This is a genomic window from Pseudomonas paraeruginosa (genome assembly GCF_003025345.2).
Taxonomy (GTDB): Bacteria; Pseudomonadota; Gammaproteobacteria; order Pseudomonadales; family Pseudomonadaceae; genus Pseudomonas; species Pseudomonas paraeruginosa.
This window is the reverse complement of sequence record NZ_CP020560.1, coordinates 1741791-1798344: the sequence shown is the minus strand read 5'-3', so window position 1 is coordinate 1798344 and position 56554 is coordinate 1741791. Positions and strand designations below refer to the sequence as shown.

Here is a 56554-nt window from a genome sequence, read left to right as displayed (position 1 = left end):
GATGCTGCTGCAGACCGGCGTGGCGATGACCGCGATCATGTGCCTGCCGCGCCAGTTCCACGTCACCGTGGTGGAGAACATCGAGCCGCGCGACCTCAACCTGGCACGCTGGGTGTTTCCCCTCTATCTGGTGCTGGCCGCGCTGTTCGTGGTGCCGATCGCCCTCGCCGGGCAGTTGCACCTGCCCGCCGGGGTGATGCCGGACTCCTTCGTCATCAGCCTGCCGCTGGCCGAGGCGCACCCGGCGCTGGCCCTGCTGGCGTTCATCGGCGGCGCCTCGGCCGCCACCGGAATGGTGATCGTGGCCAGCGTGGCGCTGTCGACCATGGTCTCCAACGACATGCTCCTGCCCTGGCTGCTGCGGCGCCGGGAAAAGGACACCGAACGCCCCTTCGAGGCCTTCCGCCACTGGCTGCTGACCGTGCGCCGGGTGAGCATCGCGGTGATCCTGCTGCTCGCCTACGTGGCCTACCGCCTGCTCGGCTCCAGCGCCAGCCTGGCGACCATCGGCCAGATCGCCTTTGCCGCCATCGCCCAGCTCGGCCCGGCGATGATCGGCGCGCTGTACTGGAAGCAGGCCAACCGCCGCGGGGTCTTCGCCGGCCTCGCCGCCGGCTCCCTGCTGTGGGCCTATACCCTGGTCCTGCCGGTGGTGGCCAAGGGCCTCGGCTGGCCGCTGGAACGCATTCCCGGCCTGACCTGGCTGGCGAGCAACCCGTTCGGCCTGCCGATCGAACCGCTGACCCAGGGCGTGCTGATCTCCCTGGTCGGCAATTTCGCCCTGTTCGGTCTGGTCTCGGTGCTCTCGCGCACCCGTGTGTCCGAGCACTGGCAGGCCAGCCGCTTCATCGGCCAGGAGATTTCCCAGCGGCAGAACTCGCGCTTCATGCTCGCGGTACAGGTGGAAGACCTGCTGATGCTCGCCGCGCGCTTCGTCGGCGAGGAACGCGCGCGGCAAAGCTTCATCCGCTTCGCCTACCGCCAGGGCAAGGGCTTCACTCCGAACCAGACCGCCAACAACGAGTGGATCGCGCACACCGAGCGCCTGCTCGCCGGCGTGCTCGGCGCGTCCTCGGCGCGGGCGGTGGTGAAGGCCGCCATCGAGGGCCGCGAGATGCAGGTGGAGGACGTGGTGCGGATCGCCGACGAAGCCTCCGAAGTGCTGCAGTTCAACCGCGCCCTGCTGCAGGGCGCGATCGAGAACATCACCCAGGGCATCAGCGTGGTCGACCAGTCGCTGCGCCTGGTGGCCTGGAACCACCGCTACCTGGAGCTGTTCGAGTACCCCGACGGGCTGATCTACGTCGGCCGGCCGATCGCCGACATCATCCGCTACAACGCCGACCGCGGCCTGTGCGGCCCGGGGGATCCGGACATGCACGTGGCCAAGCGCCTTTACTGGATGCGCCAGGGCACCCCGCATACTTCCGAGCGGCTGTTCCCCAACGGCCGGGTCATCGAGCTGATCGGCAACCCGATGCCTGGCGGCGGCTTCGTCATGAGCTTCACCGACATCACCGCCTACCGCGAGGCCGAACAGGGCCTCAAGGGCGCCAACGAATCGCTGGAGCAGCGCGTCCAGGAGCGTACCCAGGAACTCTCGCAGCTGAACCAGGAACTCAGCGAGGCGAAGAGCAACGCCGAGGCCGCCAACCAGTCGAAGACCCGCTTCCTCGCCGCCGTCAGCCACGACCTGATGCAGCCGCTGAACGCCGCGCGGTTGTTCTCCGCGGCGCTCGCCCACCAGGATGCGCTGCCCGGCGAGGTCCGCGACCTGGTGCAGCATCTCGACTCCTCGCTGCGTTCCGCCGAGGACCTGATCACCGACCTGCTGGACATCTCGCGCCTGGAAAGCGGCCGGGTCAGCGCCGAACGCAATCCGTTCCCGCTGAACAACCTCTACGATGCCCTCGGCGTCGAATTCAAGGCGCTGGCCCAGGAACAGGGCCTGCATTTCCGCCTGCGCGGCAGCCAGCTGCGGGTGGACAGCGACATCAAGCTGCTGCGACGCATCCTGCAGAACTTCCTGACCAACGCCTTCCGCTACGCCAAGGGCCACGTGCTGCTCGGCGTGCGTCGCGAAGATGGCTACCTGCGCCTGGAGGTCTGGGACCAGGGCCCGGGCATCCCGCCGGACAAGCAGAAGGTCATCTTCGAGGAGTTCAAGCGCCTGGACAGCCACCAGACCCGCGCCGAGAAGGGCCTGGGCCTCGGCCTGGCGATCGCCGACCGGCTCTGCAAGGTCCTCGGCCATCCGCTGGAAGTGCGCTCCTGGCCGGGCAAGGGCAGCGTCTTCAGCGTCCGCGTGCCGCTGGCGCGCCAGGCGCCACCGGTCCTCGCCAACGGCCACAAGGCCGAACCGGCGCAGGCGCTGAACGGCGCCCAGGTGCTCTGCGTGGACAACGAGGACAGCATCCTCACCGGCATGAACAGCCTGCTCAGCCGCTGGGGCTGCCAGGTCTGGACCGCGCGCAGCCGCGACGAGTGCGCGGCGTTGCTGGACAGCGAGATGCGTCCGCAACTGGCATTGATCGACTATCACCTGGACGATGGCGAGACCGGCACGCAACTGATGGCCTGGCTGCGCACACGCCTGGGCGAACCGGTGCCGGGCGTGGTGATCAGCGCCGACGCGCGACCGGAGCTGGTGGCGGAGATCCATGCCGCCGGCCTCGACTACCTGTCCAAGCCGGTCAAGCCGGCCGCGTTGCGCGCCCTGCTCAGCCGCCACCTGAGCCTGCGCTGAGCGGGCCTCAGTGACGGCGGATCAGCAGCGCGCGTATCTGCTGCGCGGTCTCGCCGTCGACCTCCGCGAGCATCCGTACCTTGCCGGCCACCAGCGCCGCCAGCGGCGTTCCGTCTCGATAGAGCAGGCGGTTGCCGGTCAGCGCCGGGACCCGTTCGCCGGGTAGCAGGCCGCCGACCAGGTTCAACGGGTCGACCGCCGACACCACCAGCATCGCCCCGTCCGGCGGTCGCTTGCGTACCTCGCGCAACAGGCCGAGCGCTTCCGGCAGGGCGAACTGCTCGCCGGCCAGGCCGGCGATGAAGCGCCCGCCGCGAATCTCGCCACGCGCTTCCAGGCGATGGAAGACGCGCAGCAGCTCGCGCCACGGCGGCAGCCAGTCGGCCTCGCGCTCCAGCAGGCGCCAGGCGACCACCCCATAGCGCCGCAGCAAGGTCCGGGCGACATGTTCGAGGACTTCCGCCGGCAAACGCTGCCCCGCCTCTTCCACCTTCGTCCGGCGCAGCGGCGCCCAGCGCCCGGCGTCCTGCATGCCGCCTGACAGGCCGCGCGAGCGGCGCTCCTGGCGGCTGCGCTTGTCCGCCGGCATCAGCAGGGTGCGCAGCCCGGCGAAGCTGTCGGCGTTGACCCGGCCGACCGAGACCAGCTCGCCGAGGGCGTTCTCCAGCTCGCTGCGCAGCAGGTGGGCGTCCTGGCCCAGTTCGTCGAAGAACGAGGCGCCCTGCTCGCGCAACACCTCCAGCACCCGGGCCGCGCGCGGCGACAGTTCCGGCTCCGGCGCGTCGCGCTGCAAGGCGCTCCAGAGTCCCAGCTCGCGGCGCGGCAGGAGGACGATCGGCGCACTGCGCAGCGGTCCGCCGGAGGCCTTGCTGCGTCCGGCCAGACGCGCCCAGACGATGCGCCCGGAGCGACACAGCTGGTCCAGCCAGTGGCTGGCGTAGTCGCCCACCCGCGCTGCCAGCAGTTCGCTTTCCCAGGCGGCCGCCGCGGCCTGGAAGCCTTCCAGTTGCTCGACCACCGTAGCCAGGGACTCCGCTCCCCGGCCACGGGTCGCCGGCGCCAGGCGCTGCCAGTCGAACAGGAAGCGCATGAAATCGGCGCGCTCCACCGGTTCGATTTCCCGGCGCAAGCGCTTCACCGTGTAGCGATGGATACGCGCCAGCAGGTGGCGTTCGCACCACTCCTCTTCCACCGCGCCAGGACTGAAGCGGCCACGCAGCACATAGCCTTCCCGCTCCAGGGCGGCCAACGCGTACTGCTGGTCGGCCAGGCCGATACCCAGGTCGGCCGCCAACTGCCCGGCCGTGCGCGGTCCGAAGCCACCCAGGCGGGCACGGGTCAGCTCCACCATCGCCGCCTCCGCCGAGTCCGGCGGCGGATAGCCGCGAGGTGCCTGGAAAGCGCCGGGCACCCTCGCCGCGGGATGCACCATGCGCATCGCCGGCAGGCGCTCCGCCGCCAGCCAGAGACCGCTCCCTGCGCACGCCAGGCATCCGGCGCGGCGTTGCCCCGACAACTCCAGCAGCCATTGCGCCCAGCCAGGGTTGGCCTCGGCCTCGGCCACGGTGAGAAAGCCCAGGCTATTCAGCGCCTCGTGCATCTCGTCGGCGCTGCGTACGTCCGGCCAGGCTTCGCCGCGCACCGCCTCGATCGCCTCGGCGTCCAGCGCGCCGAGATCGTCGGCGGACTCCGGATCGCTCCAGCGCCGGTTCTGTACCGCCTGGGTGCGGCGCTCCTCCAGCGGCGCGTCATCGAGGAAGGCGTAGGGGCGCGCGCTGAGGATTTCCGCCGCCAGCGCCGAGGGCGCCGGCAGGTCGCGCGCCAGCAGGTCCACCGCGCCGCCCTCCATGTCGCGCAGCAGGGCCAGCCAGCCGTCGCAATCCATCGCCTCGTGCAGGCAGTCGTCGAGGGTCTGCGCCACCAGCGGATGATCGGGTACCTCGCGCTCGCCGACGATGCTCTCCAGGCACGCCACCTGATCGGGGAACACGCTGGCCAGCAGATCCTCGCTCTTCATCCGCAGCAACTGCGGCGGCACCTTGCGACCGCCGGCGTAGCGCGGCAAACCGAGCGAGGTGGTCAGGTTCCAGCGCCAGCGCACGCCGAACAGCGGCGCGTCGAGCACGGCTTGTACCAACAGGTGCTCGGCGTTCGCCGAATGCAGGTAGCGCCAGACCTCGTCGAGGGGGAAGCTGTGGCTGGTGGACAATGAGAGAATGATCGCGTCTTCGGTGGCCGCCGCTTGCAGCTCGAAGTTGAAGCTGCGGCAGAAACGCTTGCGCAGCGCCAGGCCCCAGGCGCGGTTGAGGCGACTGCCGTGGGGACTGTGGATGACCAGCTGCATGCCGCCGGACTCGTCGAAGAAGCGTTCCATCACCAGCCGCCGGCTCCCGGGCAGGCCGCCCAGGGCCTGGCGGGCGCGCGCCAGGTATTCGACGATCTGCCGCGCGGCGCCATCGTCCAGTCCGAGGGTGGCGCCGAGCCAGGCGATGGCCGGCTCCAGCCGCTGCCCCTCCGGCAATGCTTGGCCTTCGCCGAGCAGCTCGTCGAGGGTGTCGCGCAAGCGCGCCACGCTGGCCGACAGCTCGTCGCTGCGCCCCGGCGCCTCGCCGAGCCAGAACGGGATGTTCGGCGGCTGGCCCTGGGCGTCCTCGACCCGCACCCGTCCCGGCTCGATGCGGATGATCCGGTACGAGGTGTTGCCCAGCTGGAATACGTCGCCGGCCAGGCTCTCCACCGCGAAGTCCTCGTTGACCGTCCCCACCAGCAGGCCCTGCGGCTCCAGCAGCACGCTGTAGTCGCCGGCATCGGGAATGGTCCCGCCCGAGGTCAGCGCGGTCAGCCGCGCGCCACGGCGGCCGCGGAGCAGGCCGTTGAGCGCATCGCGATGGAGATAGGCGCCGCGCACGCCGAGGCGTGAGTGGTAGCCCTCGGCGAGCATCCGCAGGACTTCGTCGAAGCGCTCGCGCTCCAGTCCGGCGTAAGGCTCGGCGCGGATCACCAGGCGATAGAGGTCGTCCTCGCGCCATTCCTGGCAGGCCACCTCGGCGACGATCTGCTGCGCCAGCACATCCAGCGGCTGGCGTGGCAGCACCAGGCTGTCCAGCTCGCCACGGCGCACGCTGTCGAGCAGCGCCGCGCATTCCACCAGGTCATCGCGGGAGGTCGGGAACAACCGGCCCTTGGGGGTGCCGCCGACGCTGTGCCCGGAACGCCCGACCCGCTGCAGAAAGGCGGCGATGGAGCGCGGCGAGGACAACTGGCAGACCAGCTCGACGTCGCCGATATCGATGCCCAGCTCCAGCGAGGCGGTCGCCACCAGTACCTTCAATTGCCCGGCCTTCAGGCGCTGTTCGGCGTCCAGGCGCAGCTCCTTGGCCAGGCTGCCGTGGTGGGCCGCCACCCGTTGGCTGCCAAGGCGTTCGGCGAGGAAACGGGTGACCCGCTCGGCCATGCGCCGGGTATTGACGAACACCAGGGTGGTGCGGTGCTCGCCGGCCAGGCGCGCCAGGCGGTCGTAGACCAGTTCCCAGGCATCGTTGGACATCACCGCTTCCAGCGCCACCGGCGGCACCTCGATGGCCAGGTCGCGCTGACGCGTATAGCCGATGTCGACGATCCGGCAGGCCGGATCGCGCGGATCGCCGCTGGCGCCGACGAGGAAGCGCGCGACTTTCTCGATCGGCTTCTGCGTGGCGGACAGCCCGATCCGCAGCAGCGGTCGCTGACACAGCGCCTGCAGGCGCTCCAGCGACAGCGCCAGGTGGCTGCCGCGCTTGCTGCCGGCCAGGGCATGAATCTCGTCGACGATCACGCTGCGCACCCCGGCGAGCATCTGCCGTCCCGACTCCGAGCCGAGCAGGATGTACAGCGATTCCGGGGTGGTCACCAGGATGTGCGGCGGGCGCTTGCGCATCGCCCCGCGCTCGACCTGCGGCGTATCGCCGGTGCGCACCGCGCTGCGGATGTCGACGTCGGGCAGGCCGAGCCGCGCCAGTTCCTCGCGGATGCCGGCCAGCGGTTGTTCGAGATTGATGCGGATGTCGTTGGACAACGCCTTCAGCGGCGACACATAGACCACCTGGGTAGCGTCCGCCAGTTCGCCGCCGGCGGCCAGGCCCTCCACCACCAGGGTATCGATGGCGGCGAGGAAGGCGGTCAGGGTCTTGCCCGAACCGGTGGGCGCGGCGACCAGGGTCGAGAGGCCGGCGCGGATCGTCGGCCAGGCCTCGACCTGGGCCGGCGTGGGCGCGGCGAAGTGGCGTTCGAACCACTGGCGGACGGCGGGATGGAACTCCGCCAGGGGCCGCGGAGCCGGCTCGGCGCGGCGGGCGGAAGAGGATGAAATAGGCATCATGCTCCGCACTATGGTGGCGCCGCGGGCGACTCACAAGGCCCGTCGATCGCCGGTCGGGCGCAATCTCAGAGCCCGGCGACGAAACGGTCGAAGCGCTCGGCGTGCAGCGCTTCGCTGCCGTTCTCCTCGAGCAGCCGGCGGGCCTCGGCGGCCTTCGGCGTCTCGCCGCCGATCAGCCCGAGCAGGCGTTCGCCGCGCGGCGTGAGGACGAAGTTCTCGCCATTGCCGCCCTGCTCTTCCGGACGCGGCTCGATGAAACCGCCCTCCAGCAGGATCGCCTCGTAGTCGGCCGCCTTCTGCTTCAGCGCGTCCATGTCGCCGACCCGCTGCCCGGCCTGGGAGCGTTCCTCGGCCAGGCGTTCGGCATGGGCGCGCGGGGCGAAGTTCTCGTGGGCAGACTGCCGGACCTCCAGCAGCAACCGTTCGACCAGATCCCAATCGTGAGTCATGGCATACCTCCTGACGTAAGCGACGAGGGTTCCTCGCACCCTCTCTATTCGTGCGACCCGCAACCCGCCGCCGGGGTTCGAACCGATCGCCGTCCGGCGCCGAGGCTGAACTTTGCCGGCCCCACCGGGCTCCACCGCTCAGGCCCCCCACAGGAGTACGCCATGAAAGCGTTTTTCGCCCTCGCCAGCGCCTGCGCCTTGCTGGCCGCCGCGCCGGTCTTCGCCTGTTCCGAAGCGGAGGCGGAAAAGATGGGCAAGGAAGTCGCCAGCAAGGTCGCCTCGATCACCCAGAAAAACCCGCAACGAGCCAGGGAACTCAACGAACAGTTGCGCCAGCGCCAGGAAGCCCGCTCGGAACAGAACCGGCCGAGCGATTGCGACGCCTACGCGCAGATGCTCAAGGAACTGGATCAGGAAAAAGGCGACGTGCAGCGCAACACTTCGCAGTGATCCGCCGGTTCGGGGTGTGGCGGCCCGGGACGGCGGGGTCCGGCGCCCCTGGCGGGCGCGCCGCCCACCCCACCCTGAATCACTGCGACAGGCGCGGGCCGAACAGCACGATGCTGGCGCCGAGCACGCACAAGGCCACCCCCAGCCAGTCGCTCCATAAGGGCCGCGAACGCTCGACGAAGGCCAGCCAGAACAGCGACGCGGCGACGTAGATGCCGCCATAGGCGGCATAGGCGCGGCCGGCGTAGCTGGCCTCCACGCGGGTCAGCAACAAGGCGAACAGGCTCAGGCTGAGCAGGCCGGGCAGCACCCACAGGGCGCTCTTGCCCAGCCGCAACCAGAGATAGAAGGCGTAGCAGCCGGCGATCTCGCAGAACGCCGCGAGAACGAACCAGAGGTAGTTGATCACCGCCGCCCGCCCTCCCGCTCCCACGCGCAGCGGACCTGCAGGTCGCTCTCCTGGGGGGTGTGGAAACCGCGCTCGGACTCCCAGCGGAAGGTATGGCTGCCGTTCACTTCGGTTTCCAGGTGGACCACCGCGCTGGCCCAGTACAAGCGACGGAGCAGGGCCTCGAACTGCTCGACCCAGAGATTCCACTCGTATTCGATGGCCTGGTAGCTGGCGCCGAAATGGATGATCTGGGTCTGGTACAGCCCGGCGCCGGACTGCTCGCAGCGGCTGAACATCTCGCGGCCGAGGAACGGCCAGGCCTCGCCGCCCGGCAGGCTGTCCAGCACGCGGCGGTTGGCGGCACGGCGCATGCGCCGCTCCATCGAATCGCCCGGCCAGTCGCGGATGCAGCCATAGACGATGGATTCAGACTCCACAGGGGTACTCCAGAACAGAACGGACTCGCAGAGGCAGCCTTCTAGCACAGGGCGCGAGGCCGGAAAAGCAAAAAGCCTCGCAAATGAGCGAGGCTTCTTGTGGGGTCCAACGTACTTCGGCAGGCAGGCCGGTGACCCAAGCTACTCGATCGCACCGCCCTGGGCAAGCACTATCGGAAACGCACCACGATGGTGCAAGGCCGTGTCCCGCCTGGCCTGCAAGGTACTCCCGCTCAGGCCTGGCGCTGCCGCTTGGCGTGCATCTTGCCGGCCATCACGGTCATCTCGTCATAGATCGCCTGGGGGTTCTGCTGCTTGATCTTCCAGGCCACCCGCGCCTGCTCGTGGGGCAGGATCAGGAAGCTGCCCCTGGCCACTTCGGCGTGGATATAGTCGGCGATGTCGGCGGCGCTGATCGGTGAACTCTCCAGCAGCTTGCCGACCTGGTGCTTCATCTCGGGACTCGGGCCATGGAAAGAGTCCAGCAGGTTGGTCTGGAAGAACGACGGACAGACCACATGGACGCCGACCTCGACCAGCGCCAGTTCCACCAGCAGGCTTTCCGACAACGCCACCACTCCGGCCTTGGCCACGTTATAGTTGCTCATCGCCGGGCCCTGCATCAGCGCCGCCATCGAGGCGATATTGACGATCCTGCCCTTGCTCCGCTCCAGCAGCGGCAGGAAGGCCTTGCAGCCCTTGACCACGCCCATCAGGTTGATCGCGATCTGCCAGTCCCAGTCCTCCAGGGACAGTTCGCCGAAGAAGCCACCGGAGGCAACCCCGGCATTATTGACGATGACATCGATGCCGCCGAGCTTCTCTTCGCAGCTCTGCGCCAGCGCGGTCAGCTGGCTGTAGTCGCGCACGTCGCAGCGCTGGGTGAAACCATCGCCACCGGCCTCGCGCACCAGCTTCAGTGTTTCCGCCAGGCCGGCTTCGTTGACGTCGGCCAGCGCCAGGCGCCAGCCGTCACGCGCCCAGCGCAGGGCGATTTCGCGCCCCAGCCCGGAGCCGGCACCGGTGATCATCATGCGGTTTTGCATAGGGTCCTGCCTTCCTGTTCGTGTGATGAAGGCCAGTGTAACCAAGGGCTCCAGCGGCCTCCGGCTAAATCAGGAAGCTGAATGCCTCGGGCAAACCCGGACGGGGCGGACAGGGATCAGGCGAGCAGCAGCGCGCAGAGCTTGCCGAGGACCAGGGCGATTCCGCAGGCCACCAGCAGGTAGGAGGCGCCATCGAGACGCCGACGGTACAACTGGGCGAAGGAGCCGACATGCCGTTGCAGGACGAACATTCCCAGCGCCACCAGGATCGCCGGCAGGAGGAAGACGAATTGCCAGAAGTGCTCGGCCGCCAGGGCGCTCTCCCCCTTCCCGCCCAGCAGCAGCGCGCCGCCCAGCAACTGGCCCAGCAACAGCAGGCCGCCGATGCCAATACAGGCACGTCCCCAACCGATCATCAGTCCCTCCCCGAATGATTCCGAGGAACGAGCATAGCCAGATGCCGCCATGGGATCTGTGCCCTGGGTCAAGGACAGCGCCGCGCGTCGCAGCGGCCCGGCGATTCCATGACGCAGGTATCGGCGCAAGACCGGGCCCCGCCCGCCATGCGGGGCCCGGGCGGGTTCAGAACACGTACTGCAGGCGCATCACCACGCCATCGCCGCTGTCATCGCCGTTGGCATTGCTGACCTTGTCGGTCTTCGCCTTGACGTAGTTGGCGGAGACCTTCACCGACTCGTTGGCATACCAGTTGACGCCCAGGGTATGGGTCTTGCCCTTGGCGTCACCGACTTCACGGGTGGCGCGGTCGACCACGATGTTGTCGTCCTCGACCTTGATCGAGTCGTAGCGGTAGAACAACTCCCAGGCACCGATTTCCTTGTTCTCCGGCTTGATGGAGTCGAACTTGGCGCCGTCCAGCTTGTAGATGCGCGGCTCGCCGGTGAGGGTATAGGCCAGTTGCGCGTAGTAGCCGGAAGCCTTGAGGTCCTCGCGGTTCTGCTCGGCCTTGACCGTGCGCCGCAGGTACTCGGCCTGGGCCGAGAAGGCGCCCAGCGCCCAGGCGCCTTCCAGGCCCCAGACCGAATCGTCCTTCCACAACCCTTCGAGCGCCGGGTTGCCACCGAACAGGCCGCGGTTGCCGTTGCTGCCGGCATCGTTGCCGCCATTGGTGGAAACGCCGCGCATGCCCATCCGCGGACGGATGCGGGTGTCCACCGCGCTGTCCTTCAGGTCGCGGTAGGCGTATTGCAGGCCCAGGTGCACGACGTTGCCCGACTCGTGCAGCGGCGCGAACACGCCGCGCAGGTTGTAGCGCTTGACGCTGTCGCCATCGGTGTCGTTGTTGTTCTCGCTGAACACGCTGCCCGAAAGGAAGGCCGTCCCGCCCACCACGGAGCTGGCCTGGAGGCCGGTGCCGACGTTGTCGTTGACCCACTCGGCGATCTCATAGGTCAGGTTGCGCTCCATGGCGGTGACCCACTTGGAACTGGTGGCCTTTTCCAGGCCGAAGTCGGTGTAGAAGCGGCCGAATTTCAGGTTCAGCGGATTGAAGCCGGTGTAGGTGATCGAAGCTTCGTCGAAGTAACCGGCACTGTCGTTGCCGACGTTGCGCGACAGGTCGTAGTTGATCTGGTATTTCCAGTCCTTGTACGCGGTGCCGCCGAACTCGAGGTAGGCGCGGCGGAAATAGGCGGCGTCGGCGGTATTGCCGTTGTTCGTGTAGTAGCCGTCGAAGCGGCCGTAGTCGGCCTGCAGGCGGCCGCCGAGCTTGAAGCTGAATTCCTTGTCGGTGGTGGCGACTTCCAGCCCACCCTTGGTCTTGATCACGATATCGGCGCCATCGGTGGTCACTGTCCCGGCCAGGCTCTGCGCGGAAATCGCCAGGCCCAGCAAACTCCAGGCAACACTGCTCCCCACCCCTTTGCACGAGTGTCTGCGAATCATCAGGTAAGTCCCCTGTTCGGATTTCGAATGGTCTTGAGCAGCGCGGAAGCGGCCGGGATCGTCCCGCGCCGGCGCTGCTGGAGGGGGATCATCTGGACGGGTTGTGACAGCGAGACTGCAAAGCGCGAAAGCTTTTGTGACAGGCAGCCGGAGAGCCCCCGGCCGAGGCCGCCGGGCAGCGATGCGGGCCTAGTGGCATCAGGCCTGCGCGATAGATGTAACCATTTGTTTCATTTATTGCGGCAACCTTGCGAAGATTGCCGAACTGTAAGGAAAAGCGAACTTTCCTACCGTTTGGAAACGGCCTCTCGCAGTTTCCTGCCAAGCCGCCGGGTCGCCAAAGAAAGACCCGATTGCAGCGGCCAACATCGCCGCAACCGGGTAAGGAACCGATTAAAAAGACCTCGCCGGAGCGAGGCCGAAAACAGGAGCGGATCGTTGTCGCTTCTTAGAACACGTACTGCAGGCGGGTCACGAAGCCGTCGCCATCATCGTCGCCATTGGCGTTGGTGATCTTGTCGGTCTTCGCCTTGACGTAGGCGGCGCTGATCTTCACCGCGTCGTTGACGTACCAGTTCACGCCCAGGTTGTGCGCCTTGGCCTTGGTGTCGCCGACTTCGCGGGTGGCGGTGTCGGCGACCACGTTGTCGTCTTCCACCTTGATGTTGTCGTAGCGGTAGAACAGTTCCCAGGCGCCGATTTCTTTGTTTTCCGGCTTGATGGAGTCGAACTTGGCACCTTCCAGCTTGTACTGGCGAGACTCGCCGGTGAGGGTGTAGGCCAGTTGCGCGTAGTAGCCCTTGGCCTCGATGTCCTTGTAGCCGTTGTCGTCGGCCTTCAGCTTGCGCGCCAGGTATTCGGCCTGGGCCGAGAACGGTCCCATCGCCCAGGCGCCTTCCAGGCCCCAGACGCTGTCGTCCTTGTAGGAGCCGGCCGGCGAGTTGGAGACGCCGCCGAAAGTCGCGCGGTTGCCGTTGTCGCCAGCGTCGTTGCCGCCGCTGGTGGAGATGCCGCGCATGCCCAGGCGCGGACGGATGCGCGAATCGAAGGCGGTGTCGTCGAGGTCGCGGTAGGCATAGTTCACACCGACGTGGAGGACATTGCCGGTTTCGTGCATCGGCGCGAATACGCCGCGGAAGTTGAACTGCTTGACGCTGTCGCCGTCGCGGTCGTCGGCATCCTTGGCGGACACGCCGGCGGACAGGTAGGCCATGTCGGCGAGGGTCGAATTGACCTGGGCGCCCATGCCGTCCTGGTGGGTGTTGATCCAGTCGGCCAGTTCGTAGGCGGCATTACGCTCGGGTGCGGTCACCCACTTGGAGCTGGTGGCCTTTTCCAGGCCGAAGTCGGGGTCGAAACGACCGAACTTCAGGTTGACCGGGTTGAAGCCGGTGTAGGTGATCGAGGCTTCGTCGAAGTAACCGTTGTCGGAGCTGCCGGTGTTGTGCGACAGGTCGAAGTTGACCTGGTATTTCCAGTCCTTGTACGCGGTGCCGCCGACTTCGATGAAGGCGCGGCGGAAGTAGGCCGCGTCGGCGGTGTTGCCATTCTTGGTATAGAAGCCGTCGAAGCGGCTGTAGTCGGCCTGCAGGCGGCCGCCCAGCTTGAAGCTGAATTCCTTGTCGGTGGTGGCGACTTCGAGGCCGCCCTTGGTCTTGATCACGATATCGGCGCCGTCGGTGGTCACGGTGCCGGCGAACGCCTGGGCAGATACGGCCAGAGCCAGAGCGCTGGCAACGAAGCCGAGCGAGTGCTTACGGATCATCGAAGATTTCCCCTTAATGGTGTGTGCATTGGCAACACGCGAGTGCCTGGCTTCAGCGCGCCCCTTGTTTCGCGCTGGCCGGAAGGCGGCCCCGTTGTGTTGGGGGGAATCTTGGCGAGGGCAGATTGCAGCCAAATTGCATGAAGATAAATGTTTCATTACAGAGGAACTTTTTATCTCCAATGCGAATAACGCGAAAAGCCCGCTACAGCGGGCTTTCCAGGGTTATTCGATATGGGTGGAAAGCTCAGCGCAATTTTCTTGCAATCCAGAAGTCAGCCGAAAGCCACTTGCCGGCGCCACCGAAGAACAGCGCGAGCAGCATCGCCAGGTAGGTCGCGGCGAACTCGATGCCGTTGTTGACGATGGCGAAGCCGCCGCTGGAGGTCAGCCACTCGTAGTTGCCATGCTCGCGGAGGATCTCCCGGGCCCGCGCCAGCTTCTCGCCGGCTTCCAGCACCCGGGCATTGGCGAACGGCGCCGCAGGATCGGCGATCGCCTGCCAGCCGTTCGGCCAGTGCACGGCGAAGATCGCCACCAGCATGGTCACCATCAGCGGCAGGCTGATCCAGCGCACCGCCAGGCCGCACAGCAGCAGCACGGCGCCGCCGGCCTCGCTCAGCGCGGCGAGCCAGGCCAGCAGCTCGGGAAACGGCAGGCCAAGCCCCCAGTCGGGATTGCCGAACCACTCGATGGTCGCCGGCATGTCCGCCAGCTTCTGACTGCCGGCCATCCAGAACACCGGCGCCAGGTACAGGCGCAGCGCCAGGGGGGCGAGGAAATCCAGCCCACGGGTAGCGTCGAGGGCATGCTGCAAACGCAGGAACACGGTCTTCATCATCACTCCAGAGCGCCCTCGCCGAGGAGGATGCCCAGCGCGCGCCAGTCCTCCAGCAAGGCGAAGGCATTTTCGAAATACTGCGCGTCGGGCTCCAGGCCGCTGTTTTCGGCCAGCTCGCGCAACAATGGCAACAGCGTGCCGGGAGCCTCGCCCGCTTCGCTCAGGCGAAGGGCGAGGCAATAGGCGAACGGCGACAACTGCAGGAAGCGCACCTGCTCCGCCGGATCGCGCCAGACCAGCAGGCAGGTCGGCTCGGCCGCCGGCTGCGCGGGTCGGTACTCCGGTCCCAGGCGGTGTACGGGCCAGCGATAGGCCAACGGCCAGGCCAGCGGCGACCAGGACCAGGCCTGCGTCGGCATCCCGGCGGGCGCCTCGGCCAGCAACAGGGCCAGCTCGACCCATTCGTAGTGCGCCAGTTCGAGCAGGAAGGGCGGATCGCCGTCCTCCGCCCGGTAGCCGTCCTGCAACCAGGCGAGGAACTCCTCGCCCAGTTCGCCGAAGTACGGCGTACGGCAGCGGTGTTCGCGCAGGAAGGCACGCACCAGGCGCTCCCAGCGCGGCGCCGGAAACAGGCTGTGGAGTACCGGGAAGCCGTTGCGGATGAAGCTCTCCAGGTTGTTGAAGAACAGTTCCTCGTAGATCGCCATGCGTTCCGCCGCGACACCGGGCGGCAGGCTCGCCTGCGGATCGCGGATGCGCGCGGCGAACCCGCGTTGCAACGTGGCATCGCTCATGTGCCATACCCCAGGCTGCGCAGTTGCAGTTCGTCGCTGCTCCGCTGCAGCTCGCGAATGCGCTGCGTTTCGGCATACAACTCGGCCAGCGGCGGGAAGTTGAAATCGCGCTCCAGCAGCGTCGGACGCTCGCCGTGGCAGGCGTAGGCATGCGCCAGCAGGTCCCACACCGGATCGCAGACCGGCGCGCCATGGGTATCGATCTTCAGGCTGGCGCCCTGTTCGTCGTGCCCGGCCATGTGCAGGTAGGCAATCCTCCGGCTGGGCATCGCGGCGATGTAGGCATGGGCATCGAGGCCGAAGTTGCAGGCGTTGACGTAGACGTTGTTGACGTCCAGCAGCAGTTGGCAATCGGCCTCTTCCAGCACCGCGCGGACGAAATCGACTTCTTCCATCTCCCCCGGCAAGCGCGCGTAGGCCGAGACGTTCTCGATGATCAGCGGGCGCTCGAGCACGTCCTGGACCACCCGGACCCGCTCGGCGACCCGGCGTACCGACTCGTCGCTGAACGGCAGCGGCATCAGGTCGTAGAGCTGGCCGTCGTCGGCGCAGGCCGAGAGGTGCTCGCTGTAGGCGCGGATGCCGTGCTGCCCGATGAACCCCTTGATCGCGCGCAGCAACGACATGTCCAGCGGGGCGTAGCCGCCCAGGTTGAGAGACAGACCATGACAGAGGAACGGCAGGCGCTCGGTCAGCTCGCGGAACTGGCGGCCGAGACGGCCGCCGATGCCGATCCAGTTCTCCGGGGCGACTTCGAGGAAGTCGACCCGGCCCTCGGCGCTGGCGCCGAGCGGCTCCAGCAGCGCGCGACGCAGGCCAAGCCCGGCGCCGCTGACGAATACCTCTTGCATGGTCCGTCTCCTCAGGACTTACGACTTTTTCTTGTCGGCGCCACAGCTGCCTTCGCCGGCTTTCTTCTCGCCACCACAAGTCCCTTCCTTGGCCTTGCGATCCGCGCCGCAGCTACCTTCATGGCCCGCCTTGGAGGCTTCGCGCTTGCCCTTGTCGGCGCCGCACTTGGCCTCGCCGCAGGAACCTTCCTTGGTCTTCTCGGCCGCCGCCACGCTGTAGCCGGTACTCAGCTCCTGAACGGCGAAGGGATTCTGCGCGGCATGCGCGGCGACACTGGCCACGCCGAGCAGAGCGGCGCCGACGACGGAGGAAGCGAGGGAAATCTTTTTCATGGGGTAACTCCTGAGTTTCGGTAACGGGAGCCGGTATGGCGTCCTCGCCCCAATGGACGGGGCACCCGCGGCGGCGTTACAACGGCGTCGAAAAAATTTTCCGGCCCTCTACCTGGAGACAGGGTTTACCCCTACTGGAGAAAATATCGGGCGGCGATATTCGCCAGGTCCCGGGCGCTCTCCTCGACTTCGGATACCCATTCCCGCTGGCGGAAGAGAGAGCCGCCCACGCCAGGCCGGGTTCCGTTCGCCCAAGCCGGATACCGGAAACGAAAAAGCCGCCACCCGCGATTCACGGGCGGCGGCTTTTTCCTTGGCGGCCGGGCTCAGCGCCGCGCGGCGTCCTTGCGCAGTTCGGCGAGGTGCGCGGCCAACCTGTCGAGTTCCGGGCTCTGTCCTTCGGGCAGGCGGCGCACGGTCGCCTGGGTCAGGCGCATCTGCCGGATGAAGCGCCGGCAATGCCGGCACATGAGCAGATGGCTACGTACCGCCAGTCGTCCACGGAAGTCCAGTTGCCCATCGAGAAAGTCGCTGGACCGGGCGACCAGTTCCTTGCAACTCAGCATTGACCGGTTTCCTCGAAATGCTCCAGGGTGGCGAAGACTTTCAGCCGGGCGCGATGCAACAGCACCCTGACATTGGACAGCGTGATGTCCAGCAGATCACGGATTTCATCCAGCTCCAAGCCCTGGCGTTCACGCAGGGTCAGCACGCTGCGCTGCAATTCGGACAGGCTGTTGAGGGTCTTTTCCAGGCAGTCGCGCAGCTCGCCTTCGGTGAGCAGGGCGTCCGGCGAGTCCTCGTGCCAGGCATGCGGCGGCTGGCTCCAGTGTCCGTCGGCGGCGAAGCGCCGGTCGTCCACCGTACCATGCGGGCCCGGCAGGTCGTCGAGAAAAACCTCCCGGCGCACCTGGCGCAAGCGACTCTTGGCGGTATTCGCGGTGATGGTCAGCAGCCAGGTCTTCAGGCTCGAGCGCCCCTGGAAACCGTCCAGACCGCGCACCGCCGCGAGCCAGGCATCCTGCACCACCTCCTCGGTGTGCGATTTGCCGATGATCGCCCAGGCCACGGCCCGCATGGCGCCCTGGTAGGCGCCGACCAGCTCGCGGAAGGCTCGCTGCTCGCCGGCCAGCAGGCGCGGCAGCAACTCGGCGTCGGTAGGTGCCGCCACGATCAGTGTTTACGCAGGATCACGCTACCGATCGAGTAGCCGGCGCCGAACGAGCTGAGCACCCCGATGGCGCCGCTGGGCAGGTCGTCCTGGTGCAGGTGCAGGGCGATCACCGAACCGGCGGAACTGGTGTTCGCGTAGCTGTCGAGGATCACCGGCGCCTCGTGCGCCTCGGCGTCGCGACCGAGCAGCTTGCGAGTGATCAGCAGGTTCATGTTGAGGTTGGCCTGGTGCAGCCAGAAGCGCTTGACCTCGGCGACCGCGATGTCGTTGGCCGCCAGGTGCTCGCCGATCAGTTCGGCGACCATCGGGCAGACGTCCTTGAACACCTTGCGGCCTTCCTGGACGAACAGCTTGTCGCGCTTGCCGATACCGCTTTCGTCGGCGCGGTTGAGGAAGCCGAAATTGTTGCGGATGTTATTGGAGAACTGGGTCAGCAGCCGGGTGCTGACGATGTCGAACTGGTGCTTCGACACGGCCAGGTCGGCGCGCTCGACGATCACCGCGGTGCAGGCATCGCCGAAGATGAAGTGGCTGTCGCGGTCGCGGAAGTTCAGGTGGCCGGTGCAGATTTCCGGATTGACCATCAGGATCGCCCGCGCCTGGCCGGTCTGGATCGCGGTGGTGGCGGCCTGGATGCCGAAGGTCGCCGAGGAGCAGGCCACGTTCATGTCGTAGCCGTAGCCCTGGATACCCAGCGCGGCCTGCACTTCCACGGCGATCGCCGGGTAGGCGCGTTGCAGGTTGGAACAGGCGACGATCACCCCGTCGATATCGGCCGCGCTGCGACCGGCGCGCTGCAGCGCTTCGCGGGCGGCGGCCACGGCCATCTCGCAGAGGATCGACCATTCGTCGTTGCTGCGCTCGGGCAGGTGCGGAACCATGCGCTGCGGATCGAGGATGCCTTCCTTGTTCATCACGAAGCGGCTCTTGATGCCGGACGCCTTCTCGATGAAGGCCGAGCTGGACTCGGCCAGCGCTTCCAGCTCGCCCTTGGCGATGGCTTCGGCATGCTGGTCGTTGTACTGGCGCACGAAGGTATTGAAGCTCTCCACCAGTTCGTCGTTGGAGATGCTGTAGGGCGGGGTATAAAGACCGGTTCCGCTGATGACGGCTTTATGCACAGTCGTTCCTCTTCTTTCGCTGGGCCGCCGTCGAACGGGGGCCGATGTAGGCATGTCGGTGCCCGCCGGGGGCCGGCACCGGAAACGGGTTCGCTCGTGACGATACCGGGCGCTCCAGGAAAGGACGCTGGCGGCGCGCTTTCGTACAGGGTCCGGTGCCGTCGACCACCGTTGCGCAGTGTGCCACCGCCTCGCTTCGGCCAGCGCGCGCACCGCTCAGTGGTATCGATGGCGCTAAGGATATTCCAGAGCGCGCGCCGGGCACAGCCGATAGGCGCACGATCGGCTTATTTTCCTCGTTTTCGCCGCCGGTATCCGTATCGAACTGTAAAGACGACGCAACCAGGCCATCTTCCGGTCACAGCAGGCTGGCAGCTTCCCCCCAACCAGCGATTGAATTTGCCAACCCGGCCCATAGGCAATGCTCAAGAGCCCGCCGCGGCCAGGCCACCTATCATTGGGCAGACCCGGAATTCACAAGGAAGCCATCCCATGACCGACAGCCCGCGCCCAGAACTGGATATGGAAACCCAGGCGTTCGTCCATCAACTCTTCGACCTGGCCCGCCAAGGCAACAGCCAGCGCCTCGGCCAGTTGCTGCAACAGGGCCTGCCGCCGAATCTGCGCAACCACAAGGGCGACAGCCTGCTGATGCTGGCCAGCTACCACGGCCATGCCGACACGGTACGCCTGCTGCTGGCCTACAAGGCCGACCCGGACCTGCGCAACCTGGCCGGGCAGACGCCGCTGGCCGGCGCGGCGTTCAAGGGTGACCTGGCGATGGTCGAACTGCTTCTCGCCGGTGGCGCCGACGTCGAGGGCGCCTCGGCCGATGGCAAGACAGCGCTGATGATGGCCGCCATGTTCAACCGGGTGGAAGTCGCCGCCAGTCTGCTGGCCCACGGGGCCCGGCGCGACGCCCGGGACGCCGCCGGCCTGACGCCGCTGGCGGCGGCGCGGATGATGAACGCCGAAGCCACGCTCGCCCTGCTCAGCCGCCCGCACTGAGTCCCAGTTCCTCCAGCACCTCGGCCAGGTCGACGACCTGGCCGAAATGGTGCCGCCACAGGCGCACGCCCAGCTCGCCCGAGCGATCCAGCGAGGAACCGACCACCAGGTCGCCAATCAGGGTCGGCCGCAGGCCGGCGTCGAACAGGGCGAAGCCGGCGGCCAGCACGCAGGTGTCGGCCTGGATGCCGCAGACCAGCACCCGCTCCGCTTGCAGCCCGCGCAGATGATCGAGCATTTCCGCCGTCGGCAGGTAGCCGTGCTTGACGAACACCCGCTCGGCCGCCACCAGGCAGGCGTCGTCGAGCGGCGGCCGCCAGCCGAGCTGGCGCTGGAACGGCGTGCGCGCTTCGTCGTGGAGCTCGACGCTGGCCAGCGAAGGCATGTGTCCGAGCAACCGGCCAATCCCATCCAGCAGCCAGTGCGGCGGGGCGAAGCAGGGTTGCACGTCGACGATAAGCAGGGCCTGGCGCATCGCTGGCTACCTCCGCAAGAACAGGCCAGGCATTCCGGCGCGCCGCGCCCGGTCCCCCGCGCCGCGATGAAACTCGACTAGCCTGAAGGAACCTTTCGACGGAGAGCCTTCATGCGCCCCATGTATGCCGTAGCGATCCTTTCCCTCCTGGCCGGCTGTTCCTCGGTTCCCGCCGAGAAGACCCGGGCCATTCCCACCGACCGCCTGCTCGGCTTCCAGCAGCCGGTGAACGGCGGCGGGCGGCTGGAGGTCCACCGCGACTATGGCTACCTGGGCGGCGGCTGCTACGTGGCGTTCCTTATCGACCGCCAGGTGGCCGCGCGCATCGGCGTCGGCGAGGAAGCCAGCTTCCAGGTCCCGGCGGGCGAGCATGTGGTCGGCATCGGCATCGACACGCAGGACGACACCCTCTGCGGCAAGGGCCTGCTCAACCGCGAGCTGGGCGTCCATGTGGCCGCCGATGGCAGCGCCCGCTTCCGCATCGTCAGCGAGGCCAGTAGCGGCTTCGACATCCGCGCCGAATGAACTGTCGCCCGCCTTCGGCGCTCCGCCGCAGGACCAGCCGGCCCCCGCCGATCAGTCCTGCAGACGCTTCACGAGGCGCTGCTGGAGTTGCGCAAGCACCTCGGGATCGCCCTGCTTCGCCGCGTGGATACCGAGGTTCTCGCCGCTGAAGCGCGGGATGACGTGGAAGTGCAGATGGAACACGGTCTGCCCCGCGGGAGCGCCGTTGAACTGGGCGACCTGCACGCCGTCCGGCTGCACCTCGTCGACCAGCGCGCGGGCCAGGCGCTGGACCACAGCCATGACCCTGGCCAGGTTCTGCGCATCGATCTCGAGCAGGTTGCGCGCCTCGGCGTGCTTGGGGATCACCAGGGCGTGGCCGTACGATTGCGGGAACAGATCGAGGAAGGCGAGGACATCCTCGTCCTCGTAGATCTTGTAGCAGGGAGCTTCGCCGCGAATGATCTTGGCGAAGATGTTCTGGGAATCGTAAACGCCTTGCAGGCTCATGGAAGCTTTCCTTGGACGAAGCGGAGTAGACCTGCGCACCATACCGGCTCGCCCCAGGCTCGTCACGATGTGATACGCCGCGCGCGCCACACACTTCGAAAGAAATTGTCACAAGCCCGTCATCACCCTTCCCTACTTTCGTAGCACTCGCGGCCGGCCCGGCCGGCCGCCACAGCCACCTCCTCAACATAGGGAAATGCGTCATGACCCCAGGCTATCCCCTCGCCCTTTCTCTCGCCGTCTCCATGGCCGTGCTCGGCAGCGCCCTGCCGGCCCAGGCACGCCAGGACGATCCGTCGCTGTTCAACCGCCAGGCGCGCGGCGAAATCAGCGAATACGGCGGCGCGCGGCGCGTCGAGCAGGACCTGACCCAGGCCCTGAAGCAGTCGCTGTCGAAGAAGAAGGCGAAGAATGTGATCCTGCTGATCGGCGACGGCATGGGCGACTCCGAAATCACCGTGGCGCGCAACTACGCGCGCGGCGCGGGCGGCTACTTCAAGGGCATCGACGCGCTGCCGCTGACCGGCCAGTACACCCACTACTCCCTGCACAAGGACAGCGGCCTGCCGGACTACGTGACCGATTCCGCCGCTTCGGCCACCGCCTGGGCCACCGGGGTCAAGTCCTACAACGGCGCGATCGGCGTGGATATCCACGAGCAGCCGCACCGCAACCTGCTGGAACTGGCCAAGCTCAACGGCAAGGCCACCGGCAACGTCTCCACCGCCGAGTTGCAGGACGCCACCCCCGCCGCCCTGCTCGCCCACGTCACCGCTCGCAAGTGCTACGGCCCCGAGGCCACCAGCAAGCGCTGCCCGAGCAATGCCCTGGAGAACGGCGGCGCCGGCTCGATCACCGAGCAGTGGCTGAAGACCCGCCCGGATGTAGTCCTCGGCGGCGGCGCCGCGACCTTCGCGGAAACCGCCAAGGCTGGCCGCTACGCCGGCAAGACCCTGCGTGCCCAGGCCGAAGCCCGTGGCTACCGGATCGTCGAAAACCTCGACGACCTCAAGGCCGTGCGCCGCGCCAACCAGAAGCAACCGCTGATCGGCCTGTTCGCGCCGGGCAACATGCCGGTACGCTGGCTCGGTCCGACCGCCACCTACCACGGCAACCTGACCCAGCCGGCGGTGACCTGCGAGGCGAATCCGAAGCGCACCGCCGACATCCCCACCCTGGCACAGATGACCAGCAAGGCCATCGAGCTGTTGAAGGACAATCCGAACGGTTTCTTCCTCCAGGTCGAGGGCGCGTCCATCGACAAGCAGGACCACGCCGCCAACCCCTGTGGCCAGATCGGCGAGACAGTCGATCTCGACGAAGCCGTGCAGAAGGCCCTGGCCTTCGCCAAGGCCGACGGCGAGACCCTGGTGATCGTCACCGCCGACCACGCCCACTCCAGCCAGATCATCCCGCCAGAAACCGCCGCGCCAGGGCTGACCCAGTTGCTCACGACCAAGGACGGCGCACCGCTGGCGATCAGCTACGGCAATTCCGAGGAAGGCTCCCAGGAACATACCGGCACCCAGCTGCGCATCGCCGCCTATGGCCCGCAGGCCGCCAATGTCACCGGCCTGACCGACCAGACCGACCTGTTCTTCACCATCCGTCGCGCACTGAACCTGCGCGACTGATCGGAGCAGAACGAAAGAGGCGCGCCGGTTTCGACCGGCGCGCCTCTTTCATTTCCCGCGGATTCCCTAGCCCTCGACCTGGCTCCACTGCTTGGCCAGGCGCTTGTCCGAGACCGGCAGCCGGGTTCCCAGTTGCTGGGCGAACAGCGAGACCCGGTACTCCTCCAGCATCCAGCGATACAACTGCAACTCGGCGTCGCGCTTGCCTTCCTGGGCGTGCTTGCCGAGGCGCGCCTGGTATTGCGCCCAGAGTTCGCCCAGCTCGCCGCTCCACACCCGGTCGCGCTGGACCTGGCCGGCGACCTTGTCCAGGCGCTGCTCGACAGCCTTGAGGTAACGCGGATACTCCTTCAACCACTCCAGCGGAGTGGCGCGGACGAAGCCCGGATAGACCAGGTTGGCCAACTGGCCCTTGACGTCGTTCAGCGGCACCGTCATGGCCAGGTCGACCTTGCCTTTGAAGCGCTTCTGCAGGCCGTGCCAGAGCTTGAGGATCTCCAGCACCAGGCGCGCCAGGCGCTCGGCATGCTCGTTCCAGGCGCCGCGCTTGCGTTCGGCCAGCGCCGCCAGGGCGGCACCGTCGCGCGGCAGGCTTTCGCCCTGCAGCACGCAGCTGTCGAGGCTGGCCAGGAGGATGTCCTCGACCAGTGCCTCGACCCGTCCCAGCTCGCGGTACAGCAGGCCCATCTCGGTCTGCCCCGGCAGCTTGGCGCGCAGGTACCTGGCCGGTTCGGCCAGTTGCTGCAACAGCAGTCGTTGCAGGGCGCGGCGGTGCTGGTAGTCGGCCTCGGCCTGGGTCGGGAAGCGCCCTTCCTTGACCTCGCCCTGCTCTTCCACCAGCGCCGGATACACCGTCATCGACAGCCCGGCGATCTTCTGCTGGACCTTCTCGGCGACGCTGGCGAAGGCCTTGGCCTCCACCGGCCGCTGCTGTTCCTCGCTCGCTTGGGGAATCGCCAGCGCCGCCTGGCTGGCTTCGGCGAAACGCGCGGTGAGTTCGGCCAGGTCGCGGCCCTCGCCGAGGAACTTGCCCTGGGCGTCGACCACCTCGATGTTCATCCGCAGGTGATCGTCCAGTTGCGTCGCCGCCTCGGCCCAGGCTTCGTCGGCCACCCGCGCGCCGGTCATGCGCTGCAGCTCGCGGCCCAGCGCCTGGGGCAGCGAGCCTTCGCCGAAGGTGATGCGCTCCAGGGCGGCACGGACGAAGTCCGGTACCGGCACGAAGCTCTTGCGGATCGCCTTCGGCAGGTTGCGCACCAGCGCCACCGCCTTGTCGTAGAGCAGGCCGGGCACCAGCCAGTCGATGCGCTCGGCCGGCAACTGCGGCAGCAGCGGCGCCGGTACCCGCACGGTGACACCGTCGCGCGCGGTGCCGGGCTCGAACTGGTAGCTCAGCGACAGCTGCAGGTCGCCCAGGCGCAGGCGGTCCGGGTACTGCGCGGCGGTGACCTCGCTGGCTTCGCGGGCCAGCACGTCTTCCTCGCGCATCAGCAGCAGGTCCGGCTGGTTCTGTCGCTCGCGGGCGTACCATTTCTCGAAACTGGCGGTCTGGTAGATGTCCGCCGGCAGGCGCGCGTCGTAATAGGCGAACAGGGTTTCCTCGTCGGCCAGGATGTCGCGCCGGCGCGCCTTGGCTTCCAGCTCGTCGAGCTTTTCCAGCAACTGCCGGTTGGCACTCAGGCACCTGGCGCGGCTGTTGATCTCGCCACGTACCAGGCCTTCGCGGATGAACAGCTCGCGCGCCACCGGCGGGTCGATCGGGCCGTAGTGCACCGGACGTCGGCCGATGACGATCAGGCCGTAGAGGGTGACCTGCTCGAACGCCACCACCTGGCCGCGACGCTTCTCCCAGTGCGGCTCGAAGTGGTTGGTCTTGATCAGGTGCCCGGCCAGCGGCTCCAGCCAGTCCGGCTCGATCTTCGCGACCATCCGCGCGAACAGCTTGGTGGTCTCCACCAGTTCGGCGGCCATGATCCATTGCGGGCGCTTGCGGGCGATGCCGCTGGACGGATGGATCCAGAAGCGTCGCTGGCGGGCGCCAAGGTAGTCGCCTTCCTCGGCCTTCTGGCCGATCTGGCTGAGCAGGCCGGACAGGATCGCCTTGTGCACCGCCGCGTAGTCGATGCCCGGCAGCTCGCGCTCGCCATTGGCCGGCGCGCCTTTCTTCGCCTCCGGCTTGCGCGCCTCGGCCCTGGCCGGGCGCCCGAACGGCAGCTTCAGCTCGCGGCAGATCAGGGTCAGCTGACGATGGGCGTCGCGCCACTCGCGCAGGCGCAGGTAGTTGAGGAAATTCTTCCGGCACCAGCTGCGCAGGGCGTTGGAACCCAGCGCCTGGCGCTGTTCCTCGAAGCCGCGCCAGAGATTGATCAGCGCGGCGAAGTCGGAATCCGGGTCTTTCCATTGCGCATGCGCCTGGTCGGCGGCCTGCTGGCGCTCCACCGGACGCTCGCGCGGATCCTGCACGGACAGCGCGCTGGCCACCGTCAGCACCTCCTCGAGGCTGCCCTGCTGGGCCGCCTCCAGCAGCATGCGCCCCAGCCGTGGGTCGATCGGCAGGCGCGCCAGCTGGCGCCCCAGCGGGGTCAGCTGGCCTTCGCGGTTGACCGCGGAAAGCTCCTGCAAGAGGGTGAAACCGTCCTTGATCGCCTTGCCGTCCGGCGGCTCGATGAAGGGGAACGCCTCGATGTCGCCCAGGCGCAGGTGGAGCATCTGCAGGATCACCGCGGCCAGGTTGGTGCGGAGGATTTCCGGATCGGTGAAGGCCGGACGCGCGTTGAAGTCCTCCTCGCTGTAGAGGCGCACGCAAATGCCCGGCTCGACCCGTCCGCAACGGCCCTTGCGCTGGTTGGCGCTGGCCTGCGACACCGCCTCGATGGGCAGCCGCTGGACCTTGGCGCGGTAGCTGTAGCGGCTGATCCGCGCGGTGCCGCTGTCGATCACGTAGCGGATGCCCGGCACCGTCAGCGAGGTCTCCGCGACGTTGGTGGACAGCACGATCTTGCGTCCCGGGCGCGGCTGGAAGATCTTCTGCTGCTCGGCCGGGGTCAGTCGCGCGTACAGCGGCAGCACCTCGGTATGGCGCAGGTTGGCCTTGCGCAGCATCTCCGCGGCGTCACGGATCTCCCGCTCGCCGGGGAGGAACACCAGCACGTCGCCGGGCCGCTTGCCGAGCTCGCGCTCGTGGGCGGCGATCTCCTCGAGGGCGGCGAGGATGCCCTGGTCCACCGAGAGGTCGTCCTCGACCCGGTTGCCCTCCTCGTCGGTTTCCGCCGCCAGCGGCCGGTACCAGGTCTCCACCGGATAGGTGCGGCCGGATACCTCGATCACCGGGGCGCCGTCGAAATGCCTGGAGAAGCGTTCCAGGTCGATGGTCGCCGAGGTGATGACCAGCTTCAGGTCCGGACGCCGGTGCAGCAGGGTCTTCAGGTAGCCGAGGAGGAAATCGATGTTCAGGCTGCGCTCGTGGGCCTCGTCGACGATCAGCGTGTCGTAGCGCTCCAGGTAGCGGTCGTGCTGGGTCTCGGCCAGGAGGATACCGTCGGTCATCAGCTTGATGAGCGTACTGTCGTCGCTCTGGTCCTCGAAGCGCACCTGGTAGCCGACCAGCGCGCCCAGCGGCGTACCGATCTCTTCCGCGACCCGCGTGGCGACGCTGCGTGCCGCCAGCCGGCGCGGCTGGGTGTGGCCGATCAGGCCGTGGGTGCCACGCCCCAGCTCCAGGCAGATCTTCGGCAACTGGGTGGTCTTGCCCGAACCGGTCTCGCCGGCGATCACCACCACCTGGTGGGCGGCGATGGCGGCCTTGATCTCGTCGCGCTTGGCGGCGATCGGCAGGCTGTCGTCGTAGCGGATCGCCGGCACGCTGGCGCGGCGCGCCTCGACCTTGGCGCAGGAAGCCTGGAAGCGCTCGACCCACTGCGCCAGGCGCGCGTCGTCGGGCTGCTTGCGCAGTTCGTGGAGCTGCCGGCGCAGGCGGTGGCGGTCGCTGATCTGGGCCTGGTCGATACGCCTGGCGAGCTGGTCGAAGGAAGGAGTCTGGTCGGTCATGTAGGCTATCGATGCTGTGGGCGTGGCGGAACTACGCGAGACGGGAAGAGCCTCCAGCCACTGCCGAGGCGAAAAATATTCGGAATTGTCGCAGATTTGGGCGGACGAGGACGAATCGCGGTTAACGCTCGCCGCCGCGATACGGCCGACGCTGCTGGTGGGCGATGGCCACCTCAGCGCTTGAGCACCTCGGCCAACGGCAGCGCATCGGTGGCGCCCGCCCGGTAGGCGGCGAGGCGTTCCTCGGCCACTCGCAACCCTTGGCGCTCCACCTCGGGGTCGGCGCGATCCAGGCTCTCCAGCAATGCCTCGACCAGTTCCAGCCGCCGGCTGATCGGCAGACGGCGTATTTCTCCGGCCAGGGCAGGATCGATGCAGGCCATGGGGATTTCCTGCGCCCGGTGATGCGATGCAGGCACGCTCCGCACAGGCCGGCTCAGCCCGCAACCGACTGCCTGCAACGAAGAAGCCCCGCATCGGCGGGGCTTCTTCAGGCAACGGCGGACTTACTTCTGGCCCGCTTTCTTCAGCTCTTCGTCGCGCAGTTCGCGGCGCAAGATCTTGCCGACGTTGGTGGTCGGCAGGCTGTCGCGGAACTCCACGGCTTTCGGCCGCTTGTAGCCGGTCAGGTTGTCATGCATGTGCTGCATGACCTGCTCCTTGGTCAGGGTCGCCCCCGGCTTGACCACCACGAAGACCTTGATCGACTCGCCGGACTTCTCGTCGGGGATGCCGATCGCGGCGCACTGCAGGACGCCCGGCAGGGTCGCCAGCACGTCTTCCAGTTCGTTCGGGTACACGTTGAAGCCGGAGACCAGGATCATGTCCTTCTTCCGGTCGACGATACGCATGTAGCCGTCTTCCTGGATGATCGCGATGTCGCCGGTCTTCAGCCAGCCATCGGCATCGAGGATTTCGTCGGTGGCCTCCTGGCGCTGCCAGTAGCCCTTCATCACCTGCGGACCTTTCACACAGAGTTCGCCGCGCTCGCCCAGCGGCACTTCCTGGCCGTCGTCACCGATCACCTTGCACAGGGTCGAGGGCACCGGGATGCCGATGGTGCCGACCTGGATGTTCTGGAACGGGTTGACCGACACCACCGGCGCGGTCTCGGTCATGCCATAGCCTTCGCAGATGGCGCAGCCGGTGACTTCCTTCCAGCGCTCGGCGGTGGCCAGCTGCAGCGCCATGCCGCCGGAAAGGGTCAGCTTCAGCGCGGAGAAGTCCAGCTTGCGGAAGGTCTCGTTGTTGCACAGGGCGACGAACAGGGTGTTCAGACCGACGAAGCCGGTGAACTTCCACTGGCCGAGGTCCTTGAGCATCGACGGCAGGTCGCGCGGGTTGGTGATCAGGATGTTGTGGTTGCCGGTGAGCATCATCGCCATGCAATGGAAGGTGAAGGCGTAGATGTGGTACAGCGGCAGCGGCGCGATGAGGATCTCGCAGCCCTCGTTGAGGTTGGCGCCCATCAGCGCCTTGCACTGCAGCATGTTCGCCACCAGGTTGCGGTGGGTCAGCATGGCGCCCTTGGCGACCCCGGTGGTGCCGCCGGTGTATTGCAGCACGGCGACGTCGTCGGCCTTCGGCGCGGCTTCCTGGAACGACTTGCCGGCGCCCCTGGCCAGCGCGTCGGTCAGCTTGGTGGCTTGCGGCAGGCTGTAGGCCGGCACCATCTTCTTGATGTGCTTGACCACGAAGTTGACGATGAAGCGCTTGAGCGGCGGCAGGATGTCACCGACTTCGGTGACGATCACCTGCTTGACGCCGGTCTTCGGCAGCACGCCCTCGACCAGGTGGGCCATGTTGGCCAGGCAGACCACCGCCTTGGCGCCGGAGTCGTTGAACTGGTGCTCCAGCTCGCGCGCGGTGTACAGCGGGTTGGTGTTGACCACGATGAGGCCGGCGCGCATGGCGCCGAAGACCACGATGGGGTACTGCAGGACGTTGGGCAACTGGACGGCGATGCGGTCGCCGGGCTTGAGATCGGTGTGCTGCTGCAGGTAGGCGGCGAAGTCGCCGGACAGCTTGTACAGCTCGCCGTAGGTCAGGGTCTTGCCCAGGTTGGTGAACGCGGGCTTGGTGGCAAAACGTTGGCAGGACTCCTTCAGTACCGACAGGATGTTCGGGTACTGGTCGGGATTGATCTCGGCAGCAATACCCGCTGGGTACTTGTCCTTCCAGAAGTTTTCGATCATGGAAGCCCACTCCTAAGCAACAGCTAATCTTCACCGCTCATGGCGGCATCTTGTTGTGATCTGCTCGCTAACCCTGGTCCCAGGGCTATTAGGCGCGCCGAGATTATCAGCTTTGCCAGGGGCAGACCAGCACCAAACATGACCTATCCAGTCAAAAAAATGACCGAGACATTAGTCTCGGTCACGGTCTTCCTGTCCCTGGCAAACGCCCGTTTCAGAGCCTTGTAAGGCTATCAGGCGATTTCGCGCAGCTCACGACGGAGGATTTTACCCACAGGCGTCATCGGTAATGCATCCTTGAGCACAATCTGTCGCGGAATTTTGTATCCGGTGAAGTTTTCCTTGCAGTAGGCCTTCAGCTCCTCGACCGACAGGCTCGGGTCGCGCGCGACCACGAAGAGCTTCACCGCCTCGCCGGATTTCTCGTCGGGAATGCCCACCGCGGCGCAGCTGGCCACCTTCGGGTGGGCCATCACCACGTCCTCGATCTCGTTGGGATAGACGTTGAAGCCGGAGACCAGGATCAGGTCTTTCTTGCGGTCGACGATGCGCACGAAACCATCGCCGTCGATCACCGCGATGTCGCCGGTCTTGAGCCAGCCCTCGGCATCGAGGATTTCCTCGGTGGCCTCCGGCCGCTGCCAGTATCCCTTCATCACTTGCGGACCTTTCACGCAGAGCTCTCCGCGTTCTCCTACAGGCAGCTCCTTACCCTCCTCGTCGATCACCTTCAGCGCCGTGCCCACCACCGGGATCCCCACCGTGCCCAGGCGCGCCTGCTCGCCGTAGGGGTTGGTGGTCACCACCGGCGAGCATTCGGTGAGGCCATAACCTTCCACCACGGTGCAGCCGGTGACGCCCTTCCAGCGCTCGGCAGTGGCGCTGACCAACGCGGTGCCACCGGAGTTGGTGAGCTTCAGGTTGGAGAAATCGATGTCCTTGAACCCGGGGTGCTCCATCAGCGCGACGAACAGGGTGTTGAGGCCGAGCAGCGCGGAGAACCGCCATTTCTTCAGTTCCCTGACAAAACCGGGGATGTCGCGCGGATTGGTGATCAGCACGTTGTGGTTGCCGCTGACCATCATGCACATGCAGTTCGCGGTGAAGGCATAGATGTGGTACAGCGGCAGCGGCGCGATCATCACTTCCTGCGCCTCCTTCATCAGCGGCAGGCCGTCCTTGCCGAGCTGGGACAGCTGCGCATGGACCTGCAGCATGTTCGCCACCAGATTGCCATGGCTGAGCATCGCGCCCTTGGACACGCCGGTGGTGCCACCGGTGTACTGCAGGACGGCAATGTCTTCCAGGCCCACCCTGACCGGCTGCAAGGCATGCCCCTGGCCCTGCTTCAGCGCCTGCTTGAACGGTAGCGCCTGCGGCAGCTGGTAGTCCGGCACCATCTTCTTCACCGACTTCACCACGCTGTTCACCAGCCAGCCCTTCAGCGCCGGCAGCAGGTCGCCCATGCGCGCCTCGATCAGATACTCGATCCGCGTATCCGGGAGCACTTCCTGGACCAGCTTGCCGAACAGGTTCAGGTAGACCAGCGCGCGCACGCCGGCGTCCTTGAACTGGTGGCGCATCTCGCGGGCGGTGTACAGCGGGTTGGTGTTGACCACGATGAGCCCGGCGCGCAGGGCGCCGAACACCGCGATGGGGTATTGCAGGACGTTGGGCATCTGCACCGCGATGCGGTCGCCGGGCTTGAGGTCGGTGTGCTTCTGCAGGTAGGCGGCGAAGGCGGCGGACAGGCGATCGAGTTCGGCGTAGCTGAGCGTCACACCGAGGTTGCTGAAGGCCGGGCGGTCGGCGAATTTCTTGCAGGAGCGCTCGAAGACCTCGACCACGGAACGGTAGGCGGCGAAGTCGAGACTGTCGGGTACGCCGGCCGGGCGCTTGTCGTTCCAGAATTCAGGTTGCATTTATTCTTGTCCTCTTACCTGAGCGGGTCTGGCCCGCGTGAGCGGGGCATCCGGCAACTTAGCAGCTGCGCCGGGCAGCGCAAATACTCGACCTGCCCTTATTGATAGTGTGAATCTCGAGCCTGTCGCCATCCGCCGTGCGCCGTCCTAGAGCGGCTTTACCGCAAAGACGGCGCTTTTCCGGGTGGAAACCGCGCACGCTGCTAGAATGCGCCGGAACGCGTCCGCCCGGCACAAGGAACGAACATGCCCGCCGCTGCCTACTGGCTTCCCGCCAGCGACGAAACCCCGCTGTACACTCGCCACTGGCCCTGCGAAAAGGCCATCGGCGCGGTGATGCTAGCCCACGGCATGGCCGAGCACGCGGGCCGCTACGAGCGGCTCGCCGCCGCGCTGAACGCCGCCGGCTACCACCTCTATGCCATCGACCAGCGCGGCCACGGCCAGACCGCCAATGCCGACGAACTCGGCCACTTCGCCGACCACGGCGGCTGGGGCAAGGTGGTCGGCGACCTGGCCAGCCTGAACCACCATATCCGCCAGCAGCACCCGGAGCTGCCGATCTTCCTGCTGGGCCACAGCATGGGCAGCTACATTTCCATGGCCTACCTGCTGCACCACAGCTGCAGCCTGCAGGGCGCGGTGCTGTCCGGCTCCAACTACCAGCCACGGGCGCTCTACCGTGCCGCCCGGCTGATCGCCCGCTTCGAGCGCTGGCGCCAGGGCCCGCTGGGCAAGAGCGCGCTGATCGACTTCCTTTCGTTCGGCTCCTTCAACAAAGCGTTCAGACCCAACCGCACCGCCTTCGACTGGCTCAGCCGCGACCCGCAGGAAGTCGACCGGTACGTCGCCGACCCGCTGTGCGGTTTCCGCTGCAGCAACCAGCTGTGGGTCGACCTGCTCGGCGGCCTGGCCGACATCACCCCGCTCGCCCACCTGCGCCAGATCGACGCGGAGCTGCCGCTGCTGGTCATCGGCGGCGAGCGCGACCCGGTCAGCCAGGGCAAGCGCCTGCAGGACCTGGCCGATGCCCTGCGCGGCGCCGGCCTGCGCCAGGTGACCCTGAAAACCTATCCCGAGGCCCGCCACGAGCTGTTCAACGAGAGCAACCGCGACGCGGTCACCCAAGACCTGATCGACTGGCTGGAACAGGCCCTGCGCCACCGCCGGGATCATTCGACAAAGGAGAGAACATGAGCCAGGTACAGAACATTCCCTACGCCGAACTCGAGGTCGGGCAGAAGGCCGAATACACCAGCAGCATCGCCGAACGCGACCTGCAGTTGTTCGCCGAAGTCTCCGGCGACCGCAACCCGGTGCACCTGGACGCCGCCTACGCGGCCACCACCCAGTTCAAGGAGCGCATCGCCCACGGCATGCTCAGCGGCGCGCTGATCAGCGCGGCGATCGCCACCGTGTTGCCCGGCCCGGGCACCATCTACCTCGGCCAGACCCTGCGTTTCACCCGTCCGGTGAAACTCGGCGACGACCTGCGGGTCGAGCTGGAAGTCCTGGAAAAGCTGCCGAAGAACCGTGTGCGCATGGCCACCCGGGTGTTCAACCAGGCCGGCAAGCAAGTGGTCGACGGCGAAGCGGAGATCATGGCGCCGGAAGACAGGCTCAGCGTCGAGCTGGCCGAACTGCCGCCGATCAGCATCGGCTGATCGGCTTCCCCTGCCGTCGGGCCGTCCGGCCCGGCGGACTTGCCGGGCCGCCGCGCGCTGCTCTACCCTGTCGGCTGTCTTACCTCAATCTTCAGGGATAACCGAAGGCATCACCGCCCGAAACCCCTCACCCGGGAATCGGAGCCGCCATGGACCTTCGCTTGCTGTCGCTAGCCCTGACCACCTTCGCCGCCGGCCTGGCGGAAAGCATCCTGATCGGCATCCTGCCGCCACTGGCCGCAGACCTGCGGGTCTCCATCAGCCTGGCCGGCCAGCTGACCACCCTGTTCTCCCTCGGCTTCGCCGTCGCCGCGCCGCTGCTCAGCTGGCTGACCCGTCGTGTCGAACGCCGCCGCCTGTTGCTGGCGACGCTGCTGACGTTCGCCCTCTGCAACGCGCTCGCCGCCCTGGCCCCGGGCTATGCCGGCCTGTTGCTGGCGCGCCTGGGGATGGCGGCCTGCTGCGGGCTGCTGATCGTCCTGGCCAGCCTGCTCGCCGCCGAACTCGCTGCCCCGGGCCAGCGCGGCCGGGCGATCGGCCTGATCTTCGTCGGCATCAGCGGCTCGCTGGTGTTCGGCGTGCCGCTGGGCGTGCTGGTCAGCGACTGGTTCGGCTGGCGCTGGATCTTCGCCGGTATCGCCCTCTATTCGCTGCCGCTGTGCCTGCTGCTCTGGCGCTGCCTGCCGCAACGTCAGCCCGGCGATCTGCCAGGCCGCGAAGGCTACCTCCGGCAATTGCGCCAACCGGCGCTGTGGCTCGCGCAACTGGTCTCGATCCTGTTGCTCGGCGGGCACTTCACCCTGTTCGCCTACTTCACCCCGTACCTGGCGAGCATGGCCGGCATCCGCTCGGCCGACGAGGTCAGCCTGATCCTCCTGCTGATCGGCCTGGCGGCGCTGAGCGGCGGCTACATGGGCGGCTGGCTGGCCGATCGCCTCGGCCACCGGCGCGCCCTGCAATGGGTGCCGGCGGCGTTCGCCGTGGCGTTGGCGGCCCTCCCGCCGAGCCTGGGCAGCGCCTGGTTCGTACCGGTACTGATGGTCTGGAGCGCGATCAGCTGGATGATCTCGCCGGTGGTGCAGAGCTTCCTGCTTCGTAGCGACCCGGCCAGCGGTTCCGCCGGCGTCGCCCTGAACACCTCGGCGATGCACCTGGGCGTGGGTCTCGGGGCGGCGCTGGGCGGCCTGGTGGTGGCGCTGCTGGGGGTCGCCGCGACACCCTGGGTCGGCCTCGCCCTGGTACTGGCGGCGCTGGCCTGTGCCCTCGGCGCCTGTGCGCTGAGCGGCGCCGCGCAGGCGCTGCCGCTCAGTCGCCCTGCACGGTGACGCTGGCGGTCATCCCGGCGCTGAGGTGGACGCCTGCGGGCACCTGGTCGAGGCGTATGCGCACCGGGATGCGCTGGGCCAGGCGCACCCAGTTGAAGGTCGGTTCGACGTTGGCCAGCAACTGGCCGTCCGGGGTCGAATTGCGGTCGGTGATGCCGCTGCTGATGCTCTCCACCGTGCCCGCGATCGGCTGGTCGCCGCTCATCAGGCGGACCTGGGCGCGCATGCCGACGCGGATGCCAGGCAGCTTGGTTTCCTCGAAGTAGGCGACCACATAGAAGGACTGCTGGTCGACCAGCGCCATCACCGCCTGGCCCGCCGTGGCGTAGTTGCCCTGGGCCAGGCGCAGGTTGGTCACCTGGCCGTTGCGCGCAGCGCGCAGTTCGCTGCGCTTGAGGTTGAGTTCGGCGATCTTCACCTGGGCCAGCGCCTCCTGGTACTCGCTACGGGCGATGGCGGCGTTGATCTGGGCGTTTTCCTTGTCCTCGGCGCTGATCGCGCCGATGCCCAGGCGGCTGCGCCGGGCCGCCTCGTTCTGCCGCAGCAGGTATTGCTGGTGACGGGTTTCGGCGACGGCGCGGGCCTGCTCCAGGTTGGCCTGGTAGCGCTCCTGGTCGATGCGCATCAGCACGTCGCCGACCTTGACCACCTGGTTGTCCTTCACTTGCAGATCGGTGACCCAGCCGGATACGTCCGGCGCCACCACCACCACGTCGGCCCGCACGCGGGCGTCGCGGGTCCAGGGCGAGAGCATGTAGTAGCGCCAGAGCCAGATACCGGCGAGGACAGCAGCGACCACCACCAGCAGGGTGACGACGACGCGAAGCGATGCACGCATGCGAATCTCCTTCTCGGGGCGACGCAATCAGGTCGTGGCCGCCCAGGTAATGCCACTCAACATCAGGATGAACAGGGCGCAGTCGAACAGCGCCTCGTGCCAGACCCAGCGACGCAGCGGCGTCTTCTGGATCAGCACCCGCAGCGCGGCGGTGGCCGCCAGCGCCAGCAGGGCATAGACGAACAGCGGGCTGAGGTAGACGCCGCCCCAGGCCCATTCATGCAGACTCATGGACTTCCTCCTGCTGGCACCACTGCTGCCAGGTGAACAGCAACTGCGCCAGGGCCGCGCGCGCCAGGCGGCTGGCCTCGTCGTCGTGGCGGACGTCGCGCTCCAGGGCCTCGCGCAGCGGCTGGCTGATGCGCTCCAGACGCTCGCCGCGCGGGTCGTCGGGGCCGGCCTCGAGCAGGTCGCCCAGCTCGCCGAGGAAGCGGTCGCGCGCCTTGCGCAGGACACCCCGCGCACCCTCCAGGCAGGCCCGCAGGTGGATCAGCTCGTTGCCCAGGTCGAGCGCCAGCAGGCCGTCGTCCCAGCGCCGGCGCTCCCGCTCCGGCAACAGGTTGGCGTGCCGCGCCAGGCGCAGCAGGCGGTCGGCCATGCGCCCGCCGAACCAGTTCTCCGCCTGCGCCAGCGGACGCCGGGTCAGGCGGCCGAGGTCGACGCAGGTGGCGTCGAGCAGACGTCGGGTCAGCCAGCCCGGACGCAAGGTCAGCAGGCGGAAGATCACCACCGCGAAACCGACCCCGATCAGCACGCCCTGGGCGGAATTGAGCAGCGCCGCGAGGTCGTAGTTCATCTGGTTGCGCGGCGCGACCAGGACGATGAAATGGATCGCGAACGAGGTGGCGGTGCCGGCGGTGACCGGCACCGCCATGCCCAGGGTGGCGAAGAACAGCGGCACGCCCATGGCCAGGCAGAGCAGCGGGAAACCGTTCCACTGCGGCAGCAGCCACTGGCTGACCAGCATCGCCGCCGGGATGGCATAGACGATACCGCGCAGGAAGCTCAGGCCGATGGCCACCGCATTGTCGCGGTTGGCGAACAGGCTGCAGACCACCGCCGCCAGCAGCATCGCGCCGGACGCCGCCGGCCAGGCGGTATGGATCCAGTAGAGCGACAGCCCGAGCAGTGCCAGGGCGCTGCGCGCACCGTAGAACAACGCCATCTGCAGGTCGCGGTGCCAGGACAGGGTGCCGGCGCTGCCGACCCGCCCCGCGATCTCGCCGCTGGCCACCGCACGCATGCCCCTCTCGGCGTTCACCGCCTTGAGCAGCAGCACCGAGCAGCGGGTCAGCAGGTAGCGCTGGTCGTTGCTCCACTGCGGCTCGACCGCGACCTGTGCCAATTCCTCGCGCAGCGCCTGCATCGACACCGGGTCGGCCCCCTCCAGGGCGGTGGCCAGCGCGGCCAGCCAGCGTTCCACCTGGCGCTCATCCTCTTCGCTCAGCCGCGCCCGTTGCCGGGCCACGCCGCGCGCGGTGCGCAACAGGCTGAGCAGGTCGCGCGACAGCAGCGCCAGCGCCCCGGCCCGGCGCCGCCCGCGCTCGCCTTCGAACCAGGCGTGGTCGCGTTGCGCATCGACCTCGACGATCCTGCTCAATGCATTGAGCAACCCCTGCGGCTGGCGCTGGCGCGGGTCGATCTCGCCACGCGCGGCCTGCATGCCCAGCAGCCAGGTGGCATGGGCCTGCTTGTCGAGGTCCTGCTCGACCCGCTGCGGCCAGAGGATCGCGCTGACCACCGAGGCACAGATGATCCCCAGGCAGATCTCGGTGCTGCGCGCCACCGCCTGCTCGAAGACCAGCAGCGGCTGGTCCACCGCCGGCAGGCCGATGATCGCTACCGTGTAACCGGCCAGTACGAAGGCATAGGAAATGTGGTTGCGCAGCGAGGTCGAGGCCGCCGTGCAGAGTCCCAGCCAGAGCGAGATGGCCAGCAGGAACAGCCAGGGCGTCTGGGCGAACAGCGCGATCATCAGCACCGACATGGCGGTGCCGACCAGGGTGCCGAGCAGACGGAACAGGCCTTTCGCCACCACCATGCCGGACAGCGGCTGGGACACGATCAGCACGGTCATCAGCGCCCACTGCGGCTGTTCCAGGTCGAAACGGAAGGCGCACCACAACGCCAGGCCACCGGCCAGGAGCGTCTTGATGGCGAACTTGAGCGCCAGCGTCGAGGGTGCCAGGAACGGCTTCCAGTGAATGGGCACGGAGTCTTCCGAAACGGGGTCTACATCAGCATAGATAGCCGGCGGGTGTCGCGGCGATATGTGCAGCTTATATTATTAGGCTGCTAACTATATCGTCCAGCGCCATTCGTAGCATCCCCTCCGGGCGTGCGCCGGCCGGGCTTTTGCGGGTACAAAAAAACGGGCGACCGAAGTCGCCCTAAGTGCCTTGCGTGCTCTGTGTATCGGGAAGGATCAGCCCTTGCGGCTGTGGGAATCCTTCCAGATGAAGTAACCGACCCCACCGAAGAAAGCGACCATGAGGCCTACCGTAAGAATCCCTGCGAGAACCACTTCGTCGATGAACATGTTGATGGCCTCCAGTTGCCGGTTGGGTGTTGCTCGATGGGCTCAGATTAGCGAGGCACGGCGGCGCAATATTGACCTGGATCAATCGCCCGGACGGGCCGTTTCGGCCAGGTGCATGACACTGATCCAGGTCAAGTTTCGCGGGACGGAGAATGCGGTCGGACGCCGCAGATGAGCGAAGGAAGGCGCCGGATCGGCGCAGGTCGCCACAGGAAGAGGCCGCCGGCGAGCGCGGCGGCGGAAGGTTCAGCGTTTCTTCGGCTTGCCCTTGGACTTCTTTCGCGGCTTGCCCAGCGGCAGTACCTGTTCGAAGGCCTTGCGCACCTCCTGCAGGCGTTTCTCGTGCACATCGTGGATGCGCTTGTCGCGCTCGGCGCTGAGGTCGATCACCTTGTCGTCGTCGTTCATGGCTGGGGATACACCAGGCGGAAGGTCAGGTTCAAACGGGGCATGCAGGAGCGACGGGTCTTCGCCACCTGATGCTGCCAATGATGCTGGGTTGCGCCGCGCATGACCAGCAGGCTGCCATGGCTCAGTTCCAGGGAGTGGGCGATGCGGCTCTGGCCCTTGCGCCGCAGGTCGAAGCGCCGGGTGCCGCCGAGGCTCAGCGAGGCGACCAGCGGCTCGCGGCGCAGCTCGGGTTCGTCGTCGCTGTGCCAGCCCATGGAGTCCTGGCCGTCGCGATAGTAGTTCAGCAGCACGCCATTGACCCGCTGGCCGACCTCGCGCTCCACGCGTTCGCGGATCTCGCCGAGCAGCGCGGTCCAGGGCAACGGCCGGTGGACCCGGCCGGAATAGCGATAGATGGCTTCGGCGTCGCCGTACCAGGCCACCAGGCGCGGCGTCGGGTATTCCTCGCCATGGATGCGCAGGACCGGCTGTTCCCAGGGAGTCTCCTGTTCCAGGCGCAACAGCCAGGCGCTCGCCAGCGGCGCCTCCAGCCAGTGCGGAAGGTAGCGCAGCTCGGCGTCCGGCAGGGTCAGGGGCACGTCGGCGAACAGGTCCATGGGCGGCAGGTTACTACGCCGGAACCGGTGGCTGAAGCGCGGAAAACCAGGGTTACACTTCGATGTCGATCAATCGCCCCTTGCGCGGCGGCTCGTCCGCCGCGGGGGTTTGCGCCGCGTCATCGGCCGGCGCCTCGCCCTCGTCCTCGCTGCCGGCTTGCGCGCCGCCGCCCTGGCGACGCTGGCGACGGCGGTACTCCTCTTCCAGCCAGCTTTCCTCGTCACGCTCCTGGCGCAAGGCGACGCCATCGCTGCCCGCGCCGGCCTGGGTCGGCGCGACCGGCGGCGTGGCCGGCCGGGGCTTGGGCGGGTCCTGCTGGACGGTGACCGGTATCAGGCCCTGGGGAATCGGCGGGAGCATGCAGGCAACCTCTCTGGGTAATGCCGCGTGCAAAGGGTTCTCGCGGCGTGCCGGTTTGCGGCGTTCTTCTACAAGGGCTGTCGGCCGCCTCCGGGTCCTGCTTGAGGACAGAGCGGCAGCGGTCCGACGGATGGCGCTGCGAGAACGTCCTCACAGCCTGCGCAATCCATCGCCAACCGTCGCTCAACGCCCTGCGATCCGGTACCATACTCGGCTTTTTTCGGGAGGTGGACATGGCGCAGTATCAACCGGGGCAACGCTGGATCAGCGACAGTGAAGCGGAATTGGGCCTGGGGACCATCCTGGCCCAGGATGGCCGCCTGCTCACCGTGCTCTATCCGGCGACCGGCGATACCCGCCAGTACGCCTTGCGCAATGCGCCGCTGACCCGCGTGCGCTTCGCCCCCGGCGACGAGGTGACGCACTTCGAGGGCTGGAAGATGACCGTCCGCGAAGTCGAGGAAAGCGAAGGCCTGCTGGTCTACCACGGCCTCACCGCGCAGAACGAGCAGCGCACCCTGCCGGAAACCCAGCTCTCCAACTTCATCCAGTTCCGCCTCGCCAGCGACCGCCTGTTCGCAGGCCAGATCGACCCCCTGCCCTGGTTCTCCCTGCGCTATCACACCCTGGAACGCCGCAGCCAGTTGCTCCAGTCGTCGCTCTGGGGCCTCGGCGGCGCCCGCGCCCAGCCGATCGCTCACCAACTGCACATCGCCCGCGAAGTTGCCGACCGCATGGCGCCGCGCGTCCTGCTGGCCGACGAAGTGGGCCTGGGCAAGACCATCGAGGCCGGCCTGATCATCCATCGCCAACTGCTCTCCGGCCGCGCCGGGCGGGTGCTGATCCTGGTCCCGGAAAACCTCCAGCACCAGTGGCTGGTGGAGATGCGTCGGCGCTTCAACCTGCAGGTCGCTTTGTTCGACAGCGAGCGCTTCGCCGAAAGCGATGCCAGCAACCCCTTCGAGGACACCCAGCTGGCCCTGGTCGCCCTGGAATGGCTGAAGGACGACGAGCGCGCCCAGGACGCCCTGTTCGCCGCCGGCTGGGACCTGCTGGTGGTCGACGAAGCCCACCATCTGGTCTGGCACCAGGACCAGGTCAGCGCCGAATACGCGCTGGTCGAACAACTGGCGGAGATCATTCCCGGCGTCCTGCTGCTCACCGCGACCCCGGAGCAACTCGGCCAGGACAGCCACTTCGCGCGCCTGCGCCTGCTCGATCCGAACCGTTTCCATGACCTCGAGGCCTTCCGCCGGGAAAGCGAGCAATACCGCCCGGTCGCCGAAGCGGTGCAGGAACTGCTCGACCACGGCAGTCTTTCCGCCGGCGCGCGCCAGGCCATCCACGGCTTCCTCGGCAGCGAGGGCGACGAGCTGCTGGCCAGCGTCGAGGGTGGCGATGAAGAAGCCCGCTCGCGCCTGGTCCGCGAACTGCTCGATCGCCATGGCACCGGCCGCGTGCTGTTCCGCAATACCCGCGCCGCCGTGCAGGGCTTCCCTCAGCGCGAGCTGCACGCCTATCCGCTGCCGATGCCGAGCCAGTACCAGGAACTGCCCGCCGGCGAGCACCCGGACCTGTATCCGGAGGTCAACTTCCAGCAGCAGTGGGAAGACGCCGACGACAACAACCGCTGGTGGCGCTTCGACCCGCGCGTCGAGTGGCTGATCGATACCCTCAAGATGCTCAGGCAGTTCAAGGTCCTGGTCATCTGCGCCCACGCCGAGACCGCCCTCGACCTGGAGGACGCCCTGCGCCTGCGCTCGGGCATCTCCGCCACGGTGTTCCACGAAGGCATGAGCATCCTCGAGCGTGACCGCGCCGCCGCCTACTTCGCCGACGAAGAGTTCGGCGCCCAGGTGCTGATCTGCTCGGAAATCGGCAGCGAAGGTCGCAACTTCCAGTTCGCCCACCACCTGGTGCTGTTCGACCTGCCGGCCCACCCGGACCTGCTCGAACAGCGCATCGGCCGTCTCGACCGGATCGGCCAGCAGCACACCATTCAGCTGCATGTCCCGCACCTGGAGAACAGCGCCCAGCAACGCCTGTTCCAGTGGTACCACCAGGCGCTCAACGCCTTCCTCAACACCTGCCCCACCGGCAATGCCCTGCAGCACGAGTTCGGCCCGCGCCTGCTGCCGCTGCTCGACGGCGGCGAGGACAAGGCCTGGGAGGCGCTGCTCGACGAAGGCCGCGCCCGTCGCGAAGCCCTCGAGGCGGAGCTGCACAGCGGGCGCGACCGCCTGCTCGAGCTGAATTCCGGCGGTGCCGGCGAAGGTGAGGCGCTGGTCGAGGCGATCGAGGAGCAGGACGACGACTTCGCCCTGCCGATCTACATGGAGCGCCTGTTCGACGCCTACGGCATCCATAGCGAAGACCATTCGGAAAATGCCCTGATCCTCAAGCCGAGCGAGAAGATGCTCGACGCCGGCTTCCCCCTCGGCGACGACGAAGGCGTGACCATCACCTACGACCGCGCCCAGGCCCTGGCCCGCGAGGACATGCAGTTCCTCACCTGGGAGCACCCGATGGTGCAGGGCGGCATGGACCTGGTGTTGTCCGGCTCGATGGGCAATACCTCGGTGGCGCTGATCAAGAACAAGGCGCTGAAACCCGGGACCGTGCTGCTCGAACTGCTGTTCGTCAGCGAGGCCGTCGCGCCGCGCGCCCTCCAGCTCGGCCGCTGGCTGCCGCCGCAGGCGCTGCGCTGCCTGCTCGATGGCAACGGCAATGACCTGGCCGCCCGGGTTTCCCTGGAAACCCTCAACGACCAGTTGGAAAGCGTGCCGCGGGTCAGCGCCAACAAGTTCGTCCAGGCCCAGCGCGACGTGCTGGCCAAGCAGTTCGACGTGGCCGAGGGCAAGATCGTCCCGCGTCATGAGGAACGCGTAGCCAAGGCCAAGCAGCAGTTCGCCGCCGCCATGGACGAGGAACTGGCGCGCCTGACCGCGCTCAAGGCGGTCAACCCGAGCGTCCGCGACAGCGAGCTGGACAGCCTGCGCACCCAGCGCAAGGAAGGCCTGGCCCTGCTCGACAAGGCATCCCTGCGCCTGGAGGCGATCCGCATCCTGGTCGCCGGCTGACGTCCGGCAACGGCTGCGCGGGACAAGAAGCCATGGGCATCCCCCATGGCTTCTTTCATTTCCACGGCGGCGGCTGCCGCGCGGTGCCCCTTCGCCCCGTTCCCAGGCCCTCGCCGGGCCGAAGACTGGACGTTGCGGCGGAATCGCAACGGTCGCCCTGCGACTTATTGACCTCCGGCAAAGGTCCGCTCCCCACGAGGGACTACAGTGTCCTTGAAGTTTCAAGAACGCCCGGCGGGCGGACACTCACTCTGGAGGGACACCTTATGTACGATCGCATTCTGGTAGCCGTGGACGGCAGCCCGGTCTCCGACCGCGCCCTGGAAGAGGCCATCAAGCTGGCCGGCCTCAGCGGCGGCAAGCTGCGCGTCATCACCATCGTCGACAGCCCGCTGCGCCACCTCCCCGACTACGCGGTGTACTACAACCCCGAGCCGCTGCGCGAAGCCGCGCTGAAGGCCGCGGACGACGTCCTGGCCAAGGCCCGCGAGAAGGTCGAGGCGAGCAACGTCGAAGGAGCCACCTTCGACCGCGTCTGCCAGGAGCGCGCCAGCGAGGAAATCGCCGAGCGCATCGAGCTCGAGGCCCAGGCCAGCGATGCCGACGTGGTGGTCATGGGTACCCATGGCCGTCGCGGCATGCGCCGCCTGATGCTTGGCAGCGTGGCGGAAGGCCTGATCCGCGTGGCCTCGCGCCCGGTGCTGCTGGTCCGCGACAAGTAAGACGAAAGCCGATGAAAAAGGCCGTGGAGGGAAACCTCCACGGCCTTTTTCGTTCAGCGCCCGACGCTCACTGGGCAGTCCCCGGCGCGCGACAGCCGGCGAAGATGTCCAGGCCCGGCTGGTACACCGACGTCTGCACGTCCAGCAGGCCGAGCACCGAATGGAACAGGTTGTCGTGGCTCAGGCCCTTCTCGTCACGCTTGCCGTCCAGGCAACTGCGCTGGATTCCCCAGTTGCCCAACGCCTGCGGGGCGAACCACATGACCATCGGCACGTGGATCTGCGCCTGGGGCGCTATCGAATAGGGCGCGGCGTGCAGGTAGACGCCGTTCTCGCCCAGCGATTCGCCATGGTCGGAGACGTAGATCATCGCCGTGTCACGCTTGTCGGCGTTGCGCTTGAGCAGTTCGATCACCTGCGACAGGAAGTGGTCGGTATAGAGGATGGTGTTGTCGTAGACATTGACCAGTTCCTCCTTGCTGCAACTGCCGAGCTGGTTGGTCCGGCATACCGGCTGGAAGCGCTCCATCTCCTTCGGGTAGCGCTCGTAGTACTCCGGGCCGTGGCTGCCGTCGGAATGCAGAACGATGATGGCGTTGTCCTTCAGCCCGTCGATGTACTCCTGCAGGCCCACCAGCAGCGACTCGTCCAGGCAGTTCCTGCCGTCGCAGAACGGGCTCGGCTGGGTCTTCGGGATGTCCCGGTTGGGCACCCGCAGGCAGGTGCCCTTGCAGTCGCTGTTGTTCTCCAGCCACAGCACCTGCACCCCGGCGCGCTGGAGGATGTCCAGCAGGCCCTCGTGGGTCTTGGCCTTCTTGTCGCTGTAATCCTCGCGCGGGTACTGGGAGAACATGCAGGGCACCGAGACCGCGGTGGAAGTGCCGCAGGAATGGACCTGGGTGAAATTGAGGATGTCCTGCTTCTTCAGTTCCGGGTTGGTCTCGCGGGCATAGCCGTTCAACGAGAAATGATCGGCACGGGCGGTCTCGCCGACCACGAACACCAGCAGCGATTTCTTCTCCCGCTGCAGCGCCGCCGGCGCCTGGCGGGCATCCAGGCCGATCGGCTCGACCACTAGGTGCTCCTTGATCACCAGGCGCTGCTTGGCGTACTTGCCGACGGCGTAGATATAGTTGGTCGGGTTGATGAAGTGGGTCAGCTTGTCTTCCTCGCGGAAGATCGGCGCGTAGGTGGAATAGAAGCTGCCTACCATCACCGCGACGATCAGCAGGCAACCGGCGATCGTCAGGATCTTGTTCAGCAGGCCGCGGAAGAACGACCGGTAGCGCACCGGCCAGAGCCAGACCAGCAGCGATGGCAGGACACCGAACAGCAGCAGGTAGCCGAGCAGGGTCGGGTTGACTAGGTCGCCGGCCTCGGTGGCGTTGGTCTCGAAGACGTTCTGCACCATCACCGTGTCGATGCTGATGCCGTAGCTGCCCATGAAGTAGGTCGCCCCGGCCGAGCACAGGGCGACCAGGGTCAGGACCGGCTTGAGCAACGGGCGGAACGAAACCAGGGTGAGCAGCAGGGTGAAGGCCGCCCACAGGAACACCGCGAACGAAGCGAAGAAGGCGAAGCCCTTCAGGCCCTGCAGCGGCACCAGGCCATGCAGGGCCTTCCAGGTCGCCGCGTTGTAGAACACCACCAGAACCAGCGCGAACAACATCACCAGCCGGGTCGAACCGATGACCGGCAAGAAACGCTTGAGACCCCCACCCATTGAAGCAACTCCTGAACAGAACGAACCACGCCACCCCCGTGGCGGGGCGCCCGAACTCTATCGGGCGCCTGGTCAAAATTTCGTGAAGCCCCGCTAACCCCTGGAGGCGCTGCGATCATGCCCGTGGCGGTGAGCCCCGAACAATGGCAGCTATCCCTTTAGCCCCTAGGAAAATACTGAAAACAGCCCGTATGTCGGCGGCCGTCGACTTCGTTGCAGCCGGCCCTTGCAGGCGGCGCGCGCTATCTATACTGGAAGCACAATGCCACCCCCAAGCCCGCGCCGTGCGCGGGCCCCACGTGTCCCGGGAGACACCGCTATGGATTGGCAAGGCCTGCGCTTCATCGGAGAGTCTCCCGTCGATGGCTATGTCCTGCAGAACTGCACCTATGCTCCCTCGCTGGTGGCGCTGGCCTTCCTGGTCGCCTGCCTGGCCGGCTACACCGCGCTGGACATGGTCGAACGGGTCGGCAACAGCCTGCGCCACCCGCGCCGCTGGCAATGGATCGGGGCGTTCTGCCTGGGCAGCGGCATCTGGGCCACGCATTTCGTCGCCATGCTGGCGTTCCACGCACCGGTCGCCCTGCGCTACGACCTGCCGGTCACCGGCCTGTCGCTGCTGATCGCCATCGCCGCCTCCTACCTGGCGATGTACATGACCGCCCGCCCGCGCTTCGGCCTGCTGCCCTGCCTGCTCGCCGCCTGCTGCATCGGCCTGGGGATCGCCGCCATGCACTACACCGGGATGGCGGCGATGCGCTCGGTGGCCACCCAGTACTACCAGCCATCGCTGTTCGCCCTTTCGGTGCTGATCGCCATCGGCGCCGCCTTCACCGCCCTCGCCGCGGTCCCCTACCTGCGCGGCCGGCGCAGCGCGCGCTACCGCTACATGAAGCTGGTCGCCAGCCTGCTGCTGGCCGGCGCCATCGCCGCCATGCATTTCACCGGGATGGCCGCGCTGGTGCTCAGCGTACCCGCCGGCACGCCACTGGAACTGCAGGCCAGCGCCGACTCGCTGCGTCTGGGCTGGCTCACTGGACTGCTCGCCAGCGCCATCGCCGCCTGCGGCATCTCGGCCGCTTGGTCGGAGAAACAGCGGGAACGCCAGCTCAGCGAAAACAGCCGGGTCAACGCCCTGCTCAACCAGCTCGACCACGCCCACGCCTCGCTGCGCCAGCTGGCCCGCTATGACGCCCTGACCGGCCTGCAGAACCGCACGGCCTTCAACGAAGTGTTCGCCCAGCATCTGCAGAACTGCCAGCTGCGGGGCAAAGGCCTGGCAGTGATGTTCCTCGACCTGGATCACTTCAAGCGGATCAACGATTCGCTCGGCCACGACTCCGGCGACGAACTGCTGAAGATCGTCTCCGAACGCATCCGTAGCGTGCTGCGCGATACCGATGTGGTGGCGCGCTTCGCCGGCGACGAGTTCTGCGTGCTCGCCGACCTCGCCCAGGACCATGAGGCGCACATTCTCTCGCAGCGCCTGCTGCAGAAGATGAAGGAGCCGATCGCCCTCGACGGCCGCACCCTGGTGATGACCGCCAGCATCGGCGTCAGCCTCTACCCCAACGATGGCGAACAGTGCGAGGAACTGCTGAAGAACGCCGGACTGGCCCTGCATCAGTCCAAGTCCTGCGGGCGCAACAATGCACAGTTCTTCAGCCGCCAATTGCTGCTGCGGGCGACCCAGGAACTGCAGATGGAGGAAGAACTGCGCCAGGCCCTGTGCGACGACCAGCTGGAGCTGCATTACCAGCCGATCCTCGCCCTCGCCGACGGCGAGGTGCACCAGCTGGAAGCCCTGGTGCGCTGGCGCCACCCGAGCCAGGGGCTGCTCGGCCCGGACCGCTTCATCGGCCTGGCCGAAGCCAACGGCATGATCGACCAGCTCGACGACTGGGTCCTGCGGCGCGCCTGCCGCGACCTGCGTGGCCTGCACCTGGCGGGCCATGCGCGGCTGCGCGTGGCGGTCAACTGCTGCGCCAGCAACCTCGGCCGCGCCAGCCTGGTCGATGAAGTCCGCCATGCCCTGGAGCAGGCCGACCTGGCCGCGCATTTCCTCGAGCTGGAGGTGACCGAGGACGCGCTGATGTACAACATCGACCAGACCATCCCGCTGCTGGAGCGCCTGCGCGAATTGGGCGTCAGCCTGTCGATCGACGACTTCGGCACCGGCTATTCGTCGCTCGCCTACCTGCGCCGCCTGCCGCTGGACGCGCTGAAGGTCGACCGCTCGTTCATCATGGACATCCCCGCCTCGCAGCGCGACATGGAGATCGCCCAGGCGATCATCGCGATGGCCCAGAAACTGCACCTGAAGGTCGTCGCCGAAGGCGTGGAAACCCCACAGCAGCTGGCGTTCCTGCGGGAAAACCATTGCGAGCTGGTGCAGGGCTACCTGTTCAGCCGGCCGCTGCCGCTGGCCGCGCTGGAGGAATTCCTCCGCGCCTACCGGCTCGACACCACCCCGCCGCTGTGCAGCCTGGACCAGGCCTGAGGCTCATTGGTCGCCGGCACGGTACTGTTCGACCAGGGTCGCCGGGTCGCGCTCGAGGTAGCCCCGGCTGCCGTGCAGGCGCATCAGTTGCGCGGCCAGTCCGCTCATCGGCGTGGCCGCGCCTTGCTCGCGGGACAGCTTCACCGCCGTATCGAGATCCTTGAGCAGGGTCCGCACGTGCCACCTGACCGGCTCGTAGCGGCTCTCGGCCATCTGCGGGGCGAGGATCTGCAACGGCTTCGAGTCGGCGAAGCCGCCGGCCAGCGCCGGTGCGATCAGGCTGGCATCGACCCCGGCGTTCTCCGCCAGCGCCACCACCTCGGCGATCACCAGGGCGTTGCAGGCGACGATCATCTGGTTGCAGACCTTGGTCACCTGCCCGGCGCCGACCTCGCCCATGCGCGTCAGGCGCTGGCCGAGGTGCGCGAGGACCGGCCGCAGGCGCCCGATGTCCGCTTCGCGACCGCCGGCCATGATCGCCAGGCTGCCGCTTTCCGCACCCGGCGTACCGCCGGAGACCGGCGCGTCGACCCAGCGCATGCCGCAGCGCGCCTCCAGTTCGGCGGCCATCGCGCGGGTGGCGGCCGGCTCGGCGCTGGAGAAATCCACCAGCAACTGTCCGGGCCTGCCTTTCTCGACGATGCCGCCGCTGCCGAACACCACTTCGCGCACCGCCGCCGTATCGGCCAGGCAAAGCATCAGGATCTCCGCGTCGGCGGCCAGGTCGGCCGGGACTTCGACGGCTTTCGCCCCCTCGGCCGCCAGCAGCTCGCGTTTGCCCGGCGAACGGTTCCAGACCGCCAGCGGATAGCCGGCGGCCAGCAGCCGGCGGCACATGGGCACGCCCATCAGGCCGAGACCGGCGAAGGCAAGGGAAGGCAGGGAAGCGGACATGGCGGACTCCAATACGCAGCGAATGGGCACGGGGAGCGCCATCTTACCCCCGCGGCGCCGTCGAGCAACGCCGCGACGGCTGCCCAAGCGGACCGCGCGCCACTATAATCCCCGGGTTTTTTCCGCCATTGAACCGGAGAACTCTCCCATGCTGAAACGCTCCCTGGCGCTCGCCGCCGGCATCGCCCTGTCCCTGTCCGCCGCGCTCGCCCACGCCGAAACCCTGAAGGAACTGAAGGTCTCGGCGATCCCCGACGAGGCGCCCACCGAACTGCTGCGCAAGTTCAAGCCGCTCGGCGCCTACCTGGAGCAGCAGCTGGGCATGCCGGTGAAGTTCGTCCCGGTGGCCGACTACGCCGGGGTGGTCGAGGCGCTGGCCGCCGACCGCCTGGACATGGCCTGGCTGGGCGGCTTCACCTTCGTCCAGGCGCGGCTGAAGACCGGCAACGCCATTCCCCTGGTGCAGCGCGAGCAGGACCAGCAGTTCACCAGCAAATTCATCACCGCCGATCCCCGGGTGAAGTCCCTGCAGGACCTGAAGGGCAAGACCTTCGCCTTCGGCTCGGTCTCCTCCACCTCGGGCAGCTTGATGCCGCGCTACTTCATGCAGAAGGACGGCATCGTCCCCGAGCAGTTCTTCTCCCGCGTCGCCTACTCCGGCGCCCACGACGCCACCGTGGCCTGGGTCCAGGCCGGCAAGGTCGACGCCGGCGTGCTGAACGCCTCGGTCTGGCAGAAGCTGGTCGACAGCGGCAAGGTCGATACCACCAAGGTCAAGGTCTTCGCCACCACCCCGACCTACTACGACTACAACTGGACCGTGCGCGGCAACCTCGAGCCGGCCCTGGCCGAGAAGATCGAGCAGGCCTTCCTCGCCCTCGATCCGGCGAAACCGGCCGACAAGGAGATTCTCGACCTGCAGGCCGCCAGCCGCTTCATCGAGACCAACCCGGACAACTACAAGGGCATCGAGGAATCCGCACGCGCCGCCGGCCTGCTGAAGTGAGCCTGAGTCTCGACGGCGTGGGCCTGGTCCACGCCGACGGCCAGCGCGCCCTCGCCGACATCCGCCTGCGCCTGGCGCCCGGCGAGCGGGTAGCCCTGATCGGTCCTTCCGGCGCCGGCAAGACCAGCCTGCTGCGGGTGCTCGCCAGCCAGTGGCGGCCCAGCGCCGGCCGCGTCGAGCTGCTCGGCGAGAACCCCTGGTCGCTGTCCGCCGGCGCCCGCCAGCGACTGCGCGCACGCATCGGCCTGGTCCACCAGGCGCCGCCGCTGCCGCCACGGCAGCGGGTGGTCAGCGCGGTGCTGGCCGGGCGCCTCGGCCAGTGGCCGCTGTGGAAGAGCCTGGCCAGCCTGGTCTATCCGCTGGACCGCGGCGGCGCCCACGACGCCCTGCAACGCCTGGATCTCGGCGACAAGCTGTTCCAGCGCTGCGACCAGCTTTCCGGCGGACAGTTGCAGCGGGTGGGCATCGCCCGCGTGCTCTACCAGCGCGCCGAGCTGATCCTCGCCGACGAACCGGTATCGGCCATGGACCCGGTGCTCGCCGGGCATACCCTGGCCCTGCTCAATCGCGAAGCCGCCGCGCGCGGCAGCACCCTGCTGGCCAGCCTGCACGCGGTGGACCTGGCGCTGGCGCACTTCCCCCGGGTGATCGGCATCCGCGCCGGGCGCATCGCCTTCGACCTGCCCGCCACCGAGGTCGACCGCGCCGCGCTGGACGCCCTCTACGCCAACGAACAGCTGCAGGCCGAGCGCGCCAGCCCGGCCAGCGAACCCGCCGTGGTGCACATCCCGCGATGCTGAACAGCGCTTCTCCGCCGCGCGACCCCGCCGCCCTGCCGCGCCTGCTGCTGACCCTGGTCGCCGTGCTGCTGCTCTGGCCTGGCCTGCGCCTCAGCGAACTGGACATTCCCGGCCTGTTCAACGGCGACAATGCGCGCACCATGGGTAACTTCCTCGCCGGCTTCTGGCCGCCGGCACACGATCCCGAGTTCCTCGCCCTGCTCGGCCGCGCCACCCTGGAAACCCTGGCCATCGCCACCGCCGGCATGGCCCTGGCCTGGCTCCTGGCGTTTCCCGCCGCGCTGCTGGCGACCCGCGCGCTGTCGCTTTCGGCCCTGCCGCGCGGCGGCCTGCCGGCCTGGTGGGCACGGGCGCTGCGCTGGCCGGTGCGTGGCCTGCTGATCCTCCTGCGCAGCGTGCCGGAAATCGTCTGGGCGCTGCTGTTCGTCCGCGCCGTGGGCCTGGGTCCGACCGCCGGGGTGCTGGCCATCGCCATTACCTATGCCGGCATGCTCGGCAAGGTCTATGCGGAAATTTTCGAGTCGGTGGACCCACGCCCGACCCGCGCCCTGCTGCTGGGCGGCGGATCGCGGCTGGCAGCGTTCGCCTACGGGGTACTGCCGAACGCCGCCGGGGAAATGATTTCCTACACCGTCTATCGCTGGGAATGCGCGGTCCGCGCCTCGGTGGTGATGGGCTTCGTCGGTGCCGGCGGCCTCGGCCAGCAGATCGACCTGTCGCTGCGGATGTTCGCCGGCGGCGAGGTCGCCAGCATCCTGCTGACCTTCCTCCTGCTGGTGCTCCTGGCCGACCTGCTGAGCCGCTTCCTGCGCGGGAGGCTGGCATGAGCCGGGCCTGGCGCCTGCTGTTCTGGCCACTGCTGCTCCTGGTCGCGGTGGGCGCCTCGTTCGCCTACCTGGAGGTGGATGCCGGCGGCCTGTTCAGCGCCAAGGGGCTGGGCCAGATGGCCGGCTACGCCAGCGAGTTCTTCCCGCCCGACCTGTCCGCCCCGCACCTCGCGGCGATCGGCCGGGGCCTGCTGGAAACCCTGGCCATGTCGGCCATCGGCACCCTGCTGGCGGCACTTCTCGGCCTGCTGTTCGCGCTGCCGGCGGCGGGACGCTTCGGCGTGCCGGCGCAGAGCCTGGCGCGATTGCTGCTCAACGCGCTGCGCGCGGTGCCGGAACTGGTCTGGGGAGCACTGATGGTGCTGGCGGCCGGGCTCGGGCCGAACGCCGGAACCCTGGCCCTGGCGCTGCACACCGGCGGCGTGCTCGGCCGACTGTTCGCCGAAGCCCTGGAAAACACCCCGGCGCAACCCGCCGAGGCCCTGCGCCTGGCCGGCAGCGGACGCGTCGCGGCATTCCTCTATGGCACCCTGCCGGGCGTCTGGCCGCAACTGGTGGCCTATACCCTGTACCGCTGGGAGAACAATATCCGCATGGCCAGCGTGCTCGGTTTCGTCGGCGCCGGCGGGCTCGGGCAGATGCTCTATTTCAGCCTGAGCCTGTTCCAGCAGGCCCAGGCCGCCACGGTGATCCTGGCCATGCTGGCGCTGGTGCTCGGGGTCGACAGCCTGAGCGCCTGGGCTCGGCAGCGCTGGGTCAGCCAGTAGCCAGCGGCGCCGGGGATATTTTTTCGGCTCGCGTCGAAGATCCATCCTCGGCGGTGGTCAGAGCCATCACGGAGGCGCCCCGCCTCCACTTGTCCAGGGAGAGGGAAAAGCCATGCGCAAAACACTGTCATCCGTATTACTGCTGGGCCTGCTGGCCCTCGGCGGTTGCAGCCTGCCGCAGCAGCAGGCCGGGGCGCCGGCCAACCAGCGACTCGGCACCCAGTGGGGCGAAGGCGTCGCCTCCCCGGTCACTTCGGTGGCCCTGCGGCGTGTCTCGGAGCAGCCGGTCGACCGCCGCCAGGTGTTCTACAGCGCGCGTCGCTTCGACGGCCGGGCCCTCAAGGAATTGCCCCTGGCCAAGGGCCGGGTGGGTTTCGCGGTGCTCGACGAAGACGGGGGCAAGTTCGACCTGGTGCAGCACCGCAGCACCCTGCAATTGCAGGGCCGCGACGGCCAGCGCTACCGTCTGTGGTTGAACAACCTCGGCAGCGCGACCTACGAAGTGGTCTCCACGGTGGACGGCCTGGACGTGCTCAACGGCCAGCCGGGCAGCCTGAAGAACCGCGGCTATGTGCTGGAACCGGGCGCCAGCCTGGTGATCGAGGGCTTCCGCAAGAGCGCGCGGGAAGTCGCGGCGTTCCGCTTCGCCAATCCCGAGGATGCCTACGCCAGCAACAGTGCCGCCGGCGACAGCCGCAACCTCGGCGTGATCGGCGTGGCCCTGTTCGAGCTGGACGCCCCGGCCAGCGGCCGCGAGGCGCCGGCCGACGGTCCGCAGGCATTTCCCGCCGACCGCCAGGACAGCCACGGCTACGCGCCGCCGCCGCGCTATCGCGACTGAGCGCAAGGGCCCGCCGCCATGGCGGCGGGCCCGCGCGGCTTCAGAAGGTCAGCGTACCCAGCCCCATGCCCGGGTCGCTGAAGCCGGAACGCCCATCCTCCATGCGCCCGCTGAAGCGCCGCAGGAAGCTTTCCGTACCTTGCGCGCTGACGCTGAAGTCGTACCAGTTGCCGCTGCTGCGCAGCGAATAGCGGACTTCCCGGCGCTGTCCCGGCGGCACGTTGACGGTACGCCGCTCGCCCTGGCGATAGACGTTGTCCTTGATCGTCAGCTTGACCGGATGGCGGCCACGGTTGATCAGTTGCACGCGCAGGTTGCCGAACAACGGCTCGTAGTCGATCCGCACCTCCGGCAGCGGCGCCTTGCGCTCCGCCAGGTCGCGCCGCAGGTTGCCGCGGAAGACCCGGAGGAAACCGTTCGGACCGTGCACCTCGAGGTGGTAGTCGCCGCTGGCGTCACCCTGGAAGCTGTCGTGCAGGCGCTTGCGCGCGCCGACGGTATAGCGTTTCGGCGGGTTCTCGCTGTCGAGCAGGTCGAACACCTGGAACACCGCGCCGGCCTTGCCGGTGTTGGCGAAGGTCAGGCTCAGCGCGTCTCCGCCGCTGCGGTAGCGCGCGTGCACGCCGAGTTCGTAGGGCAAGGCGCGCGCCGGGCGGATGCCCATTTCCTGCCTGGGCATGGCGGCCACCGCCGGCGGCTTCGGCTTCGGCAGCTTGATCTGGCTGGCGACGATGGCGTCGGCCTGGCTGGTGTCGGGCAGTTCGGGGAACGGCTCGTCGTTCGGGTTGGCGAAGTTGAACGCCGAGGTCAGGTCGCCGCAGACGGCACGACGCCAGGGACTGATGTTCGGCTCCATGACCCCGAAGCGCTGCTCCAGGAAGCGGATCACCGAGGTATGGTCGAACACCTGGGAGTTGACCCAGCCGCCCTTGCTCCACGGCGAGATCACGTACATCGGCACCCGCGGGCCGAGGCCGTAGGGCTGGTTGCGATAACGGATATCGCCCTTGGTGTGCCATTCGAGGGTGGCGTCGGCGGTGGTCTTGCCGCGCAGCGTGCCGTCCTTGTTCAGGCTCGGCGCCGCCGGCGGTGCGACGTGGTCGAAAAAGCCGTCGTTCTCGTCGAACATCACCAGCAGCGCGGTCTTGCTCCAGACCTCCGGGTTGGCGGTCAGCGCGTCGAGTACCCAGGAGGTGTACTCGGCGCCCCAGATCGGGCTGGACGGGCCGGGATGCTCGGAGTACTTGGCCGGGGCGACGATCCAGGACACCTGCGGCAGGGCGTTGGCCAGCACGTCGCGTTTCAGCGCGTCGAGCTTCCAGGTGCTCAGGCCGTTGACGATCAGCAGCGAGTCGGGCGCCGCGCCGCGGTACTGGCGGAAGCCGATCAGCGGGTTGTCGGAGAAGTTGTCGGCCATGTCCTGGTAGACCCGCCAGCTGATGCCGGCGGCCTGCAGGCGCTCGGGATAGGTGGTCCAGGTGTAGCCCTGCTCCACCGGGCCGTTGCTGTCGTGGTCGTTGGTGGTCACCGGGCCGCCGTGCTGGCCGAGCGGGTCGTTGGTGCCGGTCCAGAGGAACAGGCGGTTGGGGTTGGTGCCGCCCTGGAACGAGCAGTGATAGGCGTCGCAGATGGTGAAGGCGTTGGCCATCGCGAACTGGAAGGCGATGTCCTGTTCCTTGTAGTAGCCCAGGGAGCGCTCGGTCTTGGCCGGCAGCCACTTGTCCATGCGCCCTTCGTTCCAGGCCTGCTGGGCATCCGGCCAGGTGTGCGGGGTGCCATCGACGCGCTGGGCGCTGGTGGTGCTGGTGTCGAAGTGGTAGGGCAGGATCTCGCCCTTGCTGCCCTTCTGGTGCCAGACCCGCTGGCCGTCGGGCAGCGGGATCGGCATGCGGTCGCCGAAGCCGCGGACGCCCTTGAGGGTGCCGAAGTAATGGTCGAAGGACCGGTTTTCCTGCATCAGGATCACCACGTGCTCGACGTCCTTGAGATTGCCATGCCGGCGCTGCGCGGGAATCGCCAGGGCCGCCTGGATGCTTGGCGGCAGCATGCTGCTGGCGACGGTGGCGCCGACCGTGCCGGCGGCCAGGCGGATGAAGCTTCTTCTGCTTTTCGAAATCATCGGGGACTCACCAGGTCTGGGTGTGGCACAGGGCTGCCGAGCGCATCCGTGACGCCCGCAGGCTCACTCGGCAGCAAGCTGTTCGAACCCCGACGACGCTAGTGAGGGAAAAAGAAGCTTTGGTTTCAACACGCTTTGCAACAACTATTCATGCCAACCTTGTCACAGTTTCAGATGAAGATTTTGGTCTAGGCCAGATTCTCCTTGACAGCCCTGGCGATGCCATTCCTACAGCCTTCCCCGCCATTGCAGGAGCAGTACTCCCGCCACCACCAGCGCCAGGCCGAGATGCCCCTCCCAGGACAACCGCCGCACCGGGAAGCCGGCCCAGCCGAACTGGTCGCAGAGCGCCGAGACCAGCATCTGCCCGGCCACCACGCAAGCGATGAAAGTGGCGCCGCCCAGGCGCGGCGCGACCAGGATCGCCACCGTCAGGTAGGCCGCGCCGAACAGCCCGCCGAGCCAACTCCACCAGGGTGCGGCGCCGAGGCTGGCGGCAGCCGGCAGCGGCACCCGCACCAGCAGCAGGCCAAGGCTGACCACCCCGAGACTGACCCCGAGCGAGGTCAGGCTGGCGCTCAGCGGGTGGCCGAGCAGCCTTCCGAGCAAGGCGTTGCTGCCGGCCTGCAGCACCACCATGCCGCCCACCGAAACGGCCATCAGTACCATCAGATAATTGGGCATGCAGTTTCTCCTGGTCCGGCCATTGCCTCTGGCGAGAAGTTTTTGCTATCCACTTCACGAATGGAAATCGATAGTTGGTACACCTGGCATGCAGCAGATTCATGATCTTCGCCGTATCGACCTCAACCTGCTGGTGGTGCTCGACGCGCTCCTCAGCGAACGCCATGTGTCCCGAGCGGCGCAGCGCCTGGCAATGTCGCAGCCGGCGGTCAGCCATGCCCTCGGGCGCCTCCGCGAACTGTTCGGCGACCCGTTGCTGGTGCGGGTGAAAAGCCGCATGCAGTTGACCAGCCTGGCCCTGGAACTGGCGCCGAAACTGCAGGCCAGCCTCGATCAGGTGCGCGGGGTGATCGGCGGACCGGCCTTCGAGCCGGCGCGCAGCCGGCGGCACTTCCGCCTCGGTATGTCCGACTATGGCGCCTGGGTGGTGCTGCCGGCGCTGCTGCGCCAGCAACAGGCGCTCGCGCCCGGGGTGAGCTTCGGGATCATCCAGGAGCCGCGCCTGGAAACCGCCCGGCAGGTCGCCGAGGGTCAACTGGATTGCGCGCTGGGAGTCTTCCCCCTGCTTCCGGAGGGCGTGCGTGCCAGGCGCCTGTTCGAGGAGCGCTTCGTCTGCGTCTGCCGCCGCAGCCTGTTCGACCACGCCGGCGGCCTGTCCCTCGACGCCTACCTGGCGGCCCGCCACGTGCGCGTCTCGCTGCAGGACAATCCGGCCGAGGAAGTCGACAGCGCCCTGGAGAAACGCGGCCTGCGCCGGCAGGTGGCGCTGACCCTGCCGCACTTCACCGTGGCCCCGGCGCTGCTGGCCGGCACCGACCTGGTACTGACCATCGCCGAGCGCATTCTTGAACGCCTGCGCCTGCCCGAGGAACTGGCGGTCTGCGAGCCGCCGCTGGCGATCCCGCGCTTCGACTACGTGCAGATCTGGCGCGGCGACGCCGAGCGCGAAGCAGCCGGCGCCTGGCTAAGGGAGCAGATCCAGGCGGCGGCGCGGAAGATCTGAAGACCGATCAGGAAGGCTTTTCCAGCTTGCGCAGCATCTCGCCGACACGCTCGCCGAGCATTTCGTTGGCCGACAGCTTGAGGCCGCGCGCCAGTTCCACCTGTACCACGTGTTCCGCCAGGGGCCGCAGGCGCAGGAACACCTTGGCCAGCTCCTGCAGGTCCGGCGCCCCCGGCAGCAGGTCGGTGCCGCGGCCATCCACCAGGTGGGTGACGATCAGGCGGACGATTCCCGCCGCCAGGTGCTCGGTATCGCTGCGCAGTTCGCCGAGGTGATCGAGCAGCGCCTCCAGCGGTATGCCGCTGCGGTACAGCTCCAGGCCGGCCTGGAACAGCCGCGGGCTGGGGATCTTCATCCGCTCGCCGTCGAACAGCAGCAGGCCCAGCGCCTGGGCCTTGTCGATCACCCGGTCGTTCAGTTCGTCGCCGAAGATCGCCTGCAGTTCGTCGAAGCCGATGCTGCCGGGCGTCTCCAGGTTCCATTCGCCGATGATCGCCTGGTCCAGGCCGAGCACGTGGTCGAGGTCGCGGCCTTGCTCCCAGGCTTCCAGCAGTTCCTTGATGTTGGCGCTGGAGTAGCCGCGCTCGAGCAACTGGTTGATCAGGCGCAGGCGCTTCAGGTGGCTGTCGAAGTACACGCCGACCCGACCGCGCCGCTCCGGCGGCGGCAACAGGCCGCGGTCCTGGTAGGCGCGCACGTTGCGCACGCTGCTGCCGGCCGCGCGGGCCAGTTCGTCGACGCTGTATTCGCGGGTGTCGGCGGACGGTTGGTCGCCACGTTGCAACAGGCGCTGCAGGAGGGTCAGGGGTGTGCTCATGGAAGCGGATCATAGCCAGGCGCGCCGAACGGCCACAACCACCGAGGGCGGAGCGCTCCTTCGCCGGTGACGGGTAGCGTGGGCGCCAACCAAAGACTGGACTCGTCGGTCTCCCCACCTTCCGGCGCTGCCGCCAAAACCC

The 56554-nt window shown here is 67.7% G+C and carries 50 protein-coding genes (1 of these 50 running past the window's edge); 17 read left to right on the top strand and 33 right to left on the bottom strand.

Annotated features, from left to right (window positions below):
* Positions 1-2746: the 3' portion of a PAS domain-containing hybrid sensor histidine kinase/response regulator gene (locus B7D75_RS08615; RefSeq protein WP_012074951.1), read on the top strand. It extends 734 nt beyond the left edge of the window; the window shows 2746 of its 3480 coding nt (coding positions 735-3480); the start codon falls outside the window, past its left edge; it ends in the stop codon at positions 2744-2746.
* Between the two features lie 7 nt (positions 2747-2753).
* Here B7D75_RS08615 and B7D75_RS08610 read toward each other — a convergent pair whose 3' ends face one another.
* Both B7D75_RS08610 and B7D75_RS08605 read right to left on the bottom strand, forming a co-directional pair.
* Positions 2754-7100, bottom strand: coding sequence for a DEAD/DEAH box helicase (locus B7D75_RS08610; protein WP_107113920.1), 4347 nt, complete (start codon positions 7098-7100; stop codon positions 2754-2756).
* A gap of 68 nt (positions 7101-7168) precedes the next feature.
* Positions 7169-7552 (bottom strand): hypothetical protein, encoded by a 384-nt coding sequence (locus B7D75_RS08605; RefSeq protein WP_003091614.1) that lies wholly within the window; start codon positions 7550-7552, stop codon positions 7169-7171.
* 162 nt (positions 7553-7714) lie between these two features.
* On the opposite strand from B7D75_RS08605, the gene B7D75_RS08600 reads away from it, so the two are divergent.
* Complete coding sequence (locus B7D75_RS08600; protein WP_034082031.1) at positions 7715-8002, top strand: hypothetical protein; 288 nt, start codon at positions 7715-7717, stop codon at positions 8000-8002.
* Between the two features lie 79 nt (positions 8003-8081).
* Here B7D75_RS08600 and B7D75_RS08595 read toward each other — a convergent pair whose 3' ends face one another.
* The 13 genes from B7D75_RS08595 to B7D75_RS08530 form a co-directional block, all read right to left on the bottom strand.
* The gene (locus B7D75_RS08595) at positions 8082-8411 is read right to left on the bottom strand and encodes a YnfA family protein (protein ID WP_012074948.1); all 330 of its coding nucleotides are present in this window, start codon (positions 8409-8411) and stop codon (positions 8082-8084) included.
* The gene (locus B7D75_RS08590) at positions 8408-8830 is read right to left on the bottom strand and encodes a hypothetical protein (protein WP_003156546.1); all 423 of its coding nucleotides are present in this window, start codon (positions 8828-8830) and stop codon (positions 8408-8410) included. The genes B7D75_RS08595 and B7D75_RS08590 overlap by 4 nt, the downstream gene beginning before the upstream one ends.
* Before the next feature lie 233 nt (positions 8831-9063).
* Positions 9064-9876 (bottom strand): SDR family oxidoreductase, encoded by an 813-nt coding sequence (locus B7D75_RS08585; protein WP_012074947.1) that lies wholly within the window; start codon positions 9874-9876, stop codon positions 9064-9066.
* 116 nt (positions 9877-9992) lie between these two features.
* Positions 9993-10292 carry a hypothetical protein gene (locus B7D75_RS08580; RefSeq protein WP_003156542.1) on the bottom strand — a complete coding sequence of 100 codons (300 nt, stop codon included), beginning with the start codon at positions 10290-10292 and terminating at the stop codon, positions 9993-9995.
* A gap of 166 nt (positions 10293-10458) precedes the next feature.
* Entirely contained in the window at positions 10459-11781 is a 1323-nt protein-coding gene (gene oprP / locus B7D75_RS08575) for an outer membrane porin OprP (protein WP_023443253.1), read from the bottom strand.
* A gap of 448 nt (positions 11782-12229) precedes the next feature.
* Positions 12230-13546 carry an outer membrane porin OprO gene (oprO, locus tag B7D75_RS08565; protein ID WP_034082025.1) on the bottom strand — a complete coding sequence of 439 codons (1317 nt, stop codon included), beginning with the start codon at positions 13544-13546 and terminating at the stop codon, positions 12230-12232.
* A gap of 247 nt (positions 13547-13793) precedes the next feature.
* Positions 13794-14384 (bottom strand): HvfX family Cu-binding RiPP maturation protein, encoded by a 591-nt coding sequence (locus B7D75_RS08560; RefSeq protein WP_003156539.1) that lies wholly within the window; start codon positions 14382-14384, stop codon positions 13794-13796.
* Positions 14385-14386: 2 nt separating this feature from the next.
* Positions 14387-15121 carry an HvfC family RiPP maturation protein gene (locus B7D75_RS08555; RefSeq protein WP_107113919.1) on the bottom strand — a complete coding sequence of 245 codons (735 nt, stop codon included), beginning with the start codon at positions 15119-15121 and terminating at the stop codon, positions 14387-14389.
* On the bottom strand, positions 15118-15972 hold the full coding sequence (locus B7D75_RS08550; RefSeq protein WP_107113918.1) for an HvfB family MNIO-type RiPP peptide maturase: 855 nt from the start codon (positions 15970-15972) through the stop codon (positions 15118-15120). The genes B7D75_RS08555 and B7D75_RS08550 overlap by 4 nt, the downstream gene beginning before the upstream one ends.
* Before the next feature lie 18 nt (positions 15973-15990).
* On the bottom strand, positions 15991-16305 hold the full coding sequence (locus B7D75_RS08545) for an HvfA family oxazolone/thioamide-modified RiPP metallophore (protein WP_003156537.1): 315 nt from the start codon (positions 16303-16305) through the stop codon (positions 15991-15993).
* A gap of 326 nt (positions 16306-16631) precedes the next feature.
* The gene (locus tag B7D75_RS08540) at positions 16632-16871 is read right to left on the bottom strand and encodes an anti-sigma factor family protein (protein WP_003156536.1); all 240 of its coding nucleotides are present in this window, start codon (positions 16869-16871) and stop codon (positions 16632-16634) included.
* Positions 16865-17476 (bottom strand): RNA polymerase sigma factor, encoded by a 612-nt coding sequence (locus B7D75_RS08535; protein WP_034082017.1) that lies wholly within the window; start codon positions 17474-17476, stop codon positions 16865-16867. Before B7D75_RS08535 ends, B7D75_RS08540 begins: the two co-directional genes overlap by 7 nt.
* 2 nt (positions 17477-17478) lie before the next feature.
* Positions 17479-18600 (bottom strand): beta-ketoacyl-ACP synthase III, encoded by a 1122-nt coding sequence (locus B7D75_RS08530; RefSeq protein ID WP_003156534.1) that lies wholly within the window; start codon positions 18598-18600, stop codon positions 17479-17481.
* A 492-nt stretch (positions 18601-19092) separates the two neighbouring features.
* On the opposite strand from B7D75_RS08530, the gene B7D75_RS08525 reads away from it, so the two are divergent.
* The gene (locus B7D75_RS08525) at positions 19093-19608 is read left to right on the top strand and encodes an ankyrin repeat domain-containing protein (protein WP_012074941.1); all 516 of its coding nucleotides are present in this window, start codon (positions 19093-19095) and stop codon (positions 19606-19608) included.
* Here B7D75_RS08525 and B7D75_RS08520 read toward each other — a convergent pair.
* The gene (locus B7D75_RS08520; protein ID WP_033996552.1) at positions 19592-20083 is read right to left on the bottom strand and encodes a cysteine hydrolase family protein; all 492 of its coding nucleotides are present in this window, start codon (positions 20081-20083) and stop codon (positions 19592-19594) included. The two genes, B7D75_RS08525 and B7D75_RS08520, sit on opposite strands and share 17 nt — an antisense overlap.
* A gap of 111 nt (positions 20084-20194) precedes the next feature.
* On the opposite strand from B7D75_RS08520, the gene B7D75_RS08515 reads away from it, so the two are divergent.
* Positions 20195-20608: a 3-isopropylmalate dehydratase large subunit gene (locus B7D75_RS08515; protein WP_012074939.1), complete on the top strand. Its 414-nt coding sequence runs from the start codon at positions 20195-20197 to the stop codon at positions 20606-20608.
* Between the two features lie 51 nt (positions 20609-20659).
* Here the strand turns inward: B7D75_RS08515 and B7D75_RS08510 are convergent, their stop codons facing one another.
* The gene (locus B7D75_RS08510) at positions 20660-21097 is read right to left on the bottom strand and encodes an HIT family protein (protein ID WP_012074938.1); all 438 of its coding nucleotides are present in this window, start codon (positions 21095-21097) and stop codon (positions 20660-20662) included.
* A 203-nt stretch (positions 21098-21300) separates the two neighbouring features.
* Between B7D75_RS08510 and phoA the strand changes: the two genes are divergently transcribed.
* Positions 21301-22731 carry an alkaline phosphatase gene (phoA, locus tag B7D75_RS08505; RefSeq protein ID WP_003154489.1) on the top strand — a complete coding sequence of 477 codons (1431 nt, stop codon included), beginning with the start codon at positions 21301-21303 and terminating at the stop codon, positions 22729-22731.
* A gap of 66 nt (positions 22732-22797) precedes the next feature.
* Here phoA and hrpA read toward each other — a convergent pair whose 3' ends face one another.
* From hrpA to fadD2, 4 genes are all read right to left on the bottom strand, one after another.
* Positions 22798-26778 (bottom strand): ATP-dependent RNA helicase HrpA, encoded by a 3981-nt coding sequence (hrpA, locus tag B7D75_RS08500; protein WP_107113917.1) that lies wholly within the window; start codon positions 26776-26778, stop codon positions 22798-22800.
* Positions 26779-26951: 173 nt separating this feature from the next.
* Positions 26952-27161 (bottom strand): addiction module protein, encoded by a 210-nt coding sequence (locus B7D75_RS08490; protein ID WP_107113916.1) that lies wholly within the window; start codon positions 27159-27161, stop codon positions 26952-26954.
* A gap of 123 nt (positions 27162-27284) precedes the next feature.
* A complete protein-coding gene (fadD1, locus tag B7D75_RS08485) occupies positions 27285-28973 on the bottom strand; it encodes a long-chain-fatty-acid--CoA ligase FadD1 (protein ID WP_012074934.1) in 1689 nt (562 codons plus the stop codon).
* Between the two features lie 233 nt (positions 28974-29206).
* Complete coding sequence (gene fadD2, locus B7D75_RS08480) at positions 29207-30895, bottom strand: long-chain-fatty-acid--CoA ligase FadD2 (protein ID WP_012074933.1); 1689 nt, start codon at positions 30893-30895, stop codon at positions 29207-29209.
* A gap of 246 nt (positions 30896-31141) precedes the next feature.
* On the opposite strand from fadD2, the gene B7D75_RS08475 reads away from it, so the two are divergent.
* From B7D75_RS08475 to B7D75_RS08465, 3 genes are all read left to right on the top strand, one after another.
* The gene (locus tag B7D75_RS08475) at positions 31142-32092 is read left to right on the top strand and encodes an alpha/beta hydrolase (protein ID WP_107113915.1); all 951 of its coding nucleotides are present in this window, start codon (positions 31142-31144) and stop codon (positions 32090-32092) included.
* A complete protein-coding gene (locus tag B7D75_RS08470; protein WP_003151072.1) occupies positions 32089-32559 on the top strand; it encodes a MaoC family dehydratase in 471 nt (156 codons plus the stop codon). The genes B7D75_RS08475 and B7D75_RS08470 overlap by 4 nt, the downstream gene beginning before the upstream one ends.
* Positions 32560-32708: 149 nt before the next feature.
* Entirely contained in the window at positions 32709-33884 is a 1176-nt protein-coding gene (locus B7D75_RS08465; RefSeq protein WP_012074931.1) for an MFS transporter, read from the top strand.
* Here the strand turns inward: B7D75_RS08465 and B7D75_RS08460 are convergent.
* The 7 genes from B7D75_RS08460 to B7D75_RS08440 all read right to left on the bottom strand — a co-directional run bounded on the left by B7D75_RS08460 (position 33865) and on the right by B7D75_RS08440 (position 38629).
* Positions 33865-34722 carry an efflux RND transporter periplasmic adaptor subunit gene (locus B7D75_RS08460; protein ID WP_012074930.1) on the bottom strand — a complete coding sequence of 286 codons (858 nt, stop codon included), beginning with the start codon at positions 34720-34722 and terminating at the stop codon, positions 33865-33867. The two genes, B7D75_RS08465 and B7D75_RS08460, sit on opposite strands and share 20 nt — an antisense overlap.
* 27 nt (positions 34723-34749) lie before the next feature.
* Positions 34750-34953 (bottom strand): DUF1656 domain-containing protein, encoded by a 204-nt coding sequence (locus B7D75_RS08455; protein ID WP_012074929.1) that lies wholly within the window; start codon positions 34951-34953, stop codon positions 34750-34752.
* Entirely contained in the window at positions 34940-36934 is a 1995-nt protein-coding gene (locus B7D75_RS08450) for an FUSC family protein (protein ID WP_033996560.1), read from the bottom strand. Before B7D75_RS08450 ends, B7D75_RS08455 begins: the two co-directional genes overlap by 14 nt.
* 213 nt (positions 36935-37147) lie before the next feature.
* Entirely contained in the window at positions 37148-37261 is a 114-nt protein-coding gene (gene ccoM / locus B7D75_RS29990) for a cytochrome c oxidase subunit CcoM (RefSeq protein WP_003091657.1), read from the bottom strand.
* Positions 37262-37507: 246 nt separating this feature from the next.
* Complete coding sequence (locus tag B7D75_RS29530) at positions 37508-37669, bottom strand: hypothetical protein (protein ID WP_012074927.1); 162 nt, start codon at positions 37667-37669, stop codon at positions 37508-37510.
* Complete coding sequence (locus B7D75_RS08445) at positions 37666-38268, bottom strand: alpha-ketoglutarate-dependent dioxygenase AlkB family protein (protein WP_012074926.1); 603 nt, start codon at positions 38266-38268, stop codon at positions 37666-37668. Before B7D75_RS08445 ends, B7D75_RS29530 begins: the two co-directional genes overlap by 4 nt.
* Before the next feature lie 52 nt (positions 38269-38320).
* Positions 38321-38629, bottom strand: a complete 309-nt coding sequence (locus B7D75_RS08440; protein WP_012074925.1) for a hypothetical protein — start codon at positions 38627-38629, stop codon at positions 38321-38323.
* A 227-nt stretch (positions 38630-38856) separates the two neighbouring features.
* Here B7D75_RS08440 and rapA point away from each other — a divergent pair, with 227 nt between their 5' ends.
* Both rapA and B7D75_RS08425 read left to right on the top strand, forming a co-directional pair.
* Positions 38857-41709, top strand: a complete 2853-nt coding sequence (gene rapA / locus B7D75_RS08435; RefSeq protein ID WP_185269330.1) for an RNA polymerase-associated protein RapA — start codon at positions 38857-38859, stop codon at positions 41707-41709.
* Between the two features lie 266 nt (positions 41710-41975).
* Entirely contained in the window at positions 41976-42431 is a 456-nt protein-coding gene (locus B7D75_RS08425) for a universal stress protein (protein WP_003091672.1), read from the top strand.
* Positions 42432-42498: 67 nt separating this feature from the next.
* On the opposite strand, the gene B7D75_RS08420 is transcribed toward B7D75_RS08425, so the two are convergent.
* Positions 42499-44154, bottom strand: a complete 1656-nt coding sequence (locus B7D75_RS08420; protein ID WP_043100767.1) for a phosphoethanolamine transferase — start codon at positions 44152-44154, stop codon at positions 42499-42501.
* Between the two features lie 319 nt (positions 44155-44473).
* Between B7D75_RS08420 and B7D75_RS08415 the strand changes: the two genes are divergently transcribed.
* Positions 44474-46654: a putative bifunctional diguanylate cyclase/phosphodiesterase gene (locus tag B7D75_RS08415; RefSeq protein ID WP_034082006.1), complete on the top strand. Its 2181-nt coding sequence runs from the start codon at positions 44474-44476 to the stop codon at positions 46652-46654.
* Between the two features lie 3 nt (positions 46655-46657).
* Here the strand turns inward: B7D75_RS08415 and B7D75_RS08410 are convergent, their stop codons facing one another.
* Entirely contained in the window at positions 46658-47548 is an 891-nt protein-coding gene (locus tag B7D75_RS08410) for an NAD(P)-dependent oxidoreductase (RefSeq protein WP_033996563.1), read from the bottom strand.
* Between the two features lie 148 nt (positions 47549-47696).
* Between B7D75_RS08410 and B7D75_RS08405 the strand changes: the two genes are divergently transcribed.
* The 5 genes from B7D75_RS08405 (at position 47697) to B7D75_RS08385 (ending at position 51789) form a co-directional block, all read left to right on the top strand.
* A complete protein-coding gene (locus B7D75_RS08405; RefSeq protein WP_012074918.1) occupies positions 47697-48554 on the top strand; it encodes a putative selenate ABC transporter substrate-binding protein in 858 nt (285 codons plus the stop codon).
* Entirely contained in the window at positions 48551-49354 is an 804-nt protein-coding gene (locus B7D75_RS08400; RefSeq protein WP_012074917.1) for a phosphonate ABC transporter ATP-binding protein, read from the top strand. The genes B7D75_RS08405 and B7D75_RS08400 overlap by 4 nt, the downstream gene beginning before the upstream one ends.
* Positions 49348-50181, top strand: a complete 834-nt coding sequence (locus B7D75_RS08395; protein WP_012074916.1) for a PhnE/PtxC family ABC transporter permease — start codon at positions 49348-49350, stop codon at positions 50179-50181. The genes B7D75_RS08400 and B7D75_RS08395 overlap by 7 nt, the downstream gene beginning before the upstream one ends.
* Entirely contained in the window at positions 50178-50948 is a 771-nt protein-coding gene (phnE, locus tag B7D75_RS08390; RefSeq protein WP_053816911.1) for a phosphonate ABC transporter, permease protein PhnE, read from the top strand. The genes B7D75_RS08395 and phnE overlap by 4 nt, the downstream gene beginning before the upstream one ends.
* A 112-nt stretch (positions 50949-51060) precedes the next feature.
* Positions 51061-51789 (top strand): hypothetical protein, encoded by a 729-nt coding sequence (locus B7D75_RS08385; protein ID WP_043098645.1) that lies wholly within the window; start codon positions 51061-51063, stop codon positions 51787-51789.
* Between the two features lie 40 nt (positions 51790-51829).
* Here the strand turns inward: B7D75_RS08385 and B7D75_RS08380 are convergent, their stop codons facing one another.
* Together B7D75_RS08380 and B7D75_RS08375 are read right to left on the bottom strand one after the other, a co-directional pair.
* Positions 51830-53908, bottom strand: coding sequence for a phosphocholine-specific phospholipase C (locus B7D75_RS08380; protein ID WP_107113913.1), 2079 nt, complete (start codon positions 53906-53908; stop codon positions 51830-51832).
* A gap of 228 nt (positions 53909-54136) precedes the next feature.
* Complete coding sequence (locus B7D75_RS08375; protein ID WP_003155646.1) at positions 54137-54592, bottom strand: DMT family transporter; 456 nt, start codon at positions 54590-54592, stop codon at positions 54137-54139.
* An 88-nt stretch (positions 54593-54680) separates the two neighbouring features.
* On the opposite strand from B7D75_RS08375, the gene B7D75_RS08370 reads away from it, so the two are divergent.
* Positions 54681-55595, top strand: a complete 915-nt coding sequence (locus B7D75_RS08370) for a LysR substrate-binding domain-containing protein (protein WP_003155648.1) — start codon at positions 54681-54683, stop codon at positions 55593-55595.
* Between the two features lie 7 nt (positions 55596-55602).
* Here B7D75_RS08370 and B7D75_RS08365 read toward each other — a convergent pair whose 3' ends face one another.
* Positions 55603-56412 (bottom strand): MerR family transcriptional regulator, encoded by an 810-nt coding sequence (locus tag B7D75_RS08365; RefSeq protein ID WP_012074911.1) that lies wholly within the window; start codon positions 56410-56412, stop codon positions 55603-55605.
* Between the last annotated feature and the right edge of the window lie 142 nt (positions 56413-56554).

Bases quoted from the DNA above. Each gene is read 5' to 3' on its own strand.
- B7D75_RS08405 (WP_012074918.1), top strand. From the start codon at position 47,697: ATGCTGAAACGCTCCCTGGCGCTCGCCGCCGGCATCGCCCTGTCCCTG.
- B7D75_RS08610 (WP_107113920.1), bottom strand. From the start codon at position 7,100: ATGCCTATTTCATCCTCTTCCGCCCGCCGCGCCGAGCCGGCTCCGCGG.
- B7D75_RS08525 (WP_012074941.1), top strand. From the start codon at position 19,093: ATGACCGACAGCCCGCGCCCAGAACTGGATATGGAAACCCAGGCGTTC.
- B7D75_RS08585 (WP_012074947.1), bottom strand. From the start codon at position 9,876: ATGCAAAACCGCATGATGATCACCGGTGCCGGCTCCGGGCTGGGGCGC.
- oprP (WP_023443253.1), bottom strand. From the start codon at position 11,781: ATGATTCGCAGACACTCGTGCAAAGGGGTGGGGAGCAGTGTTGCCTGG.
- B7D75_RS08555 (WP_107113919.1), bottom strand. From the start codon at position 15,121: ATGAGCGATGCCACGTTGCAACGCGGGTTCGCCGCGCGCATCCGCGAT.
- B7D75_RS08455 (WP_012074929.1), bottom strand. From the start codon at position 34,953: ATGAGTCTGCATGAATGGGCCTGGGGCGGCGTCTACCTCAGCCCGCTG.
- ccoM (WP_003091657.1), bottom strand. From the start codon at position 37,261: ATGTTCATCGACGAAGTGGTTCTCGCAGGGATTCTTACGGTAGGCCTC.
- B7D75_RS08365 (WP_012074911.1), bottom strand. From the start codon at position 56,412: ATGAGCACACCCCTGACCCTCCTGCAGCGCCTGTTGCAACGTGGCGAC.
- B7D75_RS08415 (WP_034082006.1), top strand. From the start codon at position 44,474: ATGGATTGGCAAGGCCTGCGCTTCATCGGAGAGTCTCCCGTCGATGGC.
- B7D75_RS29530 (WP_012074927.1), bottom strand. From the start codon at position 37,669: ATGAACGACGACGACAAGGTGATCGACCTCAGCGCCGAGCGCGACAAG.
- fadD2 (WP_012074933.1), bottom strand. From the start codon at position 30,895: ATGCAACCTGAATTCTGGAACGACAAGCGCCCGGCCGGCGTACCCGAC.
- B7D75_RS08470 (WP_003151072.1), top strand. From the start codon at position 32,089: ATGAGCCAGGTACAGAACATTCCCTACGCCGAACTCGAGGTCGGGCAG.
- B7D75_RS08410 (WP_033996563.1), bottom strand. From the start codon at position 47,548: ATGTCCGCTTCCCTGCCTTCCCTTGCCTTCGCCGGTCTCGGCCTGATG.
- B7D75_RS08605 (WP_003091614.1), bottom strand. From the start codon at position 7,552: ATGACTCACGATTGGGATCTGGTCGAACGGTTGCTGCTGGAGGTCCGG.
- B7D75_RS08510 (WP_012074938.1), bottom strand. From the start codon at position 21,097: ATGAGCCTGCAAGGCGTTTACGATTCCCAGAACATCTTCGCCAAGATC.
- B7D75_RS08395 (WP_012074916.1), top strand. From the start codon at position 49,348: ATGCTGAACAGCGCTTCTCCGCCGCGCGACCCCGCCGCCCTGCCGCGC.
- B7D75_RS08420 (WP_043100767.1), bottom strand. From the start codon at position 44,154: ATGGGTGGGGGTCTCAAGCGTTTCTTGCCGGTCATCGGTTCGACCCGG.
- B7D75_RS08560 (WP_003156539.1), bottom strand. From the start codon at position 14,384: ATGAAGACCGTGTTCCTGCGTTTGCAGCATGCCCTCGACGCTACCCGT.
- B7D75_RS08475 (WP_107113915.1), top strand. From the start codon at position 31,142: ATGCCCGCCGCTGCCTACTGGCTTCCCGCCAGCGACGAAACCCCGCTG.
- B7D75_RS08515 (WP_012074939.1), top strand. From the start codon at position 20,195: ATGCGCCCCATGTATGCCGTAGCGATCCTTTCCCTCCTGGCCGGCTGT.
- B7D75_RS08385 (WP_043098645.1), top strand. From the start codon at position 51,061: ATGCGCAAAACACTGTCATCCGTATTACTGCTGGGCCTGCTGGCCCTC.
- fadD1 (WP_012074934.1), bottom strand. From the start codon at position 28,973: ATGATCGAAAACTTCTGGAAGGACAAGTACCCAGCGGGTATTGCTGCC.
- B7D75_RS08540 (WP_003156536.1), bottom strand. From the start codon at position 16,871: ATGCTGAGTTGCAAGGAACTGGTCGCCCGGTCCAGCGACTTTCTCGAT.
- oprO (WP_034082025.1), bottom strand. From the start codon at position 13,546: ATGATCCGTAAGCACTCGCTCGGCTTCGTTGCCAGCGCTCTGGCTCTG.
- B7D75_RS08375 (WP_003155646.1), bottom strand. From the start codon at position 54,592: ATGCCCAATTATCTGATGGTACTGATGGCCGTTTCGGTGGGCGGCATG.
- phnE (WP_053816911.1), top strand. From the start codon at position 50,178: ATGAGCCGGGCCTGGCGCCTGCTGTTCTGGCCACTGCTGCTCCTGGTC.
- B7D75_RS08380 (WP_107113913.1), bottom strand. From the start codon at position 53,908: ATGATTTCGAAAAGCAGAAGAAGCTTCATCCGCCTGGCCGCCGGCACG.
- hrpA (WP_107113917.1), bottom strand. From the start codon at position 26,778: ATGACCGACCAGACTCCTTCCTTCGACCAGCTCGCCAGGCGTATCGAC.
- B7D75_RS08580 (WP_003156542.1), bottom strand. From the start codon at position 10,292: ATGATCGGTTGGGGACGTGCCTGTATTGGCATCGGCGGCCTGCTGTTG.
- B7D75_RS08490 (WP_107113916.1), bottom strand. From the start codon at position 27,161: ATGGCCTGCATCGATCCTGCCCTGGCCGGAGAAATACGCCGTCTGCCG.
- B7D75_RS08460 (WP_012074930.1), bottom strand. From the start codon at position 34,722: ATGCGTGCATCGCTTCGCGTCGTCGTCACCCTGCTGGTGGTGGTCGCT.
- B7D75_RS08600 (WP_034082031.1), top strand. From the start codon at position 7,715: ATGAAAGCGTTTTTCGCCCTCGCCAGCGCCTGCGCCTTGCTGGCCGCC.
- phoA (WP_003154489.1), top strand. From the start codon at position 21,301: ATGACCCCAGGCTATCCCCTCGCCCTTTCTCTCGCCGTCTCCATGGCC.
- B7D75_RS08550 (WP_107113918.1), bottom strand. From the start codon at position 15,972: ATGCAAGAGGTATTCGTCAGCGGCGCCGGGCTTGGCCTGCGTCGCGCG.
- B7D75_RS08520 (WP_033996552.1), bottom strand. From the start codon at position 20,083: ATGCGCCAGGCCCTGCTTATCGTCGACGTGCAACCCTGCTTCGCCCCG.
- B7D75_RS08370 (WP_003155648.1), top strand. From the start codon at position 54,681: ATGCAGCAGATTCATGATCTTCGCCGTATCGACCTCAACCTGCTGGTG.
- B7D75_RS08440 (WP_012074925.1), bottom strand. From the start codon at position 38,629: ATGCTCCCGCCGATTCCCCAGGGCCTGATACCGGTCACCGTCCAGCAG.
- B7D75_RS08445 (WP_012074926.1), bottom strand. From the start codon at position 38,268: ATGGACCTGTTCGCCGACGTGCCCCTGACCCTGCCGGACGCCGAGCTG.
- B7D75_RS08545 (WP_003156537.1), bottom strand. From the start codon at position 16,305: ATGAAAAAGATTTCCCTCGCTTCCTCCGTCGTCGGCGCCGCTCTGCTC.
- B7D75_RS08465 (WP_012074931.1), top strand. From the start codon at position 32,709: ATGGACCTTCGCTTGCTGTCGCTAGCCCTGACCACCTTCGCCGCCGGC.
- B7D75_RS08425 (WP_003091672.1), top strand. From the start codon at position 41,976: ATGTACGATCGCATTCTGGTAGCCGTGGACGGCAGCCCGGTCTCCGAC.